We start from the raw sequence: 56,476 nt of genomic DNA on the forward strand, positions 1-56,476 counted from the left end.
CGCGACAGGGCGGCGAGCAATGGCAGGCCGGCGCCGGGCGTCCGCCTCGCGCCTTGAAGAAGCAGTTCCAGACTGCGGGCGTGCCGGCCTGGGAGCGGGCGGGCGCGCCCCTGTGGGCGGGCGAGGCGCTGGTGTTCGTGCCCGGGCTGGGCGTGGATGCGCGCTGGCGCATGCCGGATGGCGCGCCTCAGTGGGCCATTCAGTGGCACCCGGGGCCTGACGCCGACTCTCCCTCATTCTGACAACGTTCGGTGTCGGCTGGCGACTCGGGCCGCTGGCGGGCTAGAATGTCGGGTTTGATGGCGCGCGTTCTGCGCCGTTTTTTCCTCCACACATCCGACATGGCACTGATCGTTCACAAATACGGCGGCACGTCGATGGGCTCGACCGAGCGCATCCGCAACGTGGCCAAGCGCGTGGCCAAGTGGGTGCGGGCGGGTCATCAGATCGTGGTCGTGCCCTCGGCCATGAGCGGTGAGACCAACCGCCTGCTGGGCCTGGCCAAAGAACTGTCCGAGCGGCCGAGCCCGCGCGAGCTCGACATGATTGCGTCCACCGGCGAACAGGTGTCGGTGGGCCTGCTGGCCATCGCATTGCAGGCCGAAGGCATGGACGCCGTCAGCTACGCTGGCTGGCAGGTGCCCATCAAGACGAATTCGGCCTTCACCAAGGCCCGCATCGAAAGCATCGACGACGCCCGCGTGCGCGCCGACCTGAATGCCGGCAAGGTGGTCATCATCACCGGCTTCCAGGGCGTGGATCCGGATGGCAACATCACCACGCTGGGCCGTGGCGGTTCGGATACCTCGGCCGTGGCCGTGGCGGCCGCGCTGAAGGCCGATGAATGCCTGATCTACACCGACGTTGACGGGGTCTACACCACCGACCCGCGCGTGGTGCCGGAAGCCCGCCGCCTCAAGGCCATCAGCTTCGAAGAAATGCTGGAGATGGCCTCGCTGGGCTCCAAGGTTCTGCAGATCCGTTCGGTGGAGTTCGCCGGCAAGTACCGCGTGCCGACCCGCGTGCTGTCGAGCTTCACGCCCTGGGACATCGATCTGGCTGAGGAAGCCAAGTCGGGCACCCTGATCAGTTTTGAGGAAGACGAAGACATGGAACAAGCCGTTGTTTCCGGTATCGCGTTCAGCCGCGACGAAGCCAAGATCACCGTGGTCGGCGTGCCCGACACCCCCGGCATCGCCTACCAGATCCTGGGCAAGGTGGCCGAGGCCAACATCGATGTGGACGTGATCATCCAGAACGTCTCGCACGACGGCAAGACGGACTTCTCGTTCACCGTGCCGCGCGGCGATTACGCCAAGACCATGGAATTGCTGCAGGCCCAGGTCCAGCCGGCGCTGGGCGCGCGTGAGATCGTGGGTGACCCCAAGATCTGCAAGGTGTCCATCGTGGGCATCGGTATGCGCAGCCACGTGGGCATCGCCTCGACCATGTTCAAGACGCTGTCGGACGAGGGCATCAACATCCAGATGATCACCACCTCCGAGATCAAGACCTCGGTCGTGATCGACGAGAAGTACATGGAACTGGCCGTGCGCGCGCTGCACAAGGCCTTTGGCCTGGACGAAGCGAAGGCCTGATGGCCGTTGTTTTGACGCGCAACGCCCGGAATGCACGCTTTTCGGGCTAGAATGCGCGGGTTGTTGGAGACGTGACCGAGAGGCCGAAGGTGCTCCCCTGCTAAGGGAGTATGTGGGCAAAACCTGCATCAAGGGTTCGAATCCCTTCGTCTCCGCCAAGACAGAGCGCCCCTGATTCGTCAGGGGCGTTTTCTTTTGTGTCGAAGGACGGAACGTGTTCAAGAATCTCACGGTGTACCGGATCGGCGAAGGCTGGTCATCCGACGCAGCCGCGGTCGAAGATGCCCTGGCGCAAGCGCGCTTTCTGCCTTGCGGTGCCACGCAGCAGAAATCATCGGGCTGGGTCGAGCCGCGCGGCGAGGCCCATGCGCCTCTGCTCGAACTGGTGGGCGGGCACTGGGTGATGCGGCTGCAGACCGAGCAGCGCGTGGTGCCCGGCTCGGTGGTCAAGCGCCGGGTCGACGAGATGGCCCGCGAGATCGAGCAGACCACCGGACGCAAGCCCGGCAAGAAGCTGGGCAAAGAGCTCAAGGAGCAGGCCCTGCACGAGTTGCTGCCCCGCGCCTTCACCAAGCAGTCGTCCACCTGGGTGTGGCTGGCGCCGCGCGAGCGTTTGCTGATGCTGGACACGGGCAGCCAGGCGCGTGCCGACGAGGTGGTCACGCTGCTGATCAAGTTGATCGATGGCTTGGCGCTGTCGCTCGTCCAGACCGAGATGTCGCCCGCTGTGGCCATGGCCCACTGGCTGGGCACAGGCGAGTCGCCTTATGGTTTCACCATTGACCGCGAGTGCGAACTGAAGGCGCCCGACGCCACCAAGGCGGTGGTGCGCTACGCCCGCCACCCGCTGGACACCGACGAGGTGCGCCAGCACATCACCGGCGGCAAGATGCCCACGCGTGTGGCGCTGACCTGGCGCGATCGGTGTTCGTTCGTGCTGACCGAGTCCATGCAGCTCAAGAAGCTGGCCTTGCTCGATGTGGTGCTGGAGCAGGGCAAGGCCGAAGGGGCAGAAGGTTTCGAAGGCGATGTGGCCATCGTGACCGGTGAGCTGATCGAGCTCATTCCTGATCTGGTGGAGGCCTTGGGTGGTGAGCAGCAGATGGGGCAGTCGGCCCAGGTGCCTGGTGCGCCTGCGTCTGCGCCCACAGCAGCAACTGCGTCACCAGCCAGTCCGGCGCATCCAGCGGCAGATCATGCCCCGCCGTGGGATGCCTGAGCATGGGCAACCCCCATGCGCGCGCCAGCACAGCCGTGCAGTCTGGATGCACCAAGCGGTCGCCTGCGCCGTTGATGAGCAGCATGGGCACGCTGGCGCGCGCGCGCGGGGCGCGATAGCGCGCAGCTGCCCAGAGTTGGCGCACCGCGTTGGCGGCTGAGACGGGATGGCGGGCGCTCAGGTGGGCCCAGTGAGCGAGCGTGCCCGCGCGGTCCGCGGGGTGGTTGGCGGTCATCGCGAGGATGGTGGCCGCCATGGCGTGTGGGGGCGGTTGCGTCAGCAGCAAGTGCAGGATGCGTGGGTAGTTCGCGGGCCGCAGCCGATGCCAGAACGGACTGAACGGCCGAAGGCTGGTGTTGATCAGTGCGGCGCAGGCCAGCTCCTCCGGATGCGTGTGGGCCCAGTGCACGGTCACCATGGCGCCCAGAGACATGGCGACGACGTGATACGGCGGTGCGTGACCCGCGTCAGCCAGTTGGGCGCGGCAGGCCTCCAGCATGCCGGCCACGGTGGCCGGGCTTCGCATTTGGCACAAGGTGCCGTTGCCAGGCAGGTCGGGCGTGAGCACCACATCGCCTGCCGGCAGCGCCTCGCGCAGACGGGGCAGGAAGTCACCCCAGTGGCCTTGTTCTCGGGTCAGCCCGCGTAGCAGCAACCAGGTGCTCATGGATGGCCTCCCGTCGAGCCCCGCGGGTGACTGTCATACCACCTCGCGAGCGCCTGGCGGTGGTGCAGATCCCGGTCTGATGGGGCGGGGCGCCAGCGCGCATGGCTGGCCGCGGCACGGGCCATGAAATCGAGCAGCCCCATGTGGCGCCGCAGCACCCGCTGCTGTCGATGGGCAATCAAGGGGTTGAAGATGCCATGGCGACTGAACAGCTGTCGCGGGTTCTTCTTCACCCACAGCCACGAGCCCATCTCCAGTGTCAGCGGCAGCATGATGCCGGCTGGGTGCCTCTGCCGCTGTTGCAGGTAGAGGTGATCCCACAAATCGCCATGCGCGAGGTACTGAAGGCTCTGTGGCTCAAACACGTAGTGATGGTGGGCGTGGGTCTGCTGGAACACGCGGTGCAGGGCATGCAGCTCCGCCAGGTGCGCAATGGGGCGGCGCGTGTGCGCGAACGGAAACCAGATCCGGTCCTGGATGCCGAAGCCCGAATGGCAGTCCACCACCAGGCTGAAGGGGCGGGGCAAGAGCTCCTGCCCGGCCAGACGGCACAGTGCCTCGCTTTCAGGCTCCATGGGTGCGCCCATGGGGCCGCGGTACCACGGCAGGGTGGCGCTCCAGCGCTGGCCGCCGATGAGAAAGGGCACAGGGTCTTGGGCGTCCACGGGCGCGTTGCGCATCAGATCCACGCCCTGCGGGTTGGCGCGTGTGCCCAGCAGCAGACCACCCGGGTTGACCATGGGCACGAAGACCATGCGCAACCGGCCGAGCAACTGGTGCAGCAGGTCGTCCCAACGCAGGCGCTGCACCACGCTGGCCAGATGGGCCAGCACCACCTCGGCGCCGATGCGCTCCAGGCCGTGAACGCCGCCCACGTAAGCCACGGCAGGCAGTGTCGGGTCGGCTGCGCCCAGCATCACCGCGGTGACGCCCAGTTCGCGGCCATTGGCCTGGACCGCGCACAGACGCTGCGTCTGAACATGGGGCCCACCCAGCTCGATCAAGCGATCCAGTTGTTCCAGTTCGGTCGGACGGATGGGCTGCACAGTGGCGCGGCTCGGGGCAAAACTGCCGAGCTTGCCTGGCCAACATGTCAGTTTGGCGACACCCCGGGCGGGTGCATGAGCGTGCAGGTGTCATGCGACTGTCATGATCGGCCGGCAAGCTCCCGCCCATGTTGACTCGGCGTACACGTTCACTGGCCTACCGCAGTGCGGCCATCTGCTTTGCGGTGCTGGCAGGCATGCAGGAATGGGCCGCCCTGGCGCGGTGCCGCCTCGGGCGCACGTGGCTCAGCCGCCCGGGCGTCTGAAGCCCGGCAGCGCGTCAAGAAACCGGTCGACCGCCTGGGGTCGACACGCCTGGTGTAGACCGGATCCTCTCCCAGCTCGACATTGATCTGCCGGTGGCTTTTGTCGATCGGCATCACCTGCGCCGGCACAGACACGGCAGCAGACGTCCGCTCGAACAGCCCGCGCTGCGCACATGACGTGGCCGCGGCCCGCCCTGTCGCCATGCCGCCATCCGCTGCCGTGAACGAAGAAGACGATGGGCCAGCCTCTCGTCTGCGCCGGCAGGTGCGCGTGGTAGCGGTGTCGTGCATGTGGACCGTAGGCACGCGCTCTCTCGTTTTGTGCATGTCGATGCGCATTTTGATTCGTTTGTCGAATGAGGGCATGTGGCTACGATCCCTTCATCGCTCAACAACACATGGCTGTCCACGATGAACCGTCTGCTGTCAACACGCCGTCGTACCTTGGCTCGAACCGTCGCTGCGGTGGTGGGGGGTGCTTTGCTGGGAGGGGCTGCTCTGGCGCCTGTGGTCGCCCACGCCAGAGATGTGACCCTGCTCAATGTGTCGTACGACCCGACCCGCGAGCTCTACCAGGACTTCAACAAGGCCTTTGCCGCCCACTGGAAGGCCCGTACGGGTGAGACGGTGTCGGTCAGACAATCGCACGGCGGTTCGGGTCGGCAGGCGCGCGCTGTGATCGACGGGCTGGAGGCCGATGTTGTGACGCTGGCCCTGGCCTACGACATCGATGAGATCGCCGAGAAAGCCAAGCTCCTGCCTGCGGACTGGCAAAAGCGTCTGCCGCACAACAGCACGCCTTACACCTCGACCATCGTGTTCTTGGTGCGCAAGGGCAATCCCAAGGGCATCAAGGATTGGGACGACCTGGCCAAACCAGGCGTGCAGGTGATCACACCCAACCCCAAGACCTCGGGCGGCGCGCGCTGGAACTATCTGGCGGCCTGGGGCTATGCCCTGAAGAAGCACAACAACGATGCGGCCAAGGCACAGCGCTTTGTGGCCGATGTGTTCAAGAACGTGCCGGTGCTGGATGCCGGCGCGCGTGGGTCGACCACGACCTTCGTCGAGCGCGGCATCGGCGATGTGCTGCTGGCCTGGGAGAACGAAGCCTTCCTGGCGGTGAAGGAGTTGGGGTCGGACAAGTTCGACATCGTCGTGCCGAGCATCAGCATCCTGGCCGAGCCACCGGTGGCGCTGATCGACAAGGTGGCCGAGCGCAAAGGCACGGTGGCTGCAGCCAAGGCCTATCTGGCGTTCCTCTACAGCACGGAAGGCCAGATCATTGCTGCGCAGAACTACTACCGGCCACGTGATCCCGCGGTGGCCGCGCGCTACGCCAACCAGTTCCCCAAGCTTGCGCTGTTCGACATCCAGCTGTTTGGCGGCTGGGCGCAGGCGCAGCGCACGCATTTTGCAGACGGAGGGATCTTCGATCAGATCTACACCAAGCGATGAGGAGCGTCAGAGGGTAAGGGGTGTGACGCAGGATATCGGGAGGGCGCAAGCCCTCCTTTTTTTGTTGGAGTACCAGAACCGCCGCCGCAGGCCGTCAGCGCGCGATGTTGATGATCTCTTTATGCGCTGCGCGCATGAGCAACACCAGAAAAGTGGTTTTGGCCTTGGGCGCTTCCGCTCTAGCATTCGCGAATTGCATCGAACCGAGGAGTAGTCATGCGTTTTCTGTCCAATGTGTCGCTCAGGCAGCTGATCGGAGCCACCTTGTTGTCGTTGGCCGTAGGTCCCTCATTTGCGCAGGCCACGCTGCTCAACGTGAGCTATGACGTCTCGCGTGAGTTCTACAAGGACTACAACGCCGCCTTCCAGCGCCATTGGCGGCAGACGAATGGTGCGAACCTGACGATCAACCAGTCCCATGGCGGCTCCAGCCGGCAGGCCGCCAGCGTGATTGCAGGCCTTGAGGCTGATGTCATCACCATGAATCAGGCGATCGACATCGACATGCTGCATGACCGCGCCAAGCTGATCCCTGCAGATTGGGCCAAGCGACTGCCGAACGGCAGTGCGCCCACGGCGTCGGTGACCGTCATCCTGGTGCGACCCGGCAATCCGAAGGGCATCAAGGACTGGAGCGATCTGGCCCGCAGTGGTGTCTCGGTCGTCATCCCGAACCCCAAAACCTCCGGCAATGGCCGCTACACCTATCTGGCCGCATGGGGCTCGGTGATCAAGTCGGGCGGCAACGCCGCCCAGGCACGCCAACTGGTGCAACGCATGTTTGCGAATGTCCCGGTGTTCGATGGTGGCGGCCGAGCGGCCACCACCACCTTCGCACAACGGGGCATCGGCGACGCGCTGGTGACCTTCGAAAGCGAGGTGCCCCTGATCAAGGCAGAGTTTGGTGGTGATTACCAGGTGGTCTATCCGAAGTCGACCATCCTGGCAGAGAACCCAGTGAGCGTGGTCGACCGGGTGGTGGACAAGAAGGGTACGCGTCGCGAGGCCGAGGCCTACCTGCGCTGGCTGTGGTCGGAAGAGGGGCAGCGTATTGCCGTGAAGCACAACCTGCGTCCCCGCTCGCCCGAGCTGCTGGCACAGAACGCCAGCCGCTTCCCGAAGGTGCCAACCTTCACCGTGGACGAAGCGTTTGGCGGCTGGCGCAAGGCCCAGGCTGAGCACTTCAATGATGGTGGCATCTACGACCAGATCACAGCTGCGCGGGCTCGCTGAGCTTTCAAGGGGCCAAGATGTTGTTGAGAAAGGCGCTGCTGCGCCGTCACACGGTCCTGCCCGGCTTCGACCTGGCGCTGGGCATGACCTTGTTGTATCTGAGCCTGATCGTGCTGATTCCCCTCAGCGCGACCTTCCTGAAAACGGCCACGCTGAGCTGGACGGAGTTCATCGATACTGTGACCACGCCGCGGGTGGTGGCCACTTATCGCCTCACTTTCGGCTCGGCATTTGCAGCCGCCCTGCTGAACGCGTTCGCGGGCCTGCTGGTCGCCTGGGTGCTGGTGCGGTATCGGTTCTGGGGCAAGCGGGTGGTGGATGCGCTCGTTGACCTGCCGTTTGCCTTGCCCACCGCGGTGGCGGGGATCACGCTGACGGGCCTGTATGCCACCAACGGCTGGATCGGTCAGTATCTCGCGTTGGCCGACATCAAGGTGTCATTCACCCCGCTTGGGGTGTTCGTAGCCATGACCTTCATCGGCTTGCCTTTTGTGGTGCGCACAGTTCAACCGGTGCTGGAGGATGTCTCGAGCGAGCTGGAAGAGGCGTCGGCCACGCTGGGCGCAAGTCGTTGGCAGACCTTCAGCCGCGTGATCTTTCCGATTCTGATGCCAGCCTTGTTGACGGGCTTCGCGCTGGCTTTCGCGCGGGCGCTTGGCGAGTATGGTTCGATCATCTTTATCGCAGGCAACATGCCGATGGTGTCGGAGATCACGCCGCTGATCATCATCACCAAGCTGGAACAGTATGACTACGCGGGCGCCACCGCCATTGCCGTGGTGATGCTGGTGATGTCCTTCCTGCTGCTGCTGGCGATCAATGGCCTGCAGGCGTGGGCGCGCCACCGTCAAGGCAAGGTCTGAAAGGAATCACCATGAGTGGCGCATTGCCTCAAAACCGTCTGTCTGCCGCCACGCGCGAGCCCGCGTGGGTGCGCTGGCTGTTGATTTCGCTGGCCCTGGTTTTCCTGAGCCTGTTCTTGTTCCTGCCGCTGGTCTCGGTGTTTTTCGAGGCGTTCAAGCGGGGGTGGGACGTCTATCTCGCGGCGGTGGTCGAGCCCGATGCGCTGTCGGCCATCAAGCTCACGCTGATCGCGGCAGCCATCTCCGTGCCGCTGAACCTGGTTTTCGGCGTGGCAGCCGCCTGGGCGATCGCCAAGTTCGACTTCCGCGGCAAGAGCGTGTTGTTGACGCTCATTGATCTGCCGTTCTCGGTGTCACCGGTGATTGCGGGCCTGATCTATGTGCTGGTGTTCGGCCTGCAGGGCTGGTTCGGCGCGTGGCTGATGGAGCACGACATCAAGATCATTTTTGCGGTGCCGGGCATCGTGCTGGCGACGATCTTTATCACCTTTCCGTTCGTGGCGCGTGAACTGATCCCGTTGATGCAGGCGCAGGGTCTCGAGCAGGAAGAAGCGGCCGTCGTCCTGGGCGCTTCTGGCTGGCAGACCTTCTGGAAGGTCACGCTGCCCAACGTCAAGTGGGCGCTGCTGTACGGGGTGATCCTGTGTAACGCGCGGGCGATGGGCGAGTTCGGGGCGGTGTCGGTGGTGTCGGGCCACATCCGAGGCATGACCAACACCATGCCGCTGCACATCGAAATCCTCTACAACGAGTACCAGTTTGCCGCCGCCTTTGCCGTGGCCTCACTGCTGGCCAGCCTGGCACTGGTGACGCTGGTCCTCAAATACATTGTTGAACGTCGGGTGCAGCAGCAGCTGGCCCAGGCGAAGTCTGCTGGAGCAACCGCATGAGCATTGAAATCCGTAACCTGGTCAAGCGATTCGGGTCGGTCACGGTGTGTGACAACCTGAACCTGCAGGTGCCCTCCGGTGAACTGGTGGCGTTGTTGGGCCCATCTGGCTCGGGCAAGACCTCGCTGCTGCGCATCATCGCTGGCCTGGAGCAGCCAGATGGCGGCGCCGTGTTGTTCAACGGCGAAGACGCCACCGACGTGGCCGTGCGCGAGCGGCAGGTGGGATTTGTGTTCCAGCATTACGCGCTGTTTGGTCACATGACGATTTTCGAGAACGTCGCTTTTGGCCTGCGCGTGCGCCCCAAGAAGCTGCGTCCGTCCGAGGCGGTGATCCAGAAGAAGGTGCACGACCTGCTCAAGCTCGTGCAGCTGGACTGGATCGCCGATCGCTATCCGCACCAGTTGTCAGGCGGCCAGCGTCAGCGTATCGCTTTGGCCCGCGCCCTGGCGGTCGAGCCCAAGGTGTTGCTGCTGGATGAACCCTTCGGCGCACTGGATGCCAAGGTGCGCAAGGAGCTGCGCCGCTGGCTGCGCCGGCTTCATGACGAGATGCACATCACCAGCGTCTTCGTCACCCATGATCAGGAAGAGGCCATGGAAGTGGCCGACCGCATCGTCGTCATGAACCAGGGCCGCATCGAGCAGGTGGGCTCGCCCGATGAGGTGTACGACCACCCCGCCACCCCCTTTGTGCTGGAGTTTCTGGGTGATGTGAATCTCTTCCATGGCCGCGACCATGCGCCGGGTACGACGGCTTCCGACGCCGTGAGCTATGTGCGACCGCATGAGATCCAGGTGTTGGCGCGCGAAGAGGCCGGCAGTGTCACCGTCTCGCTGGTGCATGCGTTGACGGTCGGGCCCAACACGCGGCTTGAGTTTCGTCGCGAAGATGGCCGCGGCGAAATCGATGTGGAGCTGCCTCGCGGCGAGTTCCAGGCTTTGCGCGACAGCGGCGTGCTGGCGGTGGGCTCGCGGGCCTACCTCAAGCCGCGCCGCCTGCGTCGGTTTGACCCGGCCAGTGGCAACGGCGGTTTTGTCGAGTCGGATCCGGCCACGATGATCTGAGCGCGCATCCCGCGCCGGCCGAAGCCGGCGCGGGTCACGCCGCGTCGATGGCTTCCTGCACCACAGCGCGGGTCAGCGGTGGCGCGAACGCCTCGATGAAGGCATACACGTAGCTGCGCAGGAAGCGACCGCGCTTGAAGGCCAGACGCGTGGTGTTGACGGCAAACAGGTGCCCTGCGTCGATGGCCACAAGATGGTTGTCGCGCTGCTCGTCGTAGGCGATCGACGCCACGATGCCCACGCCCATCCCCAGGTCCACATAGGTCTTGATCACGTCGGCGTCCATGGCGCTGAGTACGATCGAGGGCGTGAGCCCCGCCTGCTCGAACGCGGTGTCGATGTGTGAGCGGCCGGTGTAGCCAGCGTCATACGTGATCAACGGATGCCGGCTGAGCCGGCTCAGCGTCAACGGCTGCCCGTCGGCGAGGGGGTGATCGGGGCGTACCACCACGCTGTGTGTCCAGCGATAGCAGGGCAGGGTAACGAGCTCGCTGTACTGCGTCAGGGCTTCGGTGGCAATGCCGATGTCGGCCTCGCCGCTGAGCAGCATCTCGGCCACCTGGCGTGGCGAGCCCTGGTGCAGGTTGAGCGTGACGGCAGGGTACAGCTGCCGGAAGTCGCGCACCGCTGCCGGCAAGGCATAACGGGCCTGTGAGTGGGTGGCAGCCACCGACAACGGGCCTGCATGCGTGGCGGCGAAGTCGCTGGCCGCGCGCCGCAGGTTGTCCAGATCCTGCAGCATGCGTTCGATCACGGGCAAGACGTGCTGCCCCGGTTCGGTCAGGCCCAGCAGGCGCTTGCCCGAGCGGACGAACAGTTCGACGCCGAGCTCGTCTTCCAGCTCGCGGATCTGTCGGCTCACGCCTGGCTGAGACGCGTGCAGCACATGCGCTACCTCGGTGAGGTTGAAGCCCTGGCGGACGGTTTCGCGCACGGAGCGCAGTTGCTGAAAGTTCATGGTGCGAATCGATACGACGACACCGAACTCATTGTGCGGCGCCTCATATATGCGCATAACGACTGTTTTGTTCTAATGTTATGCGGTTTTCTTTTGTTGCGTGGCGTCGCTGAAACCGGTGGATGCCGCTGCGCTGCTCAGGGTGCATCCGCACGTAGACTTGCAGACGCTGCATGTGGCAGCGGCTTGCGAGGTCAATGTGTCGGATACCCATGCGTCAGCGTCTCTGCTTGTGTTCAGCCCGGCTGGGGTGGTGCCCGAGGTTGCGGCTGCCCGCCGCGCGGTCAAGCGCCTGAAGCAACTGGGTTTTGACGCCGCGCTGGACCCTTCAGCCCTGGCGCGCCGCCAGCGCTTTGCAGGCGATGACAGCGAGCGGCTGGCCGCTGTGTACCGGGTGGCCGACGCCGCACCTGCCGTGGCGCTGGCCACACGCGGTGGCTACGGCCTGAGCCGGCTGCTCGATGTGATCGACTGGGCCCGCATCGGCCGCAGCATCGAGCGCGGCACGGCCTGGGTCGGCTACAGCGATGTGACGGCCCTGCATCTGGCGGCACTGGCCCACGGCGCTGGCGGCCCGGTGTCGCCCGGTGAGGGCGTCACGGCTGGCTTGTGGGCTGGACCCATGGCATGCGGCGATTTCGGCTTGGCCGACGACCCGCTGGGCGGCGATGACGTCACGCAGGACTGCTTTGTCGAGGCCATGCAGGGCGAGCTCGAGGCGGTGGGCTTTCGGAGCGAGGCTGGCTTCGACGGCCTGGAGGTACAGGGCCGACTGTGGGGCGGTAACCTCAGTGTGGTCCAGGCCCTGCTCGGCACCCCGCATTTCCCGCGCGTCAAGGGCGGCATCCTGTTTCTGGAGGATGTCAACGAGCACCCTTATCGCACTGAGCGCGCGCTGCTGCAGTTGCTCCAGGCCGGCGTGCTCGCCAATCAGAAGGCCGTGGTGCTGGGCTCGTTCACGGCCTACAAGCCCTCGCCTTTGGACCGGGGGTACAACTTCAAGCAGATGCTTGCCTACATCCGCAGCCAGCTGAAGGTGCCGGTGCTGACGGGTCTGCCCTTCGGGCATGTTCCGACCAAGGTCTGCCTGCCGGTGGGCCGGCGGGCGCGCCTGATCGTGGAAGACCGCGATGCGCTGATTCTGTGGTGAACCGCACAATGCAGTCATGAAACGCCTGTTCGCTCTGCTTCTTCCTCTGAAGCTGCTCATCGTGCTGTCGCTGACGGGCTGCAACAACAGCCCGTACCCCGATGGTGCGGCGGCAGAGAACACGCTGTACACCGCGTTCAGCGGCAACTCGCCGCGCTATCTGGATCCGACCTCGTCCTACAGCAGCAACGAGACGCCTTACACCTATCAGATCTACGAGCCGCTTTACGGCTATCACTACCTCAAGCGGCCTTATGAGCTGATTCCCAAGACGGCCGTCGAAGTGGCGCAGCCGCGCTACCTCGATGCGCAGGGGCGCGAGCTGCCTGCTGGGGCGCCGGTCGACCAGATCGCCGAGAGCGTCTATGACATCCGCATCAAGCCGGGCATCCGCTTTGCGCCGCACCCGGCGTTCGCGCGAGACGAGCAGGGCCGATTGCGCTACCACGCGCTGAAGGCAGAGGAGTTGGGCAAACGTCGCAGCCCATGGGACTTTGAACACCAGGGCACGCGCGAACTGGTGGCCGAGGATTACGTCTACGCCATCAAGCGCCACGCCACCACCCGCACCGTGGCGCCGGTATTCGGCAAGTTCGCTGAGTACGTCGTGGGCCTGGAGGCCTATGGCAAGCGGGTACGCGAGGAAGACAAGAAGCTGCGTGCTGGGCTGCCCGCAACCGCGCGCGACAAGCCCTTTCTGGATTTTCGCCAGTGGCCGCTGGAGGGCGCTCAGGCACTGGACAGCCACACGTTGCGCATCCGCATCAAGGGCAAGTACCCGCAGTGGTCTTACTGGCTCGCCATGACCTTTCTGGCGCCGATTCCCTGGGAGGCCGATGCCTTTTATGCCCAGCCCGGCATGGCTGACAACGGGTTGTCGCTGAATACCTGGCCGGTGGGCACCGGGCCCTACATGATGTGGGCGTACCAGCAGGATCGCCGGCACGTGCTCAAGCGCAATCCGCATTACCGGGGTGAGCCCTATCCCTGTGAGGGCACGCAGCAAGACCGCGACGAAGGCCGCCTGGCCGATTGCGGCAAGACCATGCCCTTCATTGACACGCTGGTGTTCACAATCGAGAAGGAGGGGGTGTCGCAGGATGCGAAGTTCCGCCAGGGCTACCTGGATGTGCCCGAGTTCGATCAGATGAGCTATGGCAATGCCTACAAGATTCAGACTGAAGACTCGGACCGCTTCCGCGAGGAGTTCGAGCGCAAGGGCATCGTGCTGGCACGCACTGTGGACCTGTCGGTCAGCTACCTGGCCTTCAACTGGCTTGACCCGGTCGTGGGGCAGGGCGACACGCCCGAGCAGCGCGCGCGCAACCGCAAGCTGCGCCAGGCCTTGTCCATTGCGATCGACTGGGATGAGTTCAACCGCCTGTTTCCCAGAGCGGCCGGTGAAGTGGCGCACGGCCCGTTACCGGGTGGGGTGTTCGGTTCACGCCATGGCAGCCCGCAGGGCATCAATCCGGTCACCCATCACCGCGTCAATGGCTTGGTGGTGCGGCGGGGCCTGGAAGAAGCGCGCCGCCTGATGGCCGAGGCTGGCTACCCTGACGGGCGCGATGCGCGCACCGGCAGGCCGCTCGTACTGAACTACGACTATGGGCGTCCGCCTTCGCCAGAGAACCGACCCATGCTCGACTGGATGACCAAGCAGTTTGCCAAGCTGGGCGTCCAGCTCGAGGTGCGTGCGACCGACTACAACCAGTTCCAGGACAAGGTGCGGCGTGGCAAGCACCAGATCATCACCTGGGGCTGGCTGGCCGACTATCCCGATGCCGAGAACTTTCTGTTTTTGCTTTACGGCCCGGGCGCCAAGTCGATCAACGACGGCGAGAATGCGGCCAACTATCAGAATCCCGAGTACGACCGGCTGTTTGCGCGTCTGCGGTTCATGGAAGACGGCCCGGAAAAGCAGGCGGTGATCGACCAGATGGTCAAGATCCTGCAAGAAGATGCGCCATGGTCCTGGGGCTACTTCCCGTACGCCTCCGGGGCCTACCACCATTGGGTAAAGAACGGCAAGCCCAGCATCATGGTGCGCGATCAAGGGCAATACAAGCGCTTGAATGTCGAGGACCGCGCCCGCAGCCTGGCCGAGTGGAACCGTCCTGTTTACTGGCCGCTGGCGGTGTTGCTGGCGGTCCTGGTGGCCATGGCCTGGGGCGCGCGCTCGGTGTTCCGGGCACGGGAGCGCCAGACAGGGCGGGTCGACCCCTTGCACACGTCGGAGGCTGGCTGATGCTGTCATATGTGTTGCGGCGCCTCGCGTATGGCTTCGTGATCCTGATCGGGGTGAACCTGATCACCTTCGTGTTGTTCTTCACCGTCAACACCCCCGATGACATGGCCCGCCTGAATCTGGGCGGCAAACGCGTCACGCAGGACCAGATCGACAAGTGGAAGGCAGAGCGGGGCTATGACAAGCCCATGCTGTACAACGCCGAAGCCCAGGGGAGTGCACGCCTGACGGAGACCGTCTTCTGGGAGCGATCCGTCTCGCTGTTCGTCTTCGATTTCGGGCGGGCCGACAACGCTGCAGGAGGCGACATCGGCCACGAGATTCGGCAGCGCATGGGGGTGAGTCTCAGCCTGACCGTGCCGATCTTCATCCTGGGTCTGTTGGCCAGCGTCATCCTGTCGCTGTGGTTGGTGATGTTCCGAGGGTTGCCGGTCGACTTCTGGGGTGTGGTTGTCTGCGTGGTGATGATGTCGATCTCGGCGCTTTTCTACATCATCGTCGGGCAGTTCCTGTTCGCCAAACAGGCCATGCTGGCGCCGGTGTCGGGCTATGCCAGCGGGCTGGACGCGGCACGCTTTCTGGTACTGCCCATTGGCTTGATGGTGGTGGCCAGCCTCGCCGGGCAGGCCCGTTTCTACCGCACGCTGTTTCTGGAAGAAGTCAGCAAGGACTACGTGCGCACCGCGCGCGCCAAGGGCTTGGGCGAGACGGTGGTGCTAGGGCGCCATGTGCTGCGCAATGCGGCCCTGCCCATCATCACCAGTGCGGGCAGCGCCTTGCCGGGGCTGTTCATGGGCGGGCTCCTGACCGAAAGCTTCTTCGGCATCCCTGGGCTGGGCGCCTACACGATTGATGCCATCGGCAGCCAGGATTTCGCCATCGTCCGGGCCATGGTCTTCCTCGGCTCGGTGCTGTACATCCTGACCAACATCCTCATCGATGTGGTCTACACCTGGGCCGATCCGCGCGTGCGGATGCAGTGAGGGGGCACGGACATGGGTTTCAAGTTTGTCGTGCTGTGGACCGACGTGGTCATGTGGCTGATGGTGTTGGGCGTGTTGCTGTATGCGCGCGTCGTGCGCCGAGATCAGGCGTTGCGGGCCACCTGGCGTCGGGTCTTCACGCGTCCGGCTGCCATGGCCTCGGCCGTGGTGCTGCTGTCCATGCTGGTGATCACGCTGGCTGACAGCATTCACTTCCGCCGGGCGCTGCCGCTGGTGGAGGGCAGTGTGAGGGCTTACGATGCGCGGACCGAGTCGGTGCTCGATCTGGCGCTGGCAAAGCTGATTCAAAGCCGGGAGAACAGCTACTCCCGCCCCTGGGCAACGCACGGCTTCTTAAAGGAATCCGTGCCTCTGCCAGCCGGTGTGAAGCCGGAGTTGGATGAGTTTGGCGTGCCCAAGCTGCCGCCCCGGGCGTTTCCTCGGCTCAAACACGGTGGCGCCGGCCTGACTGATCCTGATGGCCAGTGGGCTGGCGACATCGCCTTGCGCCTGAGCTTGGGAACGGCGTCGGCGCTGATGGTGGCAGGCTTGCTGCGCTGGCCGCTGCTCAGGCTGCAGCGTAGACAGTCGCGAGCGGCCGCGCAGGCCGGTGATGCGCTGGCATGGGGCGCGGCCTGGTGGGCACTGAGTGCGTTGCTGCTCGTGGCTGGCTGGTGCGTGGCGCTGAGTTGGGGTCAGGGCTACCATGTGCTCGGCACGGACCGCACGGGCAACGACGTGCTCTATCAGGCGCTCAAGAGCGTGCGCACCGCCTTCGTCATCGGTGGGCTCGCCAGTCTGGCCACCCTGCCGCTGGCCCTGCTGCTGGGTATTGCCGCGGGTTACTTCAAGGGCTGGGTCGACGATGTCATTCAGTACATCTACACCGTGCTGTCGTCGGTGCCCAACATCCTGCTGATTGCCGCCTGTGTCCTCATGGTTCAGGTGTTTCTCGACAAGAACCCCGAGCTGTTCGAAACCGGGCTGGAGCGGGCCGACCTCAAGATTTTCCTGCTTTGCCTGATCCTGGGCCTGACGGGTTGGGCCGGCCTGTGCCGGTTGCTGCGGGCCGAGACGCTCAAGCTGCGCGAACTCGAGTTTGTTCAGGCCGCGGTGGCTTTCGGGGCCAGCCCCTGGCGCATCATGCGCCACCACATCCTGCCCAATGTGATGCACCTCGTGCTGATCACGACGGTGCTCGAGTTCTCCAGCCTGATCCTGTATGAGGCTGTGCTGTCCTATGTCGGTGTGGGGGTGGATCCGGCCATGAACAGCTTTGGCGGCCTGATCAACCAGGCCCGCATGGAGATGGCGCGCGACCCCATCGTCTGGTGGTCGTTCGCTGCGGCCTTCGTGTTCATGGTCACCATCGTGCTGGCCGCCAACCTGTTTGCCGACGCGGTGCGCGACGCCTTCGATCCGCGTGCCCGTGTGGTGCGCCCGGTGCGTCGCCTGCTGGCGCCCGCACGCTGAGGAGCCGAGATGCTGCATGTGCATGACCTTCAGGTGTCGCTGGCCTCGGACGCAGGGCTGGTTCGGGCCCTCGACGGGATGAGCCTCACGCTCCGGCGGGGCGAAACCTTTGCGCTGGTGGGCGAATCGGGCTGCGGCAAGAGCATGACGGCGCTGGCGCTGATGCGGCTGTTGCCGGACAACGGTTGGGTCTCACGCGGCCAGATCGACCTGGGCACCGAGGCGCCTGACGCCAAGCCCACCGAGTTGCTGGGCCTCACCGAAGCCGATATGCGACGGGTGCGCGGCGGCAAGGTGGGCATCATCTTTCAAGAGCCCGCCACCAGCCTCAACCCGGTGATGCGCGTGGGCGACCAGATCGTCGAGGTGATCGAGACGCACACTCGCCTGCGCGGCGCCAGCGCGCGGCGCAAGGCCATCGAATGGCTGGATAGGGTGGGCATCCCTGAGCCCGAGCGACGCATCGACAGCTATCCGTTCGAGATGAGCGGCGGCCAGAAGCAGCGCGTCATGATTGCCATGACGCTGGCAGCCGAGCCACCTTTCCTGATTGCCGATGAGCCGACCACCGCCCTGGATGTCACCATCCAGAAGCAGGTGCTGGATCTGCTCAAGCGCCTGCAGCAGGAGCGCAGCCTGGGCCTGCTGCTCATCACCCACGATCTCGCCGTCGTGGCGGGTATGGCCCATCGGGTCGCGCTGATGTATGCGGGGCAGGTAGTGGAAGAGGCGCCCGCCGCGGCCTTTTTCGCAGCGCCCCGCCATCCTTACGCACGCATGCTGCTGGATGCTCTGCCAGACGCCCGGCGCAAGGGCCAGCCGCTGACCGCCATCGGCGGCACCGTGCCACCGCTGTGGCAGCGCTTCGAGGGTTGCCGCTTTGCTGACCGTTGTCCTCGCGCTCAGCCGGATTGCCGCAAGACGCTGGTGCAGCTGTCCGCCATGGGTGGCGAAGCCGTGGTGCGCTGCCTGTATCCGGTGGCCCCTTCTGAAGCGGCATCGCCGTCTGGAGGCTGGTCGTCCGGCGGAGGCGCAGCCCTGGAGGCCGCCGCCCAGCAAGCCCCCCGCTTCACCGGTGAGGCGGTCAGCGCGTCATCGCCGGTGTTGGCGGTAGAAGGCCTGAGCGTGGCGTTCGCGTCCGGTGGGGGCCTGTGGCGCCGCCCGCATCGCGTCCAGGCGGTCGATGATGTCTCCTTCAGTGTGCGTCCAGGCCAGACGCTGGCGCTGGTGGGCGAGTCCGGCTGTGGCAAGACCACCACCGGGCGCGCGATCGTGCAGCTGCTGCGCGGCCAGCCGCAGGTTGACGTGCGCGGGCAGGCCTGGCTGGATGTTGACGGGCAGCGTCGAGACCTGTTCGCCCTGCACGGGCCCGCGCTCATGGCAGCCCGCCGGGCGATCCAGATGGTGTTCCAGGACCCGTTCGCCTCGCTAAACCCTCGGATGCGCGTCGCCGATGTTCTTCAGGAGGGTCTGCTGACCTTGCGTCCAGATCTGGATGCGGCCGCACGCTTGCAGCGTGTCGGCGAGTTGGTCGAGCGGGTGGGGCTGCGGCGTGACGCACTGGGCCGCTTTCCGCACGAGTTTTCGGGTGGCCAGCGCCAGCGGCTGGCGATCGCACGAGCCCTGGCGGTCGAGCCGCGCGTGCTGGTATGCGACGAGCCTACCTCGGCGCTGGATGTGTCGGTGCAGGCCCAGATCCTCAACCTGCTGCGTGAACTGCAGACGCAACTGGGCCTGGGCCTGCTGTTCATCACGCACAACATGGGCGTGGTGGCCTACCTGGCCGATGAGGTCGTGGTGATGCAGGGCGGCCGCGTCGTGGAAAGCGGCCCCGCGGCGCAGGTGCTCGATGCGCCGCGCGAGGTCTATACCCAGACCTTGATGGCGGCGGTGCCGCGGCCGCCGCGCTGACGCCGGCGGCCGCGCGGGCTCAGATGCCCATCTTGCCCAGGCGATCGAGCAGGTCGTTGAGCGCCGAGGTGAGGTAGGGGTGGTCCGCGGCGAAGCGGGCCTCCAGTTCGCGGGCGCGCTCGGTGAGGTCGCCCGATTCACCCTCCGCGGTGGGCGCCACGGGCGCCGGTTCGGCCAGCACCTTGCGGATGTCGCCATCCAGTGCAGCCAGGGAGGCGCGCAGGTCCGCATCCACCGGCTTGCCCGATTCCAGCTCCGCGCGCAGCGCGTCCAGCAGTCGGCTCAGTTCTTGACGTTCCATGGTGTGCTCCTGACTCTGGGTCACTCGCCCGCGGCGTCCAGGCCACCCATCACGTGGCTGAAGCCGCCGTCGACATAGGTGATCTCGGCCGTGACGCCAGCTGCCAGGTCAGACAGCAGGAACGCAGCCACATTGCCGACGTCTTCGATCGTGACGTTACGCCGCAGTGGCGCGTTTTCTTCCACGATGCTGAGGATCTTGCTGAACCCCTTGATGCCTGAGGCGGCCAGGGTCTTGATCGGGCCAGCCGAAATGCCGTTGGCGCGGATGCCCTTGGGGCCGAGGCTTGCGGCGGTGTAGCGCACGCTGGCTTCCAGAGAGGCCTTGGCCAGGCCCATGGTGTTGTAAGCCGGCACGATGCGTTCAGCGCCGAGGTAGGTCAGCGTCAGCAAAGCGGCGTTCGGGTTCAGATAGGGCAGGGCCGCCTTGGCCATGGCCGGAAAACTGTAGGCCGAAATGTCGTGCGCGATGCGGAACGACTCGCGCGACAGGCCTTCCAGGAAATCGCCAGCGATCGCCTCGCGAGGCGCAAAGCCGATGGAGTGAACAAAGCCGTCGAAGGTCGGCCACGTCTTGGCGAGTTCCTTGAACATCGCGTCGATCTGCTCGTCGCTGCCGACGTCGCAATCAAACACCAGCTCGGTGCCGAACTCCTTGGCGAATTCCGTGATGCGGTCCTTGAAACGCTCGCCCACATAGCTGAACGCCAGCTCGGCCCCTTCGCGGTGGCAGGCCTTGGCGATGCCATACGCAATCGAACGGTTGGACAACAAGCCCGTGATCAGCAGGCGCTTGCCGGCAAGGAATCCCATGAACGCTCCAGTCGAATGGTTGGGTCAATCCCGAATTCTGGCACGGACGCGCCACGCAACAGGAATTTCGGGAACAAGCCTTGCCCGAGACGATTCCTCAGGATAAAATGCGGGTTTGGCTCTTCAGCTGCGCTACTTTGGTGGCAGCCGCCCATCTCGCTGCATTGCGGCAGATTGTGGTGGTGGCTGAAGCAGTTCGTCTCGTGTTTTCACGTCTGGGCGGATTTTTCCAGCCCATTTTTTTTGCTCGACGCATTTTCGACTGGATGGCATCCTGGCTGACCCTCATCGAGAGCACCGTCACGGGTCTCGGATTTGAACTCGTGGACTGCGAACGCAGTTCACACGGGTTGCTGCGCGTGTACATCGACCGGCTGCCTGGGCAGACCTACGATTCGCCCGGCGATCTGGTCACGGTCGAAGATTGCGAGAAGGTCACTCGTCAGCTGCAGTATGCACTGGAGACGGTCGATGCGGACTATGCCCGGCTTGAGGTGTCCTCGCCTGGCGTTGATCGGCCGCTGAAGACGCCGGCGCATTTCGCGCGCTTCGTGGGCGAAGAAATCGAGATTGCGCTCAAGCATCCTTTTCAGGGTCGCAAGCGTTACACCGGCGTGCTGTGCGCGTCTCCCGATGGCGCGCCCGAGGCAATCGAGGCCGGGCTGGCCTGGGGGCTGATCCTGCCGCCTGCCGTGCCGCGCCAGCCTGTGTCGCGCACTGCGGCAAAGAAAAAGGCCAAGGAAGAGGCTCGGGCCGCCGCGCTGGGCGAGACCCTGCCCGAGCAGGAAGTCGATCAGGTCATGGGATTCACGCTCGATGAAATCCGCGAGGCGCGTCTGGTGCCCGTCGTGAGTTTCAAAGGGCGCAGAGCTGCAGATGCATCTGCAGCAGGTCAGGTTGCCGTTGATGAGGCGGAAGAACTCGGAGGTCAGAAGAAATGAACCGCGAATTGCTGATGTTGGTGGATGCGATCTCCCGCGAGAAGAGCGTGGATCGCGACGTGGTGTTTGGCGCCGTCGAACTGGCGCTGGCGTCGGCCACCAAGAAGCTCTACCAGGGTGAGGTCGACATCCGTGTGGCCATCGACCGCGACAGTGGCGAATACGAAACCTTCCGCCGCTGGCTGGTCGTGCCCGACGAAGCCGGTCTGCAGAACCCGGACGCCGAGGAAATCCTGTCGGATGCCCGCGATCGCATCGCCGACATCGACGAAGGCGACTACATCGAAGAGACGGTCGAGTCCGTGCCCATCGGTCGCATCGGCGCCCAGGCTGCCAAGCAGGTCATCCTGCAGAAGATCCGCGACGCCGAGCGTGAGCAACTGCTCAACGATTTCCTCTCGCGCGGCGAGAAGATCTTTGTGGGGACCGTCAAGCGTCTGGACAAGGGCGATGTGATCGTCGAATCCGGGCGCGTGGAAGGTCGCCTCAAGCGCAACGAGATGATCCCGAAGGAAAACCTCCGTTCGGGCGACCGCGTGCGTGCCTACATGCTGGGCGTCGACCCGACCCAGCGCGGCCCGCAGATCATGCTGTCGCGCTCGTCGCCCGACTTCATGATCGAGCTGTTCCGTCAGGAAGTGCCCGAGATCGAACAGGGCCTGCTCGAGATCAAGAGCTGCGCGCGTGATGCCGGCTCGCGCGCCAAGATCGCCGTGCTGTCGCACGACAAGCGCGTCGACCCCATCGGTACCTGCGTCGGCGTGCGCGGTTCGCGCGTGACCGCCGTGACCAACGAGCTGGCCGGCGAGCGGGTCGACATCGTGCTGTGGTCGGACGATCCGGCGCAGTTCGTCATCGGCGCGCTGGCGCCCGCCAATGTGCAGTCCATCTTCGTCGACGAAGAAAAGCACGCGATGGATGTCGTGGTCGATGAAGAGAACCTGGCGATCGCCATCGGCCGTGGCGGCCAGAACGTGCGTCTGGCCTCGGACCTGACCGGCTGGCGCATCAACATCATGACCGCCGAGGAATCGGCGCAGAAGCAGGCCGCCGAATCCGAAAACATCCGCAAGCTGTTTGTCGACAAGCTGGATGTGGACGAAGAGGTGGCCGACATCCTGATCGCCGAAGGCTTCACCAGCCTGGAGGAAGTGGCCTATGTGCCCATCCAGGAAATGCTGGCGATCGAATCCTTTGACGAAGACACCGTCAACGAGCTGCGCAATCGTGCCAAGGACGCGCTGCTGACGATGGAAATCGCCAAGGAAGAAGAGGTCGAAGCGCTGTCCGAAAGCCTCAAAGGCATGGACGGCCTGACCCCTGAACTGATTGCCAAGCTGGCTGAAGCCGGCATCCATACCCGTGACGACCTGGCTGACCTGGCGGTGGACGAGCTCACCGACATGACCGGGGTTTCCGAGGAGCAGGCCCGTGCCTTGATCCTCAAGGCACGCGAACACTGGTTCGCCTGATCCCCCGTCCCCCCGACGCCGCCACACCTTTTCACGCAAGCTCATCGCAAGGATCTACACAATGGCCGTGACCACCGTCGCACAATTTGCCGCGGAGTTGAACCGCCCGGCAGCGACACTGCTGGAGCAGCTACAGTCAGCGGGCGTGCCCAAGGGCTCGCCTGAGGACGTGCTCACGGAAGCCGACAAGGAGCGCCTGCTGGACCACCTGCGCACCGCCCACGGCACCGCCGGCGGCGATCGCAAGAAGATCACGCTGACCCGCAAGTCGACCACCGAAATCAAGCAGGCCGATGCCTCGGGCAAGGCCCGCACCATCCAGGTCGAGGTCAAGAAGAAGCGCGTGTTCGTCAAGCGCGATGAGACGCCTGAAGAGGCAGCCTCGGCCGAGGCCGATCTGGCGCGCCGCGAAGAAGAGGCGCGTGCCCAGGCTGAGGCCCTGCGTCAGCAGGAAGAGGCCCTGGCCGAAGCCCGACGCCAGCGCGAAGAGCAAGAGCGCCGTGAACGTGAAGAGGCGGCGGCTCGCGAGCGCGAGGCCGCTGAACGCGCCCAGCGCGAGGCTGCCGAGCGCGAAGCCGCGGCCAAGGCGGCAGCGTCTGTGCCCGCCGAAGGTGGGGACGATGACACGGCCGAGCGCGATGCCGCAGCAGCCCGCCGGGCTGCTGCCCAGGCAGCCGCGCGCGCCGAGGCGGCCGCCCTGACGGCAGCTGCCCAGCGTGTGGCCAAGGGTGGCACGCTGCGTGCGGCAGAAGACAAGGCTTCTGCAGCGCCTGCTGCTCCGGTGTCCAGCACGCCGGCTGCGGCCGAGGCGGCTGCGCCGGTCGCAGCGGAACCCGCCCCCGCCGAGGCGCCCAAGCCCACACCGGCAGTTCGCGTGGTCAAGGCCGCCGACATCGAAGCCGAAGAACAGAAGCGTCTGGCCGATCTGGCCAACCGTCGCAAGGCCGCCGAAGCCGAGGCCGCCGCCATTCGCGCGATGATGAACGCGCCCAAGAAGGTGCTGACGGCCAAGAAGCCGGAAGAAGCCAAGCCCGCCGATGCCGCCGGCATCAAGGGCACGATTCACAAGCCCAAGGGTGCGCCTGGCGCGACCACGGCGCCCGCAGGCGGCGCCAAGCCCGGCGACAAGAAGTCCATCAAATCGGAGAAGCTGTCTTCCAGCTGGGCCGACGACACCAAGAAGCGCGGTGCGCCGGCCGGCAAGGGCCGTCCCGATGCCGCCGCCACCAGCACCCGCAACGGCTGGAAGGCTCCGGGCGGTGGTCGCGGTGGTCGCCGCGGCGACCGTGGCGAAGGCGCATCGACCTTTGTGCCGCCGAGTGAACCGCAGGTCATCGAGGTGCATGTGCCCGAGACCATTTCGGTGGCCGATCTGGCCCACAAAATGTCCGTCAAGGCCACCGAGGTCATCAAGCAGCTGATGAAGCTGGGCCAAATGGTCACCATCAACCAGCAGCTGGATCAGGAAACCGCCATGATCCTGGTCGAGGAGATGGGCCACAAAGCCTTTGCGGCCAAGCTCGACGATCCGGATGCCTTCCTCGAAGAGGAGCACGGCGAGCAGACTGCCGAGGTCTTCCCGCGTGCGCCTGTGGTCACGGTCATGGGTCACGTCGACCACGGCAAGACCTCGCTGCTGGACTACATCCGCACCTCGCGTGTGGCGGCTGGCGAAGCCGGTGGCATTACGCAGCACATTGGCGCGTATCACGTCGATACGCCGCGCGGCATGATCACCTTCCTGGACACCCCGGGCCACGAGGCCTTCACGGCCATGCGGGCGCGCGGTGCCAAGGCGACCGACATCGTCATTCTGGTAGTGGCAGCCGACGACGGCGTCATGCCGCAGACCAAGGAAGCCATTCACCACGCCAAGGCGGCAGGTGTGCCCATCGTCGTGGCGATCAACAAGATCGACAAGCCGGGCCACAACATCGACCGCGTGACGCAGGAGCTGATCGCCGAACAGGTGGTGCCGGAGTCTTACGGCGGTGATTCGCCGTTCTGCCCGGTGTCGGCCAAGACCGGCCAGGGCATCGATGCCCTGCTGGAAAACGTGCTGCTGCAGGCCGAAGTGCTGGAGCTCACCGCAGCCAAGGACGCCATGGCCAAGGGCCTGGTCATCGAAGCCCGCCTGGACAAGGGCCGTGGCCCTGTGGCGACCGTGCTGGTGCAGTCTGGCACGCTCAAGCGTGGCGACGTGGTGCTGGCAGGTGCGTCGTATGGCCGCGTGCGCGCCATGCTGGACGAAGACGGCAAGCCCGCCACCGAGGCTGGCCCGTCCATCCCGGTCGAGATCCAGGGTCTGACCGAGGTGCCCTCGGCCGGTGACGAGTTCATGGTCCTGGCCGACGAGCGCCGTGCCCGTGAAATCGCGACCTTCCGTCAAGGCAAGTACCGCGACGTCAAGCTGGCCAAGCAACAGGCCGCCAAGCTTGAGAGCATGTTCGAACAGATGGGCCAGGGCGGCGACGTCCAGACGCTGCCGCTCATCATCAAGGCTGACGTGCAAGGCTCGCAAGAAGCCCTGGCTGCGTCGCTGCTCAAGCTGTCGACCGACGAGGTGCGTGTGCAGATCGTGCACGCCGCCGTGGGTGGCATCTCCGAGTCGGACGTCAACCTGGCCATCGCCTCGAAGGCCGTGCTGATCGGTTTCAACACCCGTGCGGACGCCAACGCCCGCAAGGTGGCCGAGCACAACGGCGTCGACATTCGCTACTACAACATCATCTACGACGCGGTGGACGATGTGAAGGCAGCGATGGGCGGCATGCTGGCGCCCGAGCAGCGCGAGGAAGTCATCGGCACTGCCGAGATCCGTCAGGTGTTCACCGCCTCGAAGATCGGCACCATCGGTGGTTCGATGGTCACCAGTGGCGTCATCCGCCGCAGCGCCAAGCTGCGCCTGCTGCGCGACAACGTGGTCATCTACACCGGCGAGCTCGACGGCCTCAAGCGCTTCAAGGACGATGTCAAGGAAGTGCGCGAGGGCTTCGAGTGTGGTCTCACCATCAAGGGCTACAACGACATCAAGGAAGGCGACGTCCTCGAGTTCTTCGAAATCAAGGAAGTGGCCCGTACGCTGTAAACCCGGCGCCGGCCTTCCCGCGGAACCCCGCCTGAGTCCCAGGCGGGGTTTGTGCTTGAGGGGGCAGGCGGTTTGCACGACAGGACTTCACCATGCGCCATAAACGATCCATTCCCAACCGAAGCCACCGCATTGCCGACCAGATCCAGCGCGATCTGGCCGAGCTCATCCGCGAGCTCAAGGACCCGCGCATCGGCATGGTCACGATCAGCAACGTGGACGTGACACCCGACTACGCCCATGCCAAGGTGTCTTTCTCGGTGCTCGTGGGTAGCCCGGACGAGTGCGAGGCGGGCCTGAACGAGGCGGCGGGTTACCTGCGCAACGGCCTGTTCAAGCGCCTGCAGATCCACACGGTGCCCACGCTGCACTTCCATTTCGACCGCACCACCGAACGCGCGGCCGAGCTCAACGCGCTGATCAACCGCGCCGTGGCCGACAAGGCCAAGGACGCGGATGAGGGCCATGCCGCGGATGAGGGGTCGAAGGCGTGAACCAGGCCGCCGCATCGCGTCCGCCCCGCCTGCCACGTCGGCAGGTGCATGGGGTGCTCTTGCTCGACAAGCCGCTGGGCCTGTCGAGTAACGACGCTTTGCAGAAGGTCAAGCGCCTGTTTCGCGCCGAGAAGGCCGGCCACACCGGCACACTGGACCCGCTGGCCACGGGGCTGCTGCCCCTGTGCTTTGGCGCCGCGACAAAGTTTTCTCAGGTTTCACTCGACGCGGACAAGCGCTACACCGCGGTGCTCAAGCTGGGCGAGACCACCGCTTCGGGTGACGCCGAAAGCGAGGTGCTGGTGCGCCGCGCCGTGACGCCCGAGCAGGTCAACGCCGCCCGCATCGCCGAGGCGTGTGCGGCCTACACCGGCGAGATCGATCAGGTTCCGCCCATGCATTCGGCGCTCAAGCACGAGGGCCGCGCGCTGTACGAGTACGCCCGCGAGGGCGTCGAGGTGGCGCGCGAGCCCCGTCGCGTCACCATTCACGCGATCGACATCCTGCGCTGGCAGGATGATGTGCTGGAGTTGGATGTTCGCTGCAGCAAGGGCACCTACATCCGCACGCTGGCGCAGGACATCGGCGAGCGCCTAGGCTGTGGCGCGCACCTGATCGGTCTGCGCCGAACGGGTTGCGGGGGCGTCTCGCTTGACGAGGCGGTCACGCTGGAGGCGCTTCAGGCCATGTCCGAGGCGGAGCGCGATGCGCTGCTCAGGCCGGCCGACGTGCTGCTGCGCGAGTGGCCCGACGTGTTGTTGCCAGAGGCTGAGGCGGCACGCTTTCTGACCGGGCTGCGCCGTCGCACGCGTCTGCCCGACATGCCTCACGTGCGGGTCTACGGCCCGCATCCCGCTACCCCGCAGGAGGCGTCGCGCCGCATCCTGCTGGGCAGCGCCCACATCCAGGGCGGCGACCTGATCCCTGGCCGGCTGCTCAGCCCGGTCGAGATCCAGGGCCTGCTTGAGATGCAGGATCGACCCGCGCCAGAGGTTCGGCCGGCTTCGTCATCCACGACGGTTTCTTGATTTCAGACGAGAGAGCTTTTCATGAGCACGCAAATTCGCAACATCGCCATCATTGCCCACGTGGACCATGGCAAGACCACCATGGTGGACCAACTGCTGCGCCAGTCGGGCACCTTTGCCGAGCACGAGAAGGTGGTCGACACGGTCATGGACAACAACGCCATCGAACGTGAGCGTGGCATCACCATCCTGGCCAAGAACTGCGCCGTGAGCTGGAACGGCACGCACATCAACATCGTCGACACCCCGGGCCACGCGGACTTCGGCGGCGAAGTGGAGCGTGCGCTGTCCATGGTCGATGGCGTGGTGCTGCTGATCGACGCGCAGGAAGGCCCGATGCCGCAGACGCGCTTCGTGACCAAGAAGGCGCTGGCGCTGGGCCTCAAGCCCATCGTCGTGGTCAACAAGGTGGACAAGCCCGGTGCCAAGCCGGACGCCGTGATCAACGCCGCCTTCGATCTGTTTGACAAGCTCGGTGCCACCGACGAGCAGCTGGACTTCCCCGTGGTGTACGCCTCGGGCATCAACGGCTGGTCGTCGCTCGAAGAAGGTGAGCCCGGCGCGCAATGGGGCCCTGACATGTCGGCCCTGTTCGAGACCATCCTCAAGCACGTCGAGCCGCACCAGGGTAACCCGGACGCGCCGCTGCAGCTGCAGATCTCGGCGCTGGACTACAACAGCTTCGTGGGCCGCATCGGCGTGGGCCGCATCAACGCGGGCAAGATCAAACCCGGCATGGACGTGGTCGTGATGGAGGGCCCCGAGGGCCGTACCGTCAAGGGGCGCATCAACCAGGTGCTGACCTTCCAAGGCCTGGACCGCGTGCAGGTGACCGAAGCCGGCCCCGGCGAAATCGTGCTGATCAACGGCATTGAAGACATCGGCATTGGTGTGACCATCACCGACCCGGCCAACCCGACGCCGTTGCCCATGTTGAAGGTCGATGAGCCGACGCTGACCATGAACTTCTGTGTGAACACCTCGCCGCTGGCGGGCCGTGAAGGCAAGTTCGTGACCTCGCGACAGATCTGGGATCGCCTGCAGAAGGAGCTGCAACACAATGTGGCCCTGCGCGTGAAGGAAACCGACGAAGACGGCATCTTCGAAGTGTGTGGTCGCGGTGAATTGCACCTGACCATCCTGCTGGAAAACATGCGCCGTGAGGGCTACGAGCTGGCTGTGTCCAAGCCCCGCGTGATGTTCAAGGACATCGACGGCGTGAAGTGCGAGCCGATGGAGCTGGTCACCGCCGACGTGGAAGAAATCCACCAGGGTGGCGTGATGCAGGCCCTGGGTCTGCGCAAGGGCGAGATGATCAACATGGAGCCGGACGGCAACGGACGCGTGCGTCTGGAGTACCGTATCCCGGCGCGTGGCCTGATCGGCTTCAGCAACGAGTTCCTGAACCTGACCCGTGGCTCGGGCCTGATCTCGTCGATCTATGACGGCTATGAGCCGCACAAGGGTGACATCGGCGGACGCAAGAACGGCGTGCTGATCTCGATGGACGACGGTGAGATCTTCACCTATGCCCTGGGCAAGCTCGATGACCGCGGCCGCATGTTCGTCAAGGCCAATGACCCGGTGTACGAAGGCATGATCGTCGGCATCCACAGCCGCGAGAACGATCTGGTGGTCAACGCCACCCGCACCAAGCAGCTGACCAACTTCCGTGTCTCGGGCAAGGAAGACGCGATCAAGATCACCCCGCCGATCGAGCTCACGCTGGAGTACGGTGTGGACTTCATCGACGACGACGAGCTGGTCGAGATCACGCCCAAGAGCATCCGCTTGCGCAAGCGCTTCCTGAAGGAGCATGAGCGCAAGCGCGCAGAGCGCGAAGCCAAGGCCTGATCCAGGATCAGCTTTTGCACCCGGGGCTTACCCCCGGGCTGGCTGCCACAGCCAACACATGGCCCGCACGGCAAATGCCGTTGGCGGGCCTTTTTCATAGCATCAGGGCAGCTTTTATCTCAGTCGTTGTTGGAGCGAGCTGCCATGAACAAGATGAATCGTCGTGCCTGGGGGCAACGTGTGCTGGCCGTCGGTGGCCAGTTGGGTCTGTCAAGCGTGGTCTTGCCCGGACGCGTGTTGTCGAGCGGGGTCTTGCCCGGCGTGGCGGCTCTCGCGGGCATGATGACGGATGCGGCCTACGCGGCCCAGGCCGACGAGCATGTGAGCAATCTGGTCGTGGGCACCGGCTATGGCGGTGCCGTGACGGCGCTGCGGCTCGCGCAGGCCGGCCACCGCGTGACGATGCTGGAGATGGGGCGCTTGTGGAACACCCCGGGCCAGGATGGCAAGGTGTTCTGCCGCCCGTTTTCGCCCGACGACCGGGCCATGTGGTTCAAGGACCGTGTCTCGGCCGTGTTCTCGACCGTGGCGGGCGTGATCCCGATCAGCAGCTTGCTCAAGGTGCCGGTTGCCGCGGGCATCCTCGATGTGGTGTCGTCGCCCAACATGGATGTCTATCTCGGGCGGGGCGTGGGTGGCGGGTCGCTGGTCAACCTGGCCATGTTGATCACCCCGTATCGCGAGACGCTGCAGCGCATCCTGCCCGCAGGCATCGATGTCAACGAGCTGTACAGCGTCTACTACCCGCGTGCGCTGGCGGCGCTGGGTGCCAACAAGATCCGGCCGGGCTACTACCAGACCAGCGAGTACCACCGTTATGCCCGCGTGGCGTGTGCGCAGGCGGCCAAGGCGGGCTTCCCGTGGCGAACGCTCGATTCAGGCTACGACATGGCCTACATGGAGCAGGAAGAGGCCGGCACGGTGCCCAAGTCGGCCCTGGGCGTGGAGGGCGGCTTTGGCAACAACTACGGCAAGAAGAGCCTGGACAAGACCTATCTGGCCGAGGCGATGGGCACCGGCCGGGTGCGCATCCAGCCGCTGACCGAGGTCACGGACATCAGTCAGGCCGCGGATGGGCGCTACATGGTGTCGACCAAACAGATTGATGTGCTGGGCCAGGTGCTGGCCACACGCGTCACCAGCTGTGATCGCCTGTTCCTGGCTGGTGGCAGCATGGGCACCACGCAACTGCTGGTCAAGGCACGCGCCACCGGGGCCCTGCCGCGGCTCAATGAGCATGTCGGCACCCGCTGGAGCTCGAACGGCGAGATCTTCATGGTGCGCAACGTCTACACGCCCACCGGCAGCAAGGCCTCGGTGTTGCCGGTCACCGGCATCGACGCCATCGACCACCGAGGTCAGCAGACCTATTCGATGAACATCGCGATCCCGCTGGGCATCGAGCAGTTCAGCACGGCGCACATCACCATGACGCGAACGCCCGAGTTGGGCCATTTCCGTTACGACACCACATCGAAGCAGTCCGTGCTTCAGTGGTCGGCCACCGCGAAGAACGAGCCTGTGGCCAGTGCCCGCGCGGTGTACGACAAGATCAACCGGGTCAATGGCGCCACCTACAGCCGCAGCTGGTTCGGCGGCAAGACCGTGGCCGACAACGCCACCTACCATCCGCTGGGCGGCTGCCCCATTGGGCTGGCCACCAGCGACATCGGCGAGGTCAAGGGTTATCCGGGCATGTATGTGATGGATGCGGCACTCTTTCCGGATTCGCTGGTGGCCAACCCCGCGCTGTCGGTGGCGGCGTTTGCCGAGCGCAACATCGAACGCATCCTGGCGCGCATGGGATGAGCATCGCTTTGGGCTATCCTCGGGCCCGACGATGCAGGCGGTCTGCATTACGTGATCTGAGGTAGCTGGCCCGATGAGTTCGAACAGCCCGGTGCTGACGGAAGTGGTGGGCGGACTGGGTGTCATCACTCTGAACCGCCCCAAGGCGCTCAATGCGCTGACGCTGGAAATGGTGCGCGAGTTGACCACCGTGTTGCGCGGTTGGGCGCACGATCCGCTTGTTCATGGTGTCATGCTGCGCGGCAGCGCCCGCCCGCCTGCAGAAGGCAAGCACCCCGCCACCCATTTCTGCGCGGGCGGCGACATCCGCTTCATGCACGACGCAGCCCTGGCGGGTGACCTGGCACTCGACGACTTCTTCACCGAAGAGTACGCGCTGGATCACCTGCTGCACGTCTATCCCAAGCCCACGGTGGCATGGATCGAGGGGGTGTGCATGGGCGGGGGCATGGGGCTGGCCCAGGCCTGCCGCCTGAAAGTGGTCACCGAGAGCGTGCGCATGGCCATGCCCGAAACCCGCATCGGCCTCTTTCCTGACGTGGCCGGTGGCTACTTCCTGTCGCGCTGCGTGGGGGCGGTGGGCGAGTACCTGGGGGTGGTGGGGCCGCATCTGCACCTGACCGATGCCTTGACGCTGGGCCTGGCCGATGCCCACGCGCAGGCTGCATCGCTGCCGGGCTTGCTCGAGGGCCTGCGGGCGCGTCCCGCGCACGGTGGCGAGGAGCTGCTCGGTCGAGTGCGCGCGCATGTCGACCTGCACCCGCTGCAGCAGGTGCCCGAAGCGACCATCACGGCGCACCTCGACCAGATCAACCAACACTTCGCCCACGCGACGTTGCCTGAGGTGGTGGCCAGCCTGCGCGCGGACGACAGCGAGTGGGCCCGGGCCACGCTGCAGCAGATGGCGGGCCACTCGCCGCTGATGATGGCTGTGACGCTGGAGCAGATCCGGCGTGCGCGCAGCATGCCGCTGGCAGAGGTGTTCCGCATGGAGCGCACGATGGTGCGCCATTGCTTCCAGCTGCGCAAAGGTGCGGCCAGCGAGACGGTGGAGGGCGTGCGTGCCTTGGTGGTGGACAAGGACCATGCGCCCAGGTGGCAGCCGGCCAGCGTTGAGGCGGTGACGCCCGCGATGGCGGAGGCTTTTTTTGAGGCCGTCTGGCCTCCGCACGCGCATCCCTTACGGGATCTGGCTGATCGGTTGCCCTGATGCGGCCGCTAGTACGCGAGGTGCGTACACTTCGCTCCTGATGTCTGATTCACCCATTCTCGACCCGGTCACCGGCCTGAGCCCCTGGCGCGCCTGCGTGGCGCCCATGCTCGACTGGACTGACCGCCACTGCCGCTATTTTCATCGGCTGATGAGCCGCCATGCCCGTCTGTACACCGAGATGCTGACGACGGGCGCGTTGGTTCACGGGCAGATGCATCGCTTTCTCGAATACAACGCCGAGGAGCACCCGGTGGCCTTGCAGTTGGGCGGCAGCGAGCCGGCCGATCTGGCGCATTGCGCCCGGCTGGCGCAGCAGTGGGGCTATGACGAGGTCAACCTGAATTGTGGTTGCCCGAGTGAGCGCGTTCAACGCGGGGCGTTTGGTGCCTGCCTGATGGGCGAGGCGGCGCTGGTGGCCGATTGCGTCAAGGCCATGATCGACGCGGTGGGCGGCGACCCGAAGGTGCCCATCACCGTCAAGCACCGCATCGGCATCGACAAGATCGAAAGCTACGACTTCGTCCGCGATTTCGTGGGCACCGTGGCTGACGCGGGCTGTCGGGTGTTCATCGTGCACGCGCGCAATGCGTGGCTGAAGGGCCTGAGTCCGAAAGAAAACCGGGAAGTCCCGCCGCTGCGCTACGGTTTTGTTCACCAGCTCAAGCACGACTTTCCGCACCTGACCATCGTGATCAACGGCGGGCTGGCCGACAACGCGGCCTGCGAGGCGCAATTGCAGCCCGGCGCGGTGTTGCCCGGTGTGGCGCTGGACGGCGTCATGGTGGGCCGCGCGGCGTATCACACGCCCTGGATGCTGAGCGAGTGGGACGAGCGCTTGTTCGGTCAGCCGCCCCGCGACGAACCGCTCTCCCGCGAAGCCGTCGAGGCGGCCATGGTGGCCTACATCGAGCGCGAGATGGCACGCACGGCCGGCTGGCCACACGGCGAGGTGCGCTGGCCGCAGGCGGTGCGCCACATGCTCGGGCTGTACAACGGGCTCAAGGGCGCGCGGCGCTGGCGGCAGGTGTGGTCTGACCACACGCTCAAGCATCTGCCGCCCAGCGAGGTCATGGGCATGGCGCATCAGCGCCCCGAGCAAACCGCATGAACGGCCAGTTGACGCAACCGACAACCTTGCTGGTGGGTGGCTTCGCGGCCACCATTCTGCTGGGCACGCTGTTGCTGCTGCTGCCAGTTTCTCAGGCCGATCCCGCACAAGCCACCGGTTTCATGACGGCGCTGTTCACCGCGACCTCGGCCGTGTGTGTGACAGGGCTGGTGGTGGTCGACACCGGTACGCACTGGTCTGGTTTCGGGCAGGCCGTGATCATGGGGCTCTTTCAACTGGGCGGTTTCGGCATGATGACCTCGGCCACCTTGCTGGGCTTGCTGGTCAATCGCCAGATGCGCCTGCGCTCGCGCCTGCTGTTACAGACCGAAACCCATGCGCTGTCACTGGGGGATGTGCGCAGCGTGGCCAAGCTCGTCTTTGGGGTCACGCTGGTGGTGGAACTGACGGTGGCGCTGGCGCTGGGCTTGCGCTGGTGGCTGGCGCATGACGTGGCGCTGTCTGAGGCCGCCTGGCTGGGCCTGTTCCACGCCGTATCGGCCTTCAACAATGCCGGTTTTTCGACCTACAGTGACAGCGTCATGGGCTTTGCCACTGATCCGGCCATCCTCGGTCCCTTGATGCTGGCCATCGTGATCGGCGGCCTGGGCTTCCCGGTATTGCATGAGTTGATGTTGCGCCGCCGCGACCGCGTGCGCATGTCAATGCATGTGTCCCTGACCTTGTGGGGCAGCCTCATTCTCATCGTCCTGGGCACCGTGGTGCTGTTTCTGTCCGAGCGGTGGCGCCCCGAGACGCTGGGCGCCCTGTCGCTGGCTGATGCGTGGTGGGTGGCGTTGTTCACGTCGGTGTCGGCTCGTACCGCTGGCTTCAACGCCGTCGACATCGGCGCGCTGGGCATCGAGTCCCTAACCCTGCATTACTTTCTGATGTTCGTGGGCGGCGGCAGCGCCGGTACGGCCGGCGGCGTCAAGGTCACCACGTTCTTCGTGCTCTTGCTGGTGGTATGGAACGAGGTGCGAGGCAACCGCGATGTCGAGTATGGCGGGCGCCGTGTGGCCGAATCGGCCCAGCGCCAGGCGCTGAGCATTCTGGTGCTGAGTTCGGCCGTGATTGTGCTGGCGATGCTGGCGCTGCTGCCCATGACCACCCATCCCTATCATCAGGTGCTGTTCGAGGTCATTTCGGCCTTTGCGACGGTCGGTTTGTCTACCGGCATCACCGCAGACCTGCCCGAGGCTGGGCAGTTCGTGCTGGTCATGTTGATGTTCATCGGCCGGGTCGGCGTGGTGACGTTGGCTGTGGCGCTGGCCCTGAACCACAACCGGCGCCCATACCGCTATCCCGAGGAGAAACCAATTGTTGGGTAAGCAGAAGCTGTCTGGTGACAGCGTGGTAGTGATCGGCCTGGGCCGTTTTGGCGAGGCGGTGGCCCAGGCCCTGCATGAGCTTGGGCACGACGTGCTGGCCATTGACGACAATGCAGACAGCGTGATGACCCTGTCGGGCAAACTGCCGCATGTCGTGCAGGCTGATACCACCGACATCGAAACCCTCAAGCAACTGGCCGTGCAGGAGTTTTCGCACGCTGTGGTCAGTATCGGCACCAACCTTGAGGCCAGCGTGCTCACCGTGCTCAACCTCAGCCAGATCGGACTCAAGGATATCTGGGCCAAGGCCACCACGCCGCAGCATGGCCGCATCCTCGAACGCGTCGGCGCCCACCATGTCGTCTATCCCGAGTCGGACATGGGCGAACGCGTGGCCCACCTGGTCACCGGCAAGATGATCGACTTCATCGAGTTCGAGGACAGCTTCGCCATCGCCAAGACGCGCTCGCCGCGTGAAACCCATGGCAAGCCGCTGTCCGAGTCGAACATCCGCCAGCGGCACGAGGTCACGGTGGTCGGCGTCAAGCGCCGCCACCTGGATTTCATCTACGCGCGCCCCGACACCGTGATCCAGCCCGGCGACCTGCTCATCGTGGCGGGTCCGACGCACGCCATCGAGCGTTTCGCGGCGCGGGTCTGAGGGGCGTCGAGCGGCAGCGGACAGAGCGGCCAAAACAAAAGGCACCCGAAGGTGCCTTCTTGTCGGTGCAGCGCAAGCGCTGATCAGAGCCGATCAGACGCGCTTCTTGTATTCGTGCGTGCGGGTGTCGATTTCGATCTTGTCGCCCGAATCCACGAACAGGGGCACAGCGATCTCGAAGCCGGTGCCGACGATGCGGGCGGGCTTCATGACCTTGCCCGAGGTGTCGCCCTTGACGGCCGGCTCGGTTTCGATCTCGCGCACGATGGTCGTGGGCAGTTCGACCGAGATGGCCTTGCCGTCGTAGAACACCACTTCGACTTCCATGCCGTCTTGCAGGTAGTTGACGGCGTCGCCCATGTTCTCGGCCTCGACCTCGAACTGGTTGTACTCGGCGTCCATGAAGGCGTACATCGGGTCGGCGAAGTAGGAGTAGGTGCACTCCTTCTTGTCGAGGATGATCTGGTCCATCTTGTCGTCGGCTTTGAACACCACTTCGGCGCCGGCGCCGTTCAGCAGGTTCTTCATCTTCATGCGAACGGTGGCAGCGCCGCGGCCGCCGCGGCTGTATTCGGTCTTGAGCACGACCATCGGGTCCTTGCCCTGCATGATCACGTTGCCAGCGCGGATTTCTTGTGCGAGTTTCATGGTGGTTCCCGAAGGGGCGTCGTCAGGTAAAAACGGCTTGCCGGCAGGCACACGCCCGGGCAAAGTCTTCGATTTTACTCTGCGGCCGTGACGAAATCGAGCAGTTGGGACGTCAAATCGGGCTGGGCGAGGGCAATTTTGCGGCTTTCTGCGCTCGCCTGATGCCAGGCCGACGCGGATCCCCAGGCAGGCAGCGGCGGCAGCGGGCCGGATCCGGCCAGACCGTTCCACGCCTGCCACCATGACGCGACGGCGGCGCGAAGCGAGGGCGGCCAGCCGTCCATCCAGTGCGACATGAAAGCGTCAAGCTTGGCCGCGTGCGCGCCGTCATCTTGCGGGTAAATGTGCCAGGTATGCGGCCGGCCGGCCCACAGGGCACGCACGGCAGAGTCTTCCCCCCGCACGAGGTTCAGGTCGCAGGCCCACAGCAGGTGATCGAAGTCGCGCTGGGGCAGGGCGGGTAGCTTGTGCAGTTTCAGGTGCGAAGGCAGCGTGCCGGCCCGGGCCAGCCAGTCTTGCGCCAACGCCTGCGCAGGCCCCGGAATCAACAGCACGCGGGTGGTGCCCGCGCCGACCGGCTCGCTGGCCAGCCGGTCAAGCAGGGCGGACACAGGGGCGTGGGCATAGCAAAACACCGACACCAGCCTGTCCTCGTCGCCCGGCTCGATGCCCAGTCTCGCCAGCCAGCTCGTCCGTGCGGCGCCATCGAAGGCCGCCTGGCGCGCCATGAGGTCGGGCTCGCGCAGCAGCCCGCCCGTGCGGGCCGTGAAGCCGGGGTAGAAGAATCGCTTGGTCAGGCCGGCGCCCGGACCGTGCCAGACCGGAGAGGGCAGGCCATGGCTGCGCTCCACGTACGCTTCGGCGCTGAGGTATTCGAGGTTCACCCACACCGGCGGCTCGTCGCGCCGCATCGCCTGCACGAAAGCCGCCGGCGGGTCGCAGCCGAAGGCCTCGACCACCACGTCGCCGGGTTGATGGGGTAAGTCGGATCGGGCCGCCTCTTCCCAGGGGGCGACGGCCACGCCGGGGTGGCCTTCGGGGGCCATCCAGCCAAGCGCCGAGGCATCGTCCACCCACAGCCGCACACCGTGCCCTCGGCTGGCCAGGTCGCACGACAGGCGCCAGCACACACCGATGTCGCCGAAGTTGTCGATGACCCGGCAGAAGATGTCCCACAGCATCGGGCGATTATGCGCACAATGCGCCCCATGACCGAATCGTCCGACATGAACGAGGCCGGCGCAGACGAGACCGGCGCGAACGAAGGCCGTGCCCTGGCCGACCGGGAGGCTGACCGTGAAGCCGTGTGGGCGCGGCTGCTGCAGGAAGTCAGCACGCTGCCCGGCCTGCCCGGTGTCTACCGGTACTTCGATACACAGGGCAACGTGCTGTACGTGGGCAAGGCCCGTGACCTGAAGAAGCGCGTCTCCAGCTACTTCCACAAGCACCACGGGGGCACCCGCATCGGCCACATGGTCTCGCGCATCGCGCGCATGGAAACCACCGTGGTACGCAGCGAGGCCGAGGCGCTGCTGCTCGAGAACAACCTCATCAAGACGCTCAACCCGCGGTTCAACATCCTGTTCCGCGACGACAAGAGCTATCCGTATCTCAAGATCGCGTCACACGCCTTCCCGCGACTGGCCTATTACCGTGGCGCGGTCGACCGCAAGCACCGCTACTTCGGCCCTTATCCCAACGCCTGGGCGGTGAAGGAAACCATTCAGTTGCTGCAGAAGGTCTTTTTGCTGCGCACTTGCGAAGACTCGGTCTACAACCACCGCACGCGGCCCTGCCTGCTTCACCAGATCAAGCGCTGCAGCGCTCCCTGCGTCGACCTGATCGACCGCGAGGCCTATGCGGCCGATGTGGCGCGGGCCGAGCGCTTTCTGCTGGGTGAGACCGATGCCGTGCTGGCCGATCTGCAGGCGCAGATGATGGCCTACGCCGAGCAGATGGCCTACGAGAAGGCGGCCGAGGTGCGCAACCAGATCTCGGCGTTGTCGCGCGTGTTGCACCAGCAGACCGTGGACACCGTGATGGACAAGGACGTCGACGTGCTGGCGGTCAAGGTGTTGGGCGGTCGGGCGTGCGTGAACCTGGCCATGGTGCGCGGCGGTCGCCATCTCGGCGACCGCGCTCATTTCCCGGTGCATGTGCAGGACCATGTGGTCGAGCCCGATGAGGCCGATGCCGACGCGCCACAGCCGACGGCCGACGCGCTGCTGCACGACACCGAGGTGCGCGTGCTCGAAGCGTTTCTTGCCCAGCATTACCTGGGCAGCATCCCACCCGACATGCTGATCCTGTCTCACCCGGTGGACGATGCCCTGATCGAGGCCCTGGAGCTGCAGTCGGGCCGCAAGGTCAATGTGGTGCTGCAGCCGCGGGAACAGCGGCGCAGCTGGCTGGACATGGCCATCAAGGGGGCTGAGCTGGCGCTGGCGCGCCTGCTCAGCGAAGAAGGCTCGCAACAGGCCCGCACCCGGGCGCTGGTCGATGCGCTGGATCTCGCGCCGGAGGTTGAGGCGGCTGATGCGGCTCAGTTACCCGAGGCGGCGGGGGCGGGCGACCCGCTGGCGCGGCTGCGCATCGAGTGTTTCGACATCAGCCACACTGCGGGCGAAGCGACCCAGGCCTCGTGCGTGGTCTATGAGCAGCACAAGATGCAGTCGGCCCAGTACCGGCGCTACAACATCGCCGACATCACGCCGGGCGACGATTACGCGGCGATGAAGCAGGTGCTGGAGCGCCGCTACGGTACAGCGGGGCTCAAGGCCGCCCGCCTGCCCGACATCGTGCTGGTCGATGGCGGCAAGGGACAGGTCGCCATGGCCCGCGAGGTGTTCGAGCGGCTGGGTTTGCCCATCTCGGTCATCGTGGGTGTCGAGAAGGGTGAGGGCCGCAAGGTGGGCCTGGAAGAGCTGGTGTTCGCCGATGGCCGACCCAAGCTGCAGCTGGCACCGAGTTCGGCCGCGTTGATGCTGGTCGCGCAGATCCGTGACGAGGCGCACCGCTTTGCCATCACCGGCATGCGGGCCAAGCGCGCCAGTGTGCGAACCGGTGGCAGCAAGCTGGAAGACATCCCCGGCGTGGGCCCCAAGCGGCGTGCGAAACTGTTGCAGCGTTTTGGCGGGGTGCGCGGTGTGACCGCGGCCAGTGTGGACGACCTTGCCAGCGTGGAGGGCATTTCGCGTGAACTGGCTGAAGAGATTTACCGCGCGCTGCGTTGACGGCGTGGCGGCACCCGGGGCGACCACCAGGCTAGGCACGATGGTCGCCGCGCTGACCGCCTGCGTGCTCAGCGGATGTGCGGGCTGGCTGGGCGGGCAGACCGGCGGGTCGGGCGCATCGCCTTCGGCGCCCGCACCGGCGCCCTCAGCGCGCGGCACGCCGGCCGATGGTCAGGTGGCCACCCCCGCCGCATCGCCCGCGTCTGAGCGGGCAGCCGGGCCGGTCAAGCTGGGGGCGCCGAAAGCCGTCCGCAGTTGGGCCGAGGTGCGCGAGCAGGCTGCGCAGCGCCTCGTGGCGGCCAACCCACACATGACGTATGCCAGCCGCACGCCCGATGTGCTGCTGGCCATTCCCGTCATGGCGATCGAACTGAATGCCGATGGCTCCGTGCGGCGGGTTGAGGTGATGCGCTATCCGCGTCAGGCGCGCGAGACCGTTCAGATGGCCATCCAGGCCATCCAGAACGCGGCGCCGTTCGGCGATGTGTCCCGGCTGCCCAAACCGTGGCGTTTCAACGAGACATTTCTGTTCAATGATGAACGCAAGTTCAAGCCCATGACACTGGACCGCCGCTGATGGCTGACGCAACACGGCACAATGCGGGCATGTTCTGGACCTTGCCCACCTTGCTCACCTGGGCGCGGATCGTTGCGATTCCGCTGATCGTGGGCGTGTTTTACCTGCCTTGGCCCATGGCCGAGGTCAATCTGGTGGCCAGTGTGCTGTTCGTGCTGGTGGCCTTGACCGACTGGGCCGATGGCTGGTTGGCCAGGCGACTGAACCAGACTTCTTCCTTTGGCGCCTTTCTCGACCCGGTGGCCGACAAGTTCCTCGTCTGTGCCTCGCTGCTGGTGCTGCTCCAACTCGACCGTGTCAATGCGCTGGTGGCGCTCATCATCATCGGCCGCGAGATCGCCATTTCGGCCTTGCGCGAATGGATGGCGCAGATCGGCGCCTCGCGCAGCGTGGCCGTGCACATGCTCGGCAAGCTCAAGACGGCCTCGCAAATGGCCGCCATCGTGTTGCTGCTCTACGACGCGCCGCTGCCTCTCATCGGCCATGCGCGCGAGTGGGGCACGTGGCTGATCTACGCTGCCTGCGGCCTGACGATCTGGTCCATGGTCTACTACTTGCAAAAGGCCTTACCTGACATCCGCGCGAAGGCGCGTTGAGGCGACTTGTCGCTGCAGGCCTTTCCCAGCGGCTACAATCTGGGCTCTCAAAAATCAGACGGGTGCTTAGCTCAGTTGGTAGAGCGGCGCCCTTACAAGGCGTAGGTCGGGGGTTCGAACCCCTCAGCACCCACCACCGTTCTGATTCCCGGCGGCCCTCGCACGGGTTTTCCCCCCAGGGACACGCGCGAAGCGTCAACAAACCTGAGTAGAATGGTTCGCATCCAGGCGAACCACGGTTCGCCTTTGTCTTGTCTGACCGTCGGTTGCTCGCGCAGCCCCGTGCCATGTTCGATTTCGTTCGCAACAACACCCGCATCCTGCAAGGCCTGCTGGTTTTGCTCATTCTTCCGTCGTTCGTCCTGTTTGGTCTCGAGGGCTACTCGCGATTCAGTGATCAGGAAGGCGAAGTCGCCGCCGTGAAGCGCCAGAAGATCACCAAGGTCGAATGGGACAACGCCCACCGCCAACTCGTGGAGCGCGCGCGTGCCCAGCAGCCCGATGCCGATCTGGCCATGCTGGACAGCCCCGAGTTCCGTCGCCAGTCGCTGGAGGCCGTGGTGCGCCAATACGTGCTGGCGCAGGCCGCGCAGGATCAGCGGCTGGTCGTGGCGCCGTCGCGTCTGCTGCGCGTCTTTCAGACGGATCCGCAGTTTGCGGCGCTGCGCAATCCTGACGGCACGCCCAACAAGGCGCTGCTGGAGGCGCAGGGCATCACCTCCGCCCGTCTTGAGGCCATGCTGCGCCAGGAGCTGGTGCTCGGTCAGGTGCTGGGTGCTGTGCAGGGCACGGGCCACGCGCCGGCGGTCTCCAACCGCATGGCCGTGGATGCCTTGTTCCAGGTTCGCGAGGTGCAGTGGCAACTGCTGAACCCGGCCAGCTATGCCGCCGGTCTGGCGCCCACGGATGCGCAACTGCAGGCCTTCTACAACGACGCCGCCAATGCGGCCTGGCTGTTGGCGTCCGAACAGGCCGACGTCGAGTACGTGGTGCTGGATCTAGACGCGCTGAAGAAGGGCGTGACTGTCTCGGAAGACGACCTGCGCCGCGCGTATGAACAGAACAAGGCCCGCTACACCGCTGCTGAAGAACGTCGCGCCAGCCACATCCTGATCGCCGTGCCGGCGTCAGCCACCGCCGAGCAGAAGCAGGCTGCGCGCAAGAAGGCCGACGGCCTGCTCGCCGAGGTGCGCAAGAACCCGGATGCCTTTGCCGAACTGGCCCGCAAGAACTCGGACGACCCCGGCTCAGCCGCCAACGGTGGCGATCTGGATTTCTTTGGACGTGGTGACATGGTGCCAGCCTTCGATGCGGCGGTGTACCAGCTCAAGCCTGGTCAGATCAGCGAGGTGATCCAGACTGATTTCGGCTTCCACATCATCCAGCTGACCGGTGTGCGCGGCGGCGAAGTGCGCCCCTTCGAGGCCGTGCGTGCCGAGTTGGAAGACGACGCCCGTCGTCAGTTGGCACAACGCCAGTATGTGGATGCGGCCGAGCGCTTCACCAACATCGTGTTCGAGCAGTCCGACTCGCTCAAGCCCGCCGCTGAAGAACTCAAGCTGAGCGTTCAGACGGCCAAGGGCGTGCTGCGCGAGCCGGCTGCCGGTGATCAGAGCCCGCTGGCCAACCGTCGCCTGCTGGAATCGCTGTTCGACCCTGCCAACCGCGGCAAGGGGCGGAACACCGAAGCGATCGAGGTGGGCCCGAACCGGATGGTGTCGGCCCGCATCGTGCAGTACCGCCCGGCGGCCAAGCGCAGCTTCGAGGCGGTCAAGGCCGAGCTGACCCAGCGCTGGGTGGCTGCCGAGGCCCGCAAGCTGGCTCTCGCCGACGCACGCAAGCGCGTGGAAGCCGGTAAGACCAACCCTGATGCGGCGGGCTTGCCCGCAGCGGTGCAGATGTCGCGCCGCACCGTGTTCTCGCAGCCGCCCGCCGTGCTGGACGAGGCGCTGCGCCTGCCGGCCAACAGCCTGCCAGCCTGGTCGGTGGTCGACCTGGGTGCCGATGGTGTGGCCGTGCTCAAGGTCAACAAGGTGCTGCCGCTGGAAGTCTCGCCGCAAGAATTGCGTGAAACCCAGACCCAGTTCGGCGCCTACTGGGCCCGCGCGGAAGCCGATGCCTACTACCGCGCCCTCTCGCGCGAGCACAAGGTGCGCTACTTCAACGACGGCAAGAAGGTGATGGACGCCACCACCAAGTCGGCGGATGCGCAACAGGCCGGCGAGAAGGCTGCATCGCGCTGAAAGCGTGCTATACTTTCAGTCTCTTCTGCGGTGGCTGTAGCTCAGTTGGTAGAGTCCCAGATTGTGATTCTGGTCGTCGTGGGTTCGAGTCCCATCAGCCACCCCACCGCTTAAAGACCTCGCGTCCAGAACGCCTGATTTCGAAAGAAGTCAGGCGTTTTTCGTTTGGGCGTCTGCTTCCAGCGTCAGCAGCGCCTGCTTGCGCGCCACGCCCCAGCGGTAGCCTGAGAGGCTGCCGTCCGTGCGCACCACGCGGTGGCAGGGAATGGCCACGGCCAGGGTATTGGCTGCGCAGGCGCTGGCGACCGCGCGCACGGCCTTGGGCATGCCCACGTGCTGGGCCAGCTCGGCGTAGCTGACGCGCTTGCCGATCGGAATCTCGCGCAGCGCCTGCCACACGCGCTGCTGGAAGGCCGTGCCGCGGATGTCCAGCGGCAGGTTCAGCCCCAGTTGGGGCGCATCGACGAAGCCCACCACCTGCGCGACCCATTGCTCGAATGGGGCATCGCCACCGATCAGCTCGGCACGGGGGAAAGCGTCTTGCAGCGATCTGAGCAAGTCATCGGGGTCGTCGCCCAGCAGGATGGCGCACAGGCCTCGCTCGGTGCCGGCCACCAGGAGTTCACCCAGCGTGCAGCGGCCCAGCGCGAAGTGGATGCGCTCGTGCGCGCCGCCCGCGCGAAAGCGCGACGGGGTCATGCCGAGCAGCGCCGGGGCGGCTTCGTACAGGCGGCTGCTGGCGCCGAAGCCAGCGTCGTACATGGCGTCGGTGACGCGCTCGCCCTGGCGCAGGCCTTCACGCAGGCGTCGGGCGCGGTGCGCGACCGCGTAGGCCTTGGGCGTGACGCCCGTTGCGGCCTTGAAGACGCGCAACAGGTGGGTGGGGCTGAGACCCGCCAGCTCGGCGAGCTGCGCCAGCGAGGGCGCGGCGGAGGCTGCCTCGATATGGCGGCACAGGCGGGTAACCAGAGCAGCGTGCGGGCTGGGATCGCAGTCGGGCGACGAGGACGGCGCGGATGGCGCGGAAGGGTCAGCGGCGTGCATGGCCGCATGTTGACACGGCGCCGCGGCGCCGACGCTCCGTTTCTTGCGGTGGCCCTGGCGCTCGCCCTTGCGCTCGCCTTGGTGTTCGGCCTTGAGCTCAGCCGTGGAGCGACGCGTAGCCGGGCTCGCCGTGGAGCCAAAGGTGCCGTGCCACGGCGCAGCCTAGCTGCGTTATCGTTGCAGTCATGATCCATCGATTGCATGTGGGCTCCCGCCTGAGCGAAGCGGCCATTGCCGGCGGCACCGTCTATCTGGCGGGCCAGGTGCCCGAACACCATCCCGACGGCGACATTGAAACCCAGACGCGCGAGGTACTCGGTCACATCGACCGGCTGCTGGCCGAGTGTGGTTCCGACAAGGCGCATCTGCTGAGCGTCCAGATTTTCCTGGCGGATATTCAGGAGATCGGCCGGATGAACGCGGTATGGGACCAGTGGGTGCTGCCTGGCCATACGCCGCCCCGCGCCACGGTCGAGGCCCGTCTGGCGGATCCGCGCTGGCGCATCGAAGTGGTGGTCGTCGCGCGGCAGCGCGCTGACGTGCTGGGCTGACGCTTTGATGGCTTGACCTGCACCGGCGAGGCGGCCGGCGCCCGGGCCATCGTGCACATCTGATCTTGTTGTGATACCCTATGGGGTATATATTGCGTGCGCAACGCAACTTGGAGCAGGTGCATGAACATCGTCAATTTCACGCCCGAGGCGGCGGCCCTGGGCGGTGCCTTGATCGGACTGGCGGCCGTGGTGCTGATGGCCGGACTCGGCCGCATCGCGGGCATCAGCAACATCACGTACACGCTAGTCGACGATTGGCGCGCAGGCCGCGTGGGCGGTTGGCGGCTGGCCTTTGTCGCGGGCATGGTGCTGGGCGCGGCCGGCTACTACCTCGCCACGGGCGCGTCGGCTGTGCCACCGCGCGAACTGCACCCGGTGTGGCTGGTGGTGGCGGGGCTGCTGGTGGGCTACGGCACCGCGCTGGGCAGTGGCTGCACCAGCGGCCACGGCGTGTGCGGCCTGAGCCGCCTGTCGGTGCGCTCGCTGGCTGCGGTGTGCACGTTCATGGCCACGGCGGCGTTGACGGTCTTCGTCGTGCGCCATGTGCTGGGTTGAAGGAGCAAGCGATGACGGCAGTAATGGGTTTGCTGGCCGGACTGTTGTTCGGTCTGGGGCTGGCGGTGTCGGGCATGACCGACCCGCTGAAGGTACAAAACTTTCTCGATGTGGCCGGCACCTGGGATCCCAGCCTGGCCTTTGTGATGGGCGGGGCGGTGCTGGTGACCTTTGTGGGCTTTCGGCTCGCCTGGCGCGCTGGCAAGCCCTGGCTGGACGCCTGCTTCCATCTGCCCACAGCCAGCGCGATCGACCGCAAGCTGCTGACCGGCGCCGCGTTGTTCGGCATCGGCTGGGGCTTGGCGGGATACTGCCCGGGCCCGGCCTTGTCGACCCTGGCCCTGGGCAACCACGAGGTGTGGTGGTTCGTGCCGGCCATGGTGGCCGGCGGCCTGCTGCAACGCTGGCAGGCGAGCCGGACCGGCTGACCCCCGCCGATGTCAGGCCGGGGCGAAGCCTCAGACCTTGGCCAGCGCCTGCTCGATGTCGGCAAGGATGTCGTCGATGTGCTCGATGCCCACGCACAGGCGCACCGTGTCCTCCGTGACACCGGCTTTCGCCAGTTCGTCGGCCGAGAGCTGGCGGTGGGTGGTCGAGGCCGGGTGGGTGGCCAGCGAGCGCACATCGCCGATGTTGACCAGGCGTGTGAACAGCTGCAGCGCATCCAGGAAACGGGCCCCGCCTTCGCGGCCGCCGGGCACCCCGAAGGTCAGCAGGCCAGAGGCCCGGCCGCCCATGTACTTCTGAGCCAGGGCGTGGTCGGCGTGGTCGGGCAGGCCGGCATAGTTCACCCATGACACGCGTGGATGCGCTTTCAGGTGCTGGGCCACCTTCTGGGTGTTGTCGCAGATGCGGTCCATGCGCAGGCCCAAGGTCTCGATGCCCTGGATGATCTGGAAGGCGTTGAACGGCGAGATGGCCGCGCCCATGTTGCGCAGCGGCACAACGCGGGCGCGCCCGATGTAGGCGGCCTCGCCCAACGCTTCGGTGTAGACCACGCCGTGGTAGCTCACATCGGGCTCGTTCAGCCGCTTGAAGCGGGCCTTGTGCTGCGCCCAGGGGAACTTGCCGGAGTCGACGATGGCGCCGCCCAGGCTGGTGCCGTGGCCGCCCATGTACTTGGTCAGCGAATGCACGACGATGTCGGCGCCGTGGTCGAAGGGGCGGCACAGGTAGGGCGTGGGCACGGTGTTGTCCACGATCAGCGGCACACCGTGGCGGTGGGCGATCTCGGCGATGCGCGCAATGTCGGTGATGTTGCCCGCCGGGTTGCCCAGCGACTCGACGTAGATGGCCTTGGTGCGGTCGTCGATCAGCGGCTCGAAGCTGGCCGGGTCGCGGTGGTCGGCAAACCGGGTCTCGATGCCGTACTGGGGTAGGGTGTGGGCAAACAGGTTGAAGGTGCCGCCATACAGGGCCGTGGCCGAGATGATGTTGTCGCCGGCCTCTGCAATCGTCTGGATGGCGTAGGTGATGGCGGCCTGTCCAGAGGCCAGCGCCAGCGCGCCGATGCCGCCTTCGAGCGCCGCCACGCGGGCCTCCAGCACGGCCTGCGTCGGGTTCATGATGCGGGTGTAGATGTTGCCCGGCACCTTGAGGTCGAACAGGTCGGCGCCATGCTGGGCGCTGTCGAACGAGTAGGCCACCGTCTGGTAGATGGGCACGGCCACCGCCTTGGTGGTCGGGTCGGGCGAGTAGCCGGCGTGCACGGCCAGGGTGTCGAACTTCCAGTTGGCTTGCGTCATGGTCTTCCTCAGTGATGGTCAAAGGCCTGATGGTCAAAGGCCGCCTGCAGCAGGCGTGGCCCCGCCGTTATAGCCCGATCGACGTGTGCCGCTTCATGCCCGATGCGAGTTTGTTTGAGCGGGATTCGGATAAGCGGTCAGGCTGCGGGTGTGACGCAACGCACGCCGGTGCGGCTTTCCGGCAAAGAAAGCCCCTGTTGACCCCGTGAAAGCCAGCAGACATACCTCGGGGGTTTGGCGTAGATTGGGGGCGTCATGGTTGCGGCTGTGTGGCCCACCGGTTCACAAGACGGCGTGGTGCGCGCGCGGCCGACCTCAGGAGGTTGGACATGAACGCACCCCTGCCCGCCGATGTGCTCAAGGCCCTGGCGACAGTCTCGCTGGATGACAAATACACCCTGGAGCGCGGCCTCGCGTTCATGAGCGGGGTGCAGGCTTTGGTCAGGCTGCCCATGTTGCAGCGCACCCGTGACGCCATGGCCGGCCTGAACACCGCCGGCTTCATCAGCGGCTACCGCGGCTCGCCACTGGGCGGCTACGACCACGCGCTGTGGCAGGCCAAGGCCCATCTGCAGGCGCAGCACATCGTGTTTCAGCCGGGGGTCAATGAAGAGCTGGGCGCCACCGCCGTCTGGGGCAGCCAGCAGTTGCGCCTGACCCCGGGCCCGCATCGCTTTGATGGCGTCTTTGGCCTCTGGTATGCCAAAGGCCCTGGCGTGGACCGCAGTGCCGATGTGCTCAAACATGCCAACATGGCCGGCACGGCCCCGCATGGTGGCGTGATCGCCGTGGCGGGCGATGACCACGCGGCCAAGAGCTCGTCGCTGGCGCATCAGAGCGACCACATCTTCAAGGCCTGCGGGCTGCCGGTGTTCTTCCCGGCGTCGGTTCAGGAGATTCTGGATCTGGGCCTGCATGCCTATGCGATGAGCCGGTATGCGGGCTTGTGGGCCGGCATGAAGACGATCCAGGAGGTGGTCGAGTCTGCCAGCACCGTGTGTGTGGACCCCGACCGCGTGCAGATCGTGTTGCCCGATCAGACCGAGTTCGAACTGCCCGAGGGCGGGCTCCACATCCGCTGGCCCGACACGCCGCTGGCCCAGGAAGCCCGGCTGATGGACCACAAGTGGTATGCCGCACTGGCCTACATCCGGGCGAACCGGCTCAACCACACGGTGATCGATTCGCCCGATGCGCGGCTGGGCATCATCGCCAGCGGCAAGGCCTACAACGACCTGCGGCAGGCCCTGCACGACCTCGGGCTGGATGACGAGGCCTGCAGGCGCATCGGCCTGCGCGTGCACAAGGTGGGCGTGGTTTGGCCGCTGGAGGCCAGCATCACCCGTGCCTTTGCCACCGGGCTGCAAGAGATTCTGGTGGTCGAGGAAAAGCGTCAGATGATCGAGTACCAGCTCAAGGAAGAGCTGTACAACTGGCGCGAAGACGTGCGGCCCAATGTGCTGGGCAAGTTCACCGAGCCCGATGGCGATTTCACGGGCGGCGAATGGTCCATGGCCAACCCGGTGCGCAACACGCTGCTGCGGGCCAAGGCGGACCTAACCCCCGCATTGATCGCCAAGGCGGTGGCCCAGCGCATGGCGCGTCTGGGCCTGCTGGAGCGCGTGGACAGCGACCTGCGCGCGCATGTGGCCGAGCGCCTGCGCGTGATCGAGGCCAAGGAGCATGCGCTGGCCCGCAGTGGCGCCGATGCCGAGCGCGCCCCCTGGTTCTGCAGCGGTTGCCCGCACAACACCTCCACCACCTTGCCCGAGGGTTCACGGGCGCTCGCGGGCATTGGTTGCCACTACATGGCGCAGTGGATGGACCGCAACACGGGCATGGTCTGCCAGATGGGCGGCGAGGGGGTGACCTGGGTGGGGCAGGCGCCGTTCACGGACGAGCCGCACGTCTTCGTGAACCTCGGCGATGGCACTTACTTCCACTCGGGCATCCTGGCCGTGCGGCAGGCCATTGCGGCCGGGGTCAACATCACCTACAAGATCCTCTACAACGACGCGGTCGCGATGACCGGCGGGCAGCCGATCGACGGCAACCTCTCGGTGGCGGCCATGACGCGCGAGCTGCATGCCGAGGGCGCCCGCCGAATCGTGGTGGTGAGCGATGCGCCTGAAAAGTACGGCGCGGTCGACGACCTGGCGCCGGGCGTGACGGTCTTTCATCGCGACCGGCTCGACGAGGTTCAGCAGATGCTGCGCGCCACAGCCGGCTGCACGGCGCTGATCTACGACCAGACCTGTGCCACCGAGAAGCGTCGGCGCCGCAAGCGCGGCAAGCTGCCGCAGGCCACCGCGCGGGTGGTGATCAACGAGCTGGTGTGCGAGGGCTGTGGCGACTGCGCGGTGCAGTCCAATTGCCTGAGCGTCGAGACGGTGGAGACACCTTTGGGCCGCAAGCGCCGCATCAACCAGAGCAGCTGCAACCAGGACTTGTCATGCGTGAAGGGCTTCTGCCCCTCGCTCGTCACCATCGAAGGCGGCCGGCTCAAGGCGCCCACGCCGCAAGCGGGTGCGCCGCGCATTGACAGCCTGGGCGAGCTGCCTCACCCAGCCCTGCCGGCCTGCGACCAGGCCTACGGCATCGTGGTGGCTGGCATCGGTGGCACGGGCGTGATCACCATCGGGCAGTTGCTCGGCATGGCTGCCCACATAGAGGGCAAGGGCGTGGTCACGCAGGAGGCCGCCGGCCTGGCGCAGAAGGGCGGCGCCACCTGGAGCCACATCCAGATCGCCGAGCAGCCCGACGCCATCCGCACCACCAAGGTGGGCGTGGCCGAGGCTGATCTGGTTTTGGGTTGCGACCCGATCGTGGCCGCCCACGGCAACACGCTGGCTGTGATGCACGCCAGCCGCACGCGGGTGGCCCTCAACACCCACCAGACGCCCACGGCCGCTCTGGTCAAGGACCGTGACTGGCGTTTCCCATCGGGCGAATGCGAGCAGGTGCTGGCCGAACAGGTCGGGCGCGAGCGCATCCGCCGCATGGACGCCGCGCGCCTGGCCGAGCAGGTGCTGGGTGACGCCATCTACGCCAACCCCATGATGCTGGGCTTTGCCTGGCAGATGGGCTGGGTGCCCCTGGCGCTGGCCTCGATCCACAAGGCGATCGAGCTCAACGGCGTGAAGGTGGGGCAGAACCTCGCGGCCTTCACATGGGGGCGCTGGGCTGCGCACGACCCGGTGCAGGTGGCGCGTCTGACCGTGCCTGCGCAGCCGGTGCAATGGGCCGGCCGCGGGCCCAAGCCGTCGGGCCAGGGATCAGGCGAAGAGCTGGACGCCATGGTGGCCCGGCGCGTGGCTTACCTGCGCGAGTATCAGGACGAGGCCTATGCCCAGCACTACGCCGACTGGGTGGCGCGCGTGCGGCAGGCCGAGGCCCCGCTGGGCGGTGAGCGGCTGACGCGGGAGGTGGCGCGCAACCTGTTCAAGCTCATGGCGATCAAGGACGAGTACGAGGTGGCTCGCCTGTTGACGGCACCGTCCTTCCGCGAGCAGGTGGCCGTGCAGTTCGAAGGCGAGTGGAAGATGGTCTTCCACTTCGCGCCACCTGCGTTCAGCGGCGCGTTGGCGTGGTTGACTGGGCGCCCGTCGCAGGTCGCGGGCCGGCCGGCCAAGCACCGCTTCGGACCGTGGGCGCAGCCGCTGATGCGGTGGCTGGCCAAGGGGCGCCGCATCCGTGGCACATGGCTCGACCTGCTGGCGCTGACCGCGGATCGCCGCGAAGACCGGGCGGTGTGGCAGGAGTACGAGATGCTGCTGACCCGCCTGTTGCCCCACCTGACGCGTGGCAACCTGGCGCTGGCCTGCCGCATGGCCGCCGTCCCGGACGGGATCCGGGGGTACGGTCCGGTGCGCCACGCCGCCATCGCATCGGCGCGGGCGCAGTGGCAGACGCTGTGGCAGCAGGCCTTTCATGGCCCGCTGGAGGAGTGAGGCAAGCGGTCAGCGCTTGGTGTTGCGTTGGCAATCCAGGCCGTAGCGCTTCTTGACCTCGGCCACTTCGTTGGCCGGCGCGTCCTTCATCAGCACGCAGGTCGTGAAATGACCGTGCATGACCTTGGTCTGCTTGTCGTAGTACATCCAGTCTACGATGTCGCTGCGGGGAAAGCTGACCTGCTGCGAGAACGTGGTTCGCCGCAGCACGCGGGGTACATCATTGACGACGCCTCTGAACTGGCGCCCGTCGGCCGTTTCAACCGGCATGACCCACAGGTACTCGACGCGTTCGCCTTCCTTCAGTCGAACGCGCACCCCGATGGAATCGATGTGCGGCTTGTTGCCGGAGGCGGCCCGCAGAAAGTCTTCCAGCGTGCGCTGGGCCTGAATGAAGGCGCTGCGCATGGCGGGGTCGTCAGCCTTGAAGTCCACGACCTCCATCTTCTCATCGGCCTTCTTGCTGGCTGGCGCTGTCCTGGCTGGCGTGGCCTGACGGCTGGCAGCCGGCCCTGAGGCCTTCGAGGCAGGCGAGGGGGCTGCAGCGGGGGATGCATTAGTCGACTGGGCCAGCACAGCAGCCGGGCCGGACAGGATAAAGGCGAGACCGGCAAGCAGCGCCGGTTGAGCGAATCGCAGGAACATGGACGATGGCCGCGGCATGCCGCGTGTGAAGCCGAGATGATGGTGCGACCGAGTGTGCAGGAAAAAGTGCCCGCCACACGCTCGGGGTTAGCGCTAGGTCTTGGCCCGCCCGTCCGAGAGCGCCAGCATGGCCAGCAGGCAGTCGCGTTGGGCCAGGATGGCGTCGGGAATGGACACGTCGCCCGCCAGCGCGCGTTGGATCCACGTTGCAGTGGTGCCCGGCTGGGCGTCGTCCGGCAGGGCCGGCAGACTGGTCAACACGCCATCGATCTGGGCCCGGCTGAGTGTGTCGTGCCTGGCGCCCTGAACAAAGGCGTCGAACCGGGGTTGTCGGCGCGCATCTGCCACCGGCTCGCCTTCGGTGCCACGCATCAGCAGCGCATCGGCGGCCGCGTGCTGCAGGTAGGCCGTCAGCGAATGCGCGTACTCAGGGTGGGTGTGGTTGACCACCCGCAGGCTGGGCACGGGCACCAGGCGGACGGCGCTGTCGCCGCTACCGCCGGCCCCCGCGAACGGATCCAGCAGTTTGGCCACCGTATGCCCTGGGTTGCGCAGCCCCACCGTCCAGCGCACATCGAGCAGCCGAGCCAAGCCGGGGCAGAGGCTGGCCACGGGCATGAAGGCGGGGCGCCCTGCGGCCCAGGTCGCGGCCAGATCGGCCACCGTGCGGGCAAGGCCCCAGCCCAGCGCCTCGAACACCTGTGCGGTGGTGACGCGCGTAGGGTCACGCTCTGGGCCGTGTACCAGCACGGCCACGCCTTCGCGTGCAAGCAGCGCAGCCAGCAGGGCGGTGAGGTTGGGCAGCTTGCGGGCGCCGTTGTAAGAGGGCAGCACCACCACGCCCTTGGTCGCCGCCGGGGTGGCCTGGTGCACCGGCAGGCAGCGGGCCAGCGTCGCGCGCACGAATCCGTCCAGCTCCGGCACGGTTTCGCCCTTGATCCGCATGGCCAGGCAAAAGGCGCCTACTTCCAGGTCGGTCACCTGACCGTCCAGCACCTGGCTGAGGAGATCTTGCGCTTGTTCGGCGTTCAGCGGGCGGGCACCGTCCTTGCCTCGGCCAATCTCTTTGATGTAGGCAGCGATGCTCATGTCCGCATTATCTCCGGCGGCAATCGCGCACAATCACGCCTGTCACACAGGAGCATCCATGAGCATCAAGTCCGACCGCTGGATCCGTCGCATGGCCGAGGAGCACGGCATGATCGAACCGTTCGAGCCGGGACAGGTCCGTGCCGCCTCAGACGGGTCGCGCATCGTCAGCTACGGCACCAGCAGCTACGGCTACGACATCCGGTGTGCCGACGAGTTCAAGATCTTCACCAACATCAACTCGACCATCGTCGACCCGAAGAACTTCGACGAGAAGAGCTTTGTGGATTTCAAGGGCGACGTCTGCATCATCCCCCCCAACAGCTTTGCGCTGGCGCGCACGGTGGAGTACTTCCGCATCCCCCGCACCGTCCTGACCATCTGCCTGGGCAAGAGCACCTACGCGCGCTGCGGCATCATCGTCAACGTGACGCCGTTCGAGCCAGAATGGGAAGGCTACGTCACGCTCGAATTCAGCAATACCACGCCGTTGCCGGCCAAGATCTACGCGGGCGAAGGCTGTGCGCAGGTGCTGTTCTTCGAGAGTGATGAAGTGTGCGAAGTCAGTTACCGTGATCGAGGTGGCAAATATCAGGGCCAGCGGGGCGTCACGCTGCCTAAAACCTGAGGCAGTTGCGTCGAAAACTCACTCAGACGTGGGCCACCGCGCTGCGGCGTTGCTTGCAGTCCGTTACAATTGCCGGCTGACATCAGGAACGATTGCGCCTGCTTGACCACCGCTTGTGACGCTGCAAGGAACCCGCCGGGCAACGTCGCATCAAACACAACAATGCAGGTGGTTGCAGGGCTCGTGCGTGCCCGCAGGCGTCCGTGAGGAAGCCAGGGAGGGGGCAGGGCGCACCGGTGTCATCGTCGTAGTACCTTTTTGAGTGGGCTTTCCCGCCTTATGCGCCGACCTCTTCAATCCCCCGCGCTCGTCAACGCGTTTTTTGACAGCCTGCGCCCCGACCAAAGCGAGACGGCCCAGACCATCCATCGCGCTATCCTGGCTGCCGCCCCCCAGCTGCGTCCGGAAGTGAAGTGGGGCAACCTCTGTTATCTCAACGATGGCGACAACCTGCTGGCTGTCGTACTGCACAAGGTCAACGCCCACGTCCAGGTATTCAACGGCGTGATGCTCGTGGCAGAGTTTCCCGAGCTGGAAGGTGCAGGCAAGGGCATGCGCCACATCAAGATGCGCTACCGCCAGCCGGTCAACGAGCAACTGATTCGCGAGCTGGCACTCGCCAGCGTACAGGCCTGGGCATCGAGCCGCCGACATGCGCCGCGCTGGGGCGGATGACCCTCTTGTGACAAGGCGCAGGCGTCGCGCTACGATCTTCACATGCATTTGCTCAACGCCGACCTCCACTCGCATTCCACGGTTTCAGATGGCACGCTGAGCCCTGAGCAGGTGGCGGCGCGCGCGCATGCAAACGGTGTGGCGCTGTGGGCGCTGACCGATCATGACGAGGTCGGCGGGCAGGCGCGCGCGTGCGAAGCCGCCCTGGCGCTGGGCATGGATTACCTGACGGGCGTCGAGATCTCGGTGACGTTCGCAGGGCAGACCGTCCACATCGTGGGCCTGGGTTTCGATGCCGAGCATGCGGAGTTGACGCGTGGCCTGGCCGATACACGTGGGGGCCGCGAGCGGCGCGCCCGTGACATGGCCGACGACCTGGCCCGGGTAGGCATTCCGGGCGCATTCGAGGGGGCGCTCAAGTACGTGGGCAACCCGGACCTGATCTCGCGCACGCACTTCGCGCGCTTTCTGGTCGAACAAGGCATCTGCAGCGAAACGCATGAGGTGTTTCGCCGCTACCTCACCGAAGGCAAGCCTGGTTACGTGGAGCACCGCTGGGCGCGGTTGGCCGATGCCGTGGCTTGGATCCGCGGCGCAGGTGGTGTGGCGGTGATTGCCCATCCCGCACGCTACGACTTTTCGCCCAATGAAGAGTATGCCCTGTTCACCGATTTCAAGGCTTTGGGTGGCGTGGGTGTCGAGGTGGTAACGGGCAGCCATACGGTGGCCGAGTACCAGCGCTATGCCGACATGGCACGCGAGTTTGACCTGCTGGCCTCTCGCGGGTCGGATTTTCACGACCCGGCGGAAAGCCACACTGACCTGGGCACCTTGCCCGATCTTCCTGGTTCGGTCACCCCCATCTGGGAAGCATTGGCCGACAAGGTCATTCGGGCGTAATGCCGATGCCGCGCCGACGCGCGGTAACCTCGGAGCATGGCCCAATACTTCGAAGTTCATCCCGAACACCCCCAACTGCGCTTGCTTAAGCAGGCCGCAGACATTCTGCGGGCAGGCGGCGTCGTCGCCTTGCCCACCGATTCCAGCTATGCGCTGGTGTGCCACCTGGATGACAAGGCTGCCGTCGACCGCCTGCGTCGTTTGCGCGGCGTCGACGAGCGTCATCATCTGACGCTGCTGTGTCGCGATCTGTCCGAACTGGCCAATTACGCGCGTGTCGACAACCAGCAATACCGCCTGCTCAAGCTGGCCACGCCCGGTCCGTACACCTTCATCCTGCCGGCCACCAAGGAGGTGCCGCGGCGGGTCTCACACCCATCGCGCCGCACCATCGGCCTGCGTGTGCCAGATCACCGCACCGCCCAGGCCCTGCTGGCCGAGCATGCTCAGCCCCTGCTGGCCACGACGCTGATCCTGCCGGGCGACGAAGAGGCACTGAACGATGCGGCCGAGATCCGCGCCAGGCTGGAAAAGCAAGTCCAGGCGGTGATCGACGCCGGGCCGTGTCCGATGTCACCCACGACGGTGATCGACATGAGCGATGGCGGCGTGACCGTGGTGCGTCAGGGGCGCGGCGAACTCGAGCCGCTGGGGCTGGACTGAAGCGCCTGGCCGACCCATACCGGGTCGAATCCCAGGCGCCACTGGCCGTTGACCCGCATCAGCGGCACGCCTGGCGAGCCCTGGGCTTCAAACAGGCGGCGGCAGGCCGGCTCGCGGTCGATGTTGCACTCGCGCCAGTGCGCTTCGTTGCCATTCAGCCAGGCGCGAGCCTTGGCGCAGTAAGGGCAGGTGTCGGTCGTGAACATCAGCACCGAGCCTGTCTGGCTGAGCGTGCGCACCTGCTCGGCAGCCTGCGTATTGCGCCACCATGACCATGCCTGCTGCCCGCCCACGACCACGGCCAGGATGAGCGCGAGGCTCAGCCAGGATCGGGTGCGAACGGGCTGCGGTGTCATGGGGCGACGGTATCAGGCCTTCTGGCCGATCTTGCTTTCCTGCCCGGCCAGCAGCTTACGGATGTTGGCGGCATGGCGCCAGATCAGCAAGGCGCTCATCAAGGCCACGGCGCCCGTCATCATGCCCAACCCATGGAACCACGCTTCCAGCAACGGTGCGGCCAGCGAGGCCGTCAGTGCAGCCAGCGACGAATAGCGGAACACAGCGGCCATCGTCAGCCACACCAGCAACACCGCGCCGCCCAGCGCGGGCGCAAAGCCCAGCAGCACGCCGGCGGCGGTGGCGACGCCCTTGCCGCCCTCAAAACGGAAGAAGACCGGCCACAGGTGGCCAATGAAGGCGCCCAGGCCCACCGCGGCCACAGCGGGTGCCGGCCAGCCCAGGGCCACCACCGCGGCCACCGGCACATAACCCTTGAGGGCATCGAACACCAGTGTCAGGATGGCGGCCCCCTTGTGCCCGGAGCGCAGCACGTTTGTGGCTCCGGGGTTGCCCGACCCGTAAGTGCGGGGGTCGTCGAGACCGAAGAGTCGGCTGACGATCACCGCAAAAGAGAGGGATCCGATCAGGTAGGCTGCCAAGGCGCCAATGGCAGCCAGGGCGGGCAGGGGCAAGGCATTCGGGTTCACGAGGCAAAAGATGGCTGACGCAACAAACCCGCCAGTTTAGTGCCTGCGCCGTGGCAGGCCGGTCGGCGGCACGTCGGGCGGGTTTATCCCACGTCGGGGAACGCGTGGTGCTCCGCACAATGCCGCCCATTCAAGAGGCGCAACCCGGGACCGACCATGATCACCTACGACCGTTCGAGCTCAAGCATGTGGAAGCGCGGCTGGCTGTGGGTGCCGCTGGTCGGTGTGCTGGCAGGCGCGGCCTTCTGGTGGTGGCAGATGCGTTTGCCCGGCCAGCAGGCGGATGCGCGCGCGGCCGCTGGGAGCGCGTCCAGCGGGGGCGCCATCCAGCCATTGGACGGCGGCGGTGCACTGACGCCCTTGCCAGCGCCCACCCTGGGCGGTCCTCGTCCATCGGACTTCACCGAGCCTGAATGGGCTGCTTTGAAGGAGGCCATGTCCCGAACGGACAACCCCGAGCGTGAGCTGGCTCGCGTGGTGGCCTATCTACGTTTCCAGCGCAGCTTCGAGCGGTGGCAGAGCCTGCAGGACAGCCCTGATGCGCGCGCCCGCCATGCGCTGGCGCAGCAGTTGATCGAGGGCGTGCCCGAGCGAGTGCGGCAG

Annotated in this window: 49 protein-coding genes, 3 tRNA genes and 1 pseudogene (2 of these 53 running past the window's edge); 40 read left to right on the forward strand and 13 right to left on the reverse strand. The window is 65.8% G+C overall.

Features of this window, described 5'->3' with window-relative positions:
* From tilS to GTZ97_RS04310, 4 genes are all read left to right on the forward strand, one after another.
* On the forward strand, positions 1 to 242 hold the final stretch of the coding sequence (gene tilS / locus GTZ97_RS04295) for a tRNA lysidine(34) synthetase TilS (protein WP_330863546.1). It extends 1,168 nt beyond the left edge of the window; 242 of the gene's 1,410 nt are visible here — the last part of the coding sequence; its start codon lies beyond the left edge, outside the window; its stop codon occupies positions 240 to 242.
* A 99-nt stretch (positions 243 to 341) separates the two neighbouring features.
* A complete protein-coding gene (locus GTZ97_RS04300; protein ID WP_161649296.1) occupies positions 342 to 1,598 on the forward strand; it encodes an aspartate kinase in 1,257 nt (418 codons plus the stop codon).
* Between the two features lie 65 nt (positions 1,599 to 1,663).
* Positions 1,664 to 1,756: transfer RNA gene (locus GTZ97_RS04305), tRNA-Ser, on the forward strand.
* Positions 1,757 to 1,812: 56 nt separating this feature from the next.
* On the forward strand, positions 1,813 to 2,817 hold the full coding sequence (locus GTZ97_RS04310) for a recombination-associated protein RdgC (RefSeq protein ID WP_161649297.1): 1,005 nt from the start codon (positions 1,813 to 1,815) through the stop codon (positions 2,815 to 2,817).
* Positions 2,818 to 2,836: 19 nt separating this feature from the next.
* Here GTZ97_RS04310 and GTZ97_RS04315 read toward each other — a convergent pair.
* Positions 2,837 to 3,484 (reverse strand): annotated as a pseudogene (locus tag GTZ97_RS04315) (alpha/beta fold hydrolase); the annotation flags it as partial.
* Positions 3,481 to 4,530: a M14 family zinc carboxypeptidase gene (locus GTZ97_RS04320; protein ID WP_161649298.1), complete on the reverse strand. Its 1,050-nt coding sequence runs from the start codon at positions 4,528 to 4,530 to the stop codon at positions 3,481 to 3,483. The gene GTZ97_RS04320 and the pseudogene GTZ97_RS04315, both read right to left, overlap by 4 nt.
* 677 nt (positions 4,531 to 5,207) lie before the next feature.
* Between GTZ97_RS04320 and GTZ97_RS04325 the strand changes: the two genes are divergently transcribed.
* From GTZ97_RS04325 to GTZ97_RS04345, 5 genes are all read left to right on the forward strand, one after another.
* Positions 5,208 to 6,254, forward strand: a complete 1,047-nt coding sequence (locus GTZ97_RS04325; RefSeq protein ID WP_201748169.1) for a sulfate ABC transporter substrate-binding protein — start codon at positions 5,208 to 5,210, stop codon at positions 6,252 to 6,254.
* A 216-nt stretch (positions 6,255 to 6,470) separates the two neighbouring features.
* On the forward strand, positions 6,471 to 7,487 hold the full coding sequence (locus GTZ97_RS04330) for a sulfate ABC transporter substrate-binding protein (protein ID WP_161649299.1): 1,017 nt from the start codon (positions 6,471 to 6,473) through the stop codon (positions 7,485 to 7,487).
* A gap of 17 nt (positions 7,488 to 7,504) precedes the next feature.
* On the forward strand, positions 7,505 to 8,350 hold the full coding sequence (gene cysT, locus GTZ97_RS04335) for a sulfate ABC transporter permease subunit CysT (RefSeq protein WP_161649300.1): 846 nt from the start codon (positions 7,505 to 7,507) through the stop codon (positions 8,348 to 8,350).
* 11 nt (positions 8,351 to 8,361) lie between these two features.
* Positions 8,362 to 9,240: a sulfate ABC transporter permease subunit CysW gene (gene cysW, locus GTZ97_RS04340; RefSeq protein ID WP_161649301.1), complete on the forward strand. Its 879-nt coding sequence runs from the start codon at positions 8,362 to 8,364 to the stop codon at positions 9,238 to 9,240.
* Positions 9,237 to 10,307 carry a sulfate/molybdate ABC transporter ATP-binding protein gene (locus tag GTZ97_RS04345; RefSeq protein WP_161649302.1) on the forward strand — a complete coding sequence of 357 codons (1,071 nt, stop codon included), beginning with the start codon at positions 9,237 to 9,239 and terminating at the stop codon, positions 10,305 to 10,307. The genes cysW and GTZ97_RS04345 overlap by 4 nt, the downstream gene beginning before the upstream one ends.
* Positions 10,308 to 10,341: 34 nt before the next feature.
* Here GTZ97_RS04345 and GTZ97_RS04350 read toward each other — a convergent pair whose 3' ends face one another.
* Complete coding sequence (locus GTZ97_RS04350) at positions 10,342 to 11,265, reverse strand: CysB family HTH-type transcriptional regulator (protein WP_161649303.1); 924 nt, start codon at positions 11,263 to 11,265, stop codon at positions 10,342 to 10,344.
* A 169-nt stretch (positions 11,266 to 11,434) separates the two neighbouring features.
* On the opposite strand from GTZ97_RS04350, the gene GTZ97_RS04355 reads away from it, so the two are divergent.
* The 5 genes from GTZ97_RS04355 to GTZ97_RS04375 are packed head-to-tail and all read left to right on the forward strand — an operon-like array spanning position 11,435 to position 19,030.
* Positions 11,435 to 12,415: an LD-carboxypeptidase gene (locus GTZ97_RS04355; protein ID WP_161649549.1), complete on the forward strand. Its 981-nt coding sequence runs from the start codon at positions 11,435 to 11,437 to the stop codon at positions 12,413 to 12,415.
* Between the two features lie 16 nt (positions 12,416 to 12,431).
* Entirely contained in the window at positions 12,432 to 14,663 is a 2,232-nt protein-coding gene (locus tag GTZ97_RS04360; RefSeq protein ID WP_161649304.1) for an ABC transporter substrate-binding protein, read from the forward strand.
* Entirely contained in the window at positions 14,663 to 15,646 is a 984-nt protein-coding gene (locus GTZ97_RS04365; RefSeq protein ID WP_161649305.1) for an ABC transporter permease, read from the forward strand. The genes GTZ97_RS04360 and GTZ97_RS04365 overlap by 1 nt, the downstream gene beginning before the upstream one ends.
* A 12-nt stretch (positions 15,647 to 15,658) precedes the next feature.
* Positions 15,659 to 17,119 (forward strand): ABC transporter permease, encoded by a 1,461-nt coding sequence (locus GTZ97_RS04370; RefSeq protein ID WP_161649306.1) that lies wholly within the window; start codon positions 15,659 to 15,661, stop codon positions 17,117 to 17,119.
* Between the two features lie 9 nt (positions 17,120 to 17,128).
* On the forward strand, positions 17,129 to 19,030 hold the full coding sequence (locus tag GTZ97_RS04375) for a dipeptide ABC transporter ATP-binding protein (RefSeq protein WP_161649307.1): 1,902 nt from the start codon (positions 17,129 to 17,131) through the stop codon (positions 19,028 to 19,030).
* A gap of 19 nt (positions 19,031 to 19,049) precedes the next feature.
* Here GTZ97_RS04375 and GTZ97_RS04380 read toward each other — a convergent pair whose 3' ends face one another.
* Both GTZ97_RS04380 and fabI read right to left on the reverse strand, forming a co-directional pair.
* Positions 19,050 to 19,331 carry a DUF4404 family protein gene (locus tag GTZ97_RS04380; protein ID WP_161649308.1) on the reverse strand — a complete coding sequence of 94 codons (282 nt, stop codon included), beginning with the start codon at positions 19,329 to 19,331 and terminating at the stop codon, positions 19,050 to 19,052.
* A gap of 20 nt (positions 19,332 to 19,351) precedes the next feature.
* Positions 19,352 to 20,143 (reverse strand): enoyl-ACP reductase FabI, encoded by a 792-nt coding sequence (fabI, locus tag GTZ97_RS04385; protein WP_161649309.1) that lies wholly within the window; start codon positions 20,141 to 20,143, stop codon positions 19,352 to 19,354.
* 266 nt (positions 20,144 to 20,409) lie between these two features.
* Between fabI and GTZ97_RS04390 the strand changes: the two genes are divergently transcribed.
* The 11 genes from GTZ97_RS04390 (at position 20,410) to GTZ97_RS04440 (ending at position 35,142) form a co-directional block, all read left to right on the forward strand.
* Positions 20,410 to 21,084, forward strand: a complete 675-nt coding sequence (locus tag GTZ97_RS04390; RefSeq protein ID WP_161649550.1) for an LSm family protein — start codon at positions 20,410 to 20,412, stop codon at positions 21,082 to 21,084.
* Complete coding sequence (gene nusA, locus GTZ97_RS04395; RefSeq protein ID WP_161649310.1) at positions 21,081 to 22,556, forward strand: transcription termination factor NusA; 1,476 nt, start codon at positions 21,081 to 21,083, stop codon at positions 22,554 to 22,556. Before GTZ97_RS04390 ends, nusA begins: the two co-directional genes overlap by 4 nt.
* A 61-nt stretch (positions 22,557 to 22,617) precedes the next feature.
* Entirely contained in the window at positions 22,618 to 25,644 is a 3,027-nt protein-coding gene (gene infB, locus GTZ97_RS04400) for a translation initiation factor IF-2 (protein ID WP_161649311.1), read from the forward strand.
* Between the two features lie 92 nt (positions 25,645 to 25,736).
* Complete coding sequence (gene rbfA, locus GTZ97_RS04405) at positions 25,737 to 26,138, forward strand: 30S ribosome-binding factor RbfA (protein WP_161649312.1); 402 nt, start codon at positions 25,737 to 25,739, stop codon at positions 26,136 to 26,138.
* Entirely contained in the window at positions 26,135 to 27,166 is a 1,032-nt protein-coding gene (gene truB, locus GTZ97_RS04410; RefSeq protein ID WP_161649313.1) for a tRNA pseudouridine(55) synthase TruB, read from the forward strand. Before rbfA ends, truB begins: the two co-directional genes overlap by 4 nt.
* A 21-nt stretch (positions 27,167 to 27,187) precedes the next feature.
* Complete coding sequence (gene typA / locus GTZ97_RS04415) at positions 27,188 to 29,020, forward strand: translational GTPase TypA (protein WP_161649314.1); 1,833 nt, start codon at positions 27,188 to 27,190, stop codon at positions 29,018 to 29,020.
* Between the two features lie 144 nt (positions 29,021 to 29,164).
* Complete coding sequence (locus GTZ97_RS04420) at positions 29,165 to 30,829, forward strand: GMC oxidoreductase (protein WP_161649315.1); 1,665 nt, start codon at positions 29,165 to 29,167, stop codon at positions 30,827 to 30,829.
* A 73-nt stretch (positions 30,830 to 30,902) separates the two neighbouring features.
* Complete coding sequence (locus tag GTZ97_RS04425; protein WP_161649316.1) at positions 30,903 to 32,039, forward strand: enoyl-CoA hydratase/isomerase family protein; 1,137 nt, start codon at positions 30,903 to 30,905, stop codon at positions 32,037 to 32,039.
* A gap of 40 nt (positions 32,040 to 32,079) precedes the next feature.
* Positions 32,080 to 33,150, forward strand: coding sequence for a tRNA dihydrouridine(20/20a) synthase DusA (gene dusA, locus GTZ97_RS04430; RefSeq protein ID WP_161649317.1), 1,071 nt, complete (start codon positions 32,080 to 32,082; stop codon positions 33,148 to 33,150).
* Entirely contained in the window at positions 33,147 to 34,481 is a 1,335-nt protein-coding gene (locus GTZ97_RS04435) for a TrkH family potassium uptake protein (RefSeq protein ID WP_161649318.1), read from the forward strand. The genes dusA and GTZ97_RS04435 overlap by 4 nt, the downstream gene beginning before the upstream one ends.
* Positions 34,471 to 35,142, forward strand: a complete 672-nt coding sequence (locus GTZ97_RS04440) for a potassium channel family protein (RefSeq protein WP_201748161.1) — start codon at positions 34,471 to 34,473, stop codon at positions 35,140 to 35,142. Before GTZ97_RS04435 ends, GTZ97_RS04440 begins: the two co-directional genes overlap by 11 nt.
* Before the next feature lie 93 nt (positions 35,143 to 35,235).
* On the opposite strand, the gene efp is transcribed toward GTZ97_RS04440, so the two are convergent.
* Both efp and earP read right to left on the reverse strand, forming a co-directional pair.
* Positions 35,236 to 35,790: an elongation factor P gene (efp, locus tag GTZ97_RS04445; protein WP_161649319.1), complete on the reverse strand. Its 555-nt coding sequence runs from the start codon at positions 35,788 to 35,790 to the stop codon at positions 35,236 to 35,238.
* Positions 35,791 to 35,864: 74 nt separating this feature from the next.
* Positions 35,865 to 36,971: an elongation factor P maturation arginine rhamnosyltransferase EarP gene (earP, locus tag GTZ97_RS04450; protein WP_161649320.1), complete on the reverse strand. Its 1,107-nt coding sequence runs from the start codon at positions 36,969 to 36,971 to the stop codon at positions 35,865 to 35,867.
* Between the two features lie 27 nt (positions 36,972 to 36,998).
* On the opposite strand from earP, the gene uvrC reads away from it, so the two are divergent.
* The 6 genes from uvrC (at position 36,999) to GTZ97_RS04480 (ending at position 42,545) form a co-directional block, all read left to right on the forward strand.
* On the forward strand, positions 36,999 to 39,023 hold the full coding sequence (gene uvrC, locus GTZ97_RS04455; RefSeq protein WP_236651013.1) for an excinuclease ABC subunit UvrC: 2,025 nt from the start codon (positions 36,999 to 37,001) through the stop codon (positions 39,021 to 39,023).
* Between the two features lie 40 nt (positions 39,024 to 39,063).
* Entirely contained in the window at positions 39,064 to 39,600 is a 537-nt protein-coding gene (locus GTZ97_RS04460) for a hypothetical protein (protein WP_161649321.1), read from the forward strand.
* Between the two features lie 29 nt (positions 39,601 to 39,629).
* Positions 39,630 to 40,196, forward strand: coding sequence for a CDP-diacylglycerol--glycerol-3-phosphate 3-phosphatidyltransferase (pgsA, locus tag GTZ97_RS04465; protein ID WP_161649322.1), 567 nt, complete (start codon positions 39,630 to 39,632; stop codon positions 40,194 to 40,196).
* A gap of 60 nt (positions 40,197 to 40,256) precedes the next feature.
* Positions 40,257 to 40,332: transfer RNA gene (locus GTZ97_RS04470), tRNA-Val, on the forward strand.
* 151 nt (positions 40,333 to 40,483) lie between these two features.
* Entirely contained in the window at positions 40,484 to 42,439 is a 1,956-nt protein-coding gene (locus tag GTZ97_RS04475) for a peptidylprolyl isomerase (protein WP_161649323.1), read from the forward strand.
* A gap of 30 nt (positions 42,440 to 42,469) precedes the next feature.
* Positions 42,470 to 42,545: transfer RNA gene (locus tag GTZ97_RS04480), tRNA-His, on the forward strand.
* Positions 42,546 to 42,589: 44 nt separating this feature from the next.
* On the opposite strand, the gene ada is transcribed toward GTZ97_RS04480, so the two are convergent.
* Positions 42,590 to 43,483, reverse strand: a complete 894-nt coding sequence (ada, locus tag GTZ97_RS04485) for a bifunctional DNA-binding transcriptional regulator/O6-methylguanine-DNA methyltransferase Ada (RefSeq protein WP_161649324.1) — start codon at positions 43,481 to 43,483, stop codon at positions 42,590 to 42,592.
* A gap of 185 nt (positions 43,484 to 43,668) precedes the next feature.
* Between ada and GTZ97_RS04490 the strand changes: the two genes are divergently transcribed.
* From GTZ97_RS04490 to GTZ97_RS04500, 3 genes are all read left to right on the forward strand, one after another.
* Complete coding sequence (locus GTZ97_RS04490) at positions 43,669 to 44,034, forward strand: RidA family protein (protein WP_161649325.1); 366 nt, start codon at positions 43,669 to 43,671, stop codon at positions 44,032 to 44,034.
* Positions 44,035 to 44,157: 123 nt separating this feature from the next.
* Positions 44,158 to 44,592 carry a YeeE/YedE family protein gene (locus GTZ97_RS04495; RefSeq protein WP_161649326.1) on the forward strand — a complete coding sequence of 145 codons (435 nt, stop codon included), beginning with the start codon at positions 44,158 to 44,160 and terminating at the stop codon, positions 44,590 to 44,592.
* A gap of 11 nt (positions 44,593 to 44,603) precedes the next feature.
* Positions 44,604 to 45,020, forward strand: a complete 417-nt coding sequence (locus GTZ97_RS04500; protein ID WP_161649327.1) for a YeeE/YedE family protein — start codon at positions 44,604 to 44,606, stop codon at positions 45,018 to 45,020.
* A gap of 30 nt (positions 45,021 to 45,050) precedes the next feature.
* Here the strand turns inward: GTZ97_RS04500 and GTZ97_RS04505 are convergent, their stop codons facing one another.
* Entirely contained in the window at positions 45,051 to 46,337 is a 1,287-nt protein-coding gene (locus GTZ97_RS04505) for an O-acetylhomoserine aminocarboxypropyltransferase/cysteine synthase family protein (RefSeq protein ID WP_161649328.1), read from the reverse strand.
* A gap of 329 nt (positions 46,338 to 46,666) precedes the next feature.
* Between GTZ97_RS04505 and GTZ97_RS04510 the strand changes: the two genes are divergently transcribed.
* The gene (locus GTZ97_RS04510) at positions 46,667 to 50,287 is read left to right on the forward strand and encodes an indolepyruvate ferredoxin oxidoreductase family protein (protein ID WP_161649329.1); all 3,621 of its coding nucleotides are present in this window, start codon (positions 46,667 to 46,669) and stop codon (positions 50,285 to 50,287) included.
* Between the two features lie 9 nt (positions 50,288 to 50,296).
* On the opposite strand, the gene GTZ97_RS04515 is transcribed toward GTZ97_RS04510, so the two are convergent.
* Positions 50,297 to 50,932: a DUF2314 domain-containing protein gene (locus GTZ97_RS04515; RefSeq protein WP_161649330.1), complete on the reverse strand. Its 636-nt coding sequence runs from the start codon at positions 50,930 to 50,932 to the stop codon at positions 50,297 to 50,299.
* A 93-nt stretch (positions 50,933 to 51,025) separates the two neighbouring features.
* On the reverse strand, positions 51,026 to 52,021 hold the full coding sequence (gene ybiB / locus GTZ97_RS04520) for a DNA-binding protein YbiB (protein WP_161649331.1): 996 nt from the start codon (positions 52,019 to 52,021) through the stop codon (positions 51,026 to 51,028).
* Positions 52,022 to 52,079: 58 nt separating this feature from the next.
* Here ybiB and dcd point away from each other — a divergent pair, with 58 nt between their 5' ends.
* The 4 genes from dcd (at position 52,080) to GTZ97_RS04540 (ending at position 54,887) form a co-directional block, all read left to right on the forward strand.
* Positions 52,080 to 52,649, forward strand: coding sequence for a dCTP deaminase (gene dcd, locus GTZ97_RS04525; RefSeq protein ID WP_161649332.1), 570 nt, complete (start codon positions 52,080 to 52,082; stop codon positions 52,647 to 52,649).
* A gap of 279 nt (positions 52,650 to 52,928) precedes the next feature.
* Positions 52,929 to 53,324, forward strand: coding sequence for an iron chaperone (locus tag GTZ97_RS04530; RefSeq protein WP_161649333.1), 396 nt, complete (start codon positions 52,929 to 52,931; stop codon positions 53,322 to 53,324).
* A gap of 42 nt (positions 53,325 to 53,366) precedes the next feature.
* Positions 53,367 to 54,224 (forward strand): 3',5'-nucleoside bisphosphate phosphatase, encoded by an 858-nt coding sequence (locus GTZ97_RS04535; protein WP_161649334.1) that lies wholly within the window; start codon positions 53,367 to 53,369, stop codon positions 54,222 to 54,224.
* Between the two features lie 36 nt (positions 54,225 to 54,260).
* Entirely contained in the window at positions 54,261 to 54,887 is a 627-nt protein-coding gene (locus GTZ97_RS04540; protein WP_161649335.1) for an L-threonylcarbamoyladenylate synthase, read from the forward strand.
* On the opposite strand, the gene GTZ97_RS04545 is transcribed toward GTZ97_RS04540, so the two are convergent.
* The gene (locus GTZ97_RS04545) at positions 54,848 to 55,243 is read right to left on the reverse strand and encodes a glutaredoxin family protein (protein ID WP_161649336.1); all 396 of its coding nucleotides are present in this window, start codon (positions 55,241 to 55,243) and stop codon (positions 54,848 to 54,850) included. The genes GTZ97_RS04540 and GTZ97_RS04545 overlap by 40 nt on opposite strands.
* A 12-nt stretch (positions 55,244 to 55,255) precedes the next feature.
* Complete coding sequence (plsY, locus tag GTZ97_RS04550) at positions 55,256 to 55,873, reverse strand: glycerol-3-phosphate 1-O-acyltransferase PlsY (RefSeq protein ID WP_330863548.1); 618 nt, start codon at positions 55,871 to 55,873, stop codon at positions 55,256 to 55,258.
* Between the two features lie 156 nt (positions 55,874 to 56,029).
* On the opposite strand from plsY, the gene GTZ97_RS04555 reads away from it, so the two are divergent.
* Positions 56,030 to 56,476, forward strand: the 5' portion of a protein-coding gene (locus GTZ97_RS04555; RefSeq protein ID WP_161649337.1) for a hypothetical protein. Its footprint extends 303 nt past the window's final position; the window shows 447 of its 750 coding nt (coding positions 1-447); its start codon is at positions 56,030 to 56,032; its stop codon lies beyond the right edge, outside the window.

It is taken from the genome of Aquabacterium fontiphilum, assembly GCF_009909205.1.
In the GTDB taxonomy this organism is placed as follows: domain Bacteria; phylum Pseudomonadota; class Gammaproteobacteria; order Burkholderiales; family Burkholderiaceae_C; genus Aquabacterium; species Aquabacterium fontiphilum.

Excerpts from the sequence above, each read along its gene's own strand:
- GTZ97_RS04495 (WP_161649326.1), top strand. The coding sequence starts at position 44,158 with ATGAACATCGTCAATTTCACGCCCGAGGCGGCGGCCCTGGGCGGTGCC.
- GTZ97_RS04515 (WP_161649330.1), bottom strand. The coding sequence starts at position 50,932 with ATGTTCCTGCGATTCGCTCAACCGGCGCTGCTTGCCGGTCTCGCCTTT.
- GTZ97_RS04300 (WP_161649296.1), top strand. The coding sequence starts at position 342 with ATGGCACTGATCGTTCACAAATACGGCGGCACGTCGATGGGCTCGACC.
- GTZ97_RS04540 (WP_161649335.1), top strand. The coding sequence starts at position 54,261 with ATGGCCCAATACTTCGAAGTTCATCCCGAACACCCCCAACTGCGCTTG.
- dcd (WP_161649332.1), top strand. The coding sequence starts at position 52,080 with ATGAGCATCAAGTCCGACCGCTGGATCCGTCGCATGGCCGAGGAGCAC.
- dusA (WP_161649317.1), top strand. The coding sequence starts at position 32,080 with ATGTCTGATTCACCCATTCTCGACCCGGTCACCGGCCTGAGCCCCTGG.
- GTZ97_RS04425 (WP_161649316.1), top strand. The coding sequence starts at position 30,903 with ATGAGTTCGAACAGCCCGGTGCTGACGGAAGTGGTGGGCGGACTGGGT.
- ada (WP_161649324.1), bottom strand. The coding sequence starts at position 43,483 with ATGCACGCCGCTGACCCTTCCGCGCCATCCGCGCCGTCCTCGTCGCCC.
- GTZ97_RS04330 (WP_161649299.1), top strand. The coding sequence starts at position 6,471 with ATGCGTTTTCTGTCCAATGTGTCGCTCAGGCAGCTGATCGGAGCCACC.
- GTZ97_RS04360 (WP_161649304.1), top strand. The coding sequence starts at position 12,432 with ATGAAACGCCTGTTCGCTCTGCTTCTTCCTCTGAAGCTGCTCATCGTG.
- ybiB (WP_161649331.1), bottom strand. The coding sequence starts at position 52,021 with ATGAGCATCGCTGCCTACATCAAAGAGATTGGCCGAGGCAAGGACGGT.
- GTZ97_RS04370 (WP_161649306.1), top strand. The coding sequence starts at position 15,659 with ATGGGTTTCAAGTTTGTCGTGCTGTGGACCGACGTGGTCATGTGGCTG.
- GTZ97_RS04350 (WP_161649303.1), bottom strand. The coding sequence starts at position 11,265 with ATGAACTTTCAGCAACTGCGCTCCGTGCGCGAAACCGTCCGCCAGGGC.
- GTZ97_RS04345 (WP_161649302.1), top strand. The coding sequence starts at position 9,237 with ATGAGCATTGAAATCCGTAACCTGGTCAAGCGATTCGGGTCGGTCACG.
- GTZ97_RS04530 (WP_161649333.1), top strand. The coding sequence starts at position 52,929 with ATGCGCCGACCTCTTCAATCCCCCGCGCTCGTCAACGCGTTTTTTGAC.
- efp (WP_161649319.1), bottom strand. The coding sequence starts at position 35,790 with ATGAAACTCGCACAAGAAATCCGCGCTGGCAACGTGATCATGCAGGGC.
- GTZ97_RS04460 (WP_161649321.1), top strand. The coding sequence starts at position 39,064 with ATGGTCGCCGCGCTGACCGCCTGCGTGCTCAGCGGATGTGCGGGCTGG.
- cysW (WP_161649301.1), top strand. The coding sequence starts at position 8,362 with ATGAGTGGCGCATTGCCTCAAAACCGTCTGTCTGCCGCCACGCGCGAG.
- GTZ97_RS04490 (WP_161649325.1), top strand. The coding sequence starts at position 43,669 with ATGATCCATCGATTGCATGTGGGCTCCCGCCTGAGCGAAGCGGCCATT.
- GTZ97_RS04325 (WP_201748169.1), top strand. The coding sequence starts at position 5,208 with ATGAACCGTCTGCTGTCAACACGCCGTCGTACCTTGGCTCGAACCGTC.
- nusA (WP_161649310.1), top strand. The coding sequence starts at position 21,081 with ATGAACCGCGAATTGCTGATGTTGGTGGATGCGATCTCCCGCGAGAAG.
- GTZ97_RS04475 (WP_161649323.1), top strand. The coding sequence starts at position 40,484 with ATGTTCGATTTCGTTCGCAACAACACCCGCATCCTGCAAGGCCTGCTG.
- GTZ97_RS04420 (WP_161649315.1), top strand. The coding sequence starts at position 29,165 with ATGAACAAGATGAATCGTCGTGCCTGGGGGCAACGTGTGCTGGCCGTC.
- GTZ97_RS04390 (WP_161649550.1), top strand. The coding sequence starts at position 20,410 with ATGGCATCCTGGCTGACCCTCATCGAGAGCACCGTCACGGGTCTCGGA.
- GTZ97_RS04545 (WP_161649336.1), bottom strand. The coding sequence starts at position 55,243 with ATGACACCGCAGCCCGTTCGCACCCGATCCTGGCTGAGCCTCGCGCTC.
- cysT (WP_161649300.1), top strand. The coding sequence starts at position 7,505 with ATGTTGTTGAGAAAGGCGCTGCTGCGCCGTCACACGGTCCTGCCCGGC.
- GTZ97_RS04375 (WP_161649307.1), top strand. The coding sequence starts at position 17,129 with ATGCTGCATGTGCATGACCTTCAGGTGTCGCTGGCCTCGGACGCAGGG.
- GTZ97_RS04435 (WP_161649318.1), top strand. The coding sequence starts at position 33,147 with ATGAACGGCCAGTTGACGCAACCGACAACCTTGCTGGTGGGTGGCTTC.
- GTZ97_RS04500 (WP_161649327.1), top strand. The coding sequence starts at position 44,604 with ATGACGGCAGTAATGGGTTTGCTGGCCGGACTGTTGTTCGGTCTGGGG.
- fabI (WP_161649309.1), bottom strand. The coding sequence starts at position 20,143 with ATGGGATTCCTTGCCGGCAAGCGCCTGCTGATCACGGGCTTGTTGTCC.
- rbfA (WP_161649312.1), top strand. The coding sequence starts at position 25,737 with ATGCGCCATAAACGATCCATTCCCAACCGAAGCCACCGCATTGCCGAC.
- GTZ97_RS04365 (WP_161649305.1), top strand. The coding sequence starts at position 14,663 with ATGCTGTCATATGTGTTGCGGCGCCTCGCGTATGGCTTCGTGATCCTG.
- GTZ97_RS04380 (WP_161649308.1), bottom strand. The coding sequence starts at position 19,331 with ATGGAACGTCAAGAACTGAGCCGACTGCTGGACGCGCTGCGCGCGGAG.
- earP (WP_161649320.1), bottom strand. The coding sequence starts at position 36,971 with ATGCTGTGGGACATCTTCTGCCGGGTCATCGACAACTTCGGCGACATC.
- typA (WP_161649314.1), top strand. The coding sequence starts at position 27,188 with ATGAGCACGCAAATTCGCAACATCGCCATCATTGCCCACGTGGACCAT.
- GTZ97_RS04535 (WP_161649334.1), top strand. The coding sequence starts at position 53,367 with ATGCATTTGCTCAACGCCGACCTCCACTCGCATTCCACGGTTTCAGAT.
- infB (WP_161649311.1), top strand. The coding sequence starts at position 22,618 with ATGGCCGTGACCACCGTCGCACAATTTGCCGCGGAGTTGAACCGCCCG.
- pgsA (WP_161649322.1), top strand. The coding sequence starts at position 39,630 with ATGTTCTGGACCTTGCCCACCTTGCTCACCTGGGCGCGGATCGTTGCG.
- GTZ97_RS04510 (WP_161649329.1), top strand. The coding sequence starts at position 46,667 with ATGAACGCACCCCTGCCCGCCGATGTGCTCAAGGCCCTGGCGACAGTC.
- uvrC (WP_236651013.1), top strand. The coding sequence starts at position 36,999 with ATGACCGAATCGTCCGACATGAACGAGGCCGGCGCAGACGAGACCGGC.
- GTZ97_RS04505 (WP_161649328.1), bottom strand. The coding sequence starts at position 46,337 with ATGACGCAAGCCAACTGGAAGTTCGACACCCTGGCCGTGCACGCCGGC.